We start from the raw sequence: 56,550 nt of genomic DNA on the forward strand, positions 1-56,550 counted from the left end.
GGCGGCGGGCAGCTTGGCCAGCTCACGGGTCACGAAGACCCGGTGGAGCGCGGCGTCGGGCTGAGCGTCGGCGTCCGGCTCGGGCGGCAGGGCGGAACCGGCGTTGGCCACGAGTACGGAGCGGCGGGTGCGGGCGGAGAGCGCGTCGGCGATCTTCCGGTGCGCGATGCCGATCAGCCATCCGGCCAGGGACCCGCGGTCCGGCCGGTAGCCGTGCCGGCCGCGCCACGCGGCGAGGAAGACCTGCTGGGTGACATCCTCGGCCTCGCGTGCGTCGCCGAGCGACCGGCGGGCGAGCGCGTGGATCAGCCCGCCCCAGCGGTGGTAGGCGGCGGCCACGCAGTCCTCGTTGCCCCGCACCAGACCGGCCGCCAGCTCCGAGTCGGCCAGGCCCAGCTCGGCCGGTTCCCACAGCGGCGCGTCGGACCCGCCCCGGCCGTCGGCGGAGCGGGCGGGCGCCGGGACGGCGGGGGGAGCGGGTGCGGCGGCAGCGGATGCGGACGCGGGCTCGTGCGCGGGTTCCGCGACGGTGCGTACGGTCATGGAGCTGCCCTTCTTCGGTCGGGTTCCTGCCGGGCGGGCCGCGAGCCGCCGGGAAGCCCGGCGCGCGGGGCCGCTTGCCGCCGATGCGGCGGGGTCGGCTCGTCCTAGCGTGCGAATCACCGGCCAGGTGGAGCAACTCGCACCGTTTCTGCGTCGTATAGTGAAGAGATGAGCGAGGAGACGGGTGGGACGCAGGGGGCGTCGGGAGCGCGGGAGCCTGTCGAGGCCGGGATCGCCACGGGTGCGCTGGCGCGGCGGCTCGGGGTGTCCGCCACGACGGTGCGGTCGTGGGACCGGCGGTACGGGATCGGTCCGGCGGTCCGTTCGGACGGTCGGCACCGGCGCTGGGCTCCGCGGGACGTGGCCGTCCTGGAGGAGATGTGCCGCCTCACCGCCTCGGGCGTGCCGCCCGCGGAGGCGGCCCGCGCCGCTCAGGCCGCCGCCGGCACCGCGCCCGCGCCCACGAGCCCGGCGTCGGCCGGGCCGCCCCGGCGCGCCACTCGGCAACCGGCCGCCGGGAGCGGCCCGCCGCTCGGGGATGTCCGGCAGGAGTGCCGCGGGCTCGCGCGGGCCGCGGTGCGGCTGGACGGCCCGGCGGTGGACGCCCTGCTGACCGACCTGGTCGAGCGGCACGGGCTGGTCGTCGCCTGGGAGGAGGTGATGGCGCCGACCCTGCGCGCCGTCGGCCGCAAGTGGCAGACCTCCGGGGAGCGGTACGTGGAGGTCGAGCACCTGCTGTCCTGGCACGTCTCGTCGGCGCTGCGGCGGGTCCGCCCGGCGCCGACCGTCACCGGGGCGGCGCCCGTACTGCTCGCGTGCGTGCCCGGCGACCACCACACGCTTCCGCTGGAGGCGCTCACCGCGGGGCTCGGAGAGCTCGGCCTATCGACCCGGATGTTCGGCGGGGCGGTGCCGGTCGACGCCCTGGACGAGGCCGTACGCCGGATCGGCCCGGCGGCTGTCGTGCTGTGGTCCCAGTCCCGCTCCACCGCCGACCGCCCGCTCGCCCGGCATGTCGCGGCCACTAGCTGGGGCGTCAAGGGCGCCCGTACCCATCCGATGGTCTTCCTCGCCGGTCCCGGCTGGGCCGGCCCCCTGATGCCCGGCATGCTCAGACCCCAGGGCCTGCGCGACGCCCTGTCCGCCCTGAGCCGCATCGGCTCCCCCACCCCACCACCCACCGCCGCCCCCTGACCCCCTCCGGGGGGGGTACGCCCGGAACAGTCCTCGGCCGAGGCCGAAGCAGGCTCAGCGGCAGCCCGTGAACGCCCCGGCCAGTCCTCAGCCGACACCGGGCGAAGGCCGGTGGGCCGCTCACCGACAGCCCGGAGGTACGACCTCGCGTCACGTCAGCCCTCAGCCGACATCGCCGCAGGCCGGTGGGCGGGTCGCCGCCAGCCCGAGGAGAAACGTCCCAGCCAGCCGTCAGCCGCGCGTCGCGGCTCGGGCGTCAGCCGGGGGTTCCGGGCGGGGCGGTGGCCAGGTATTCCTCGACCAAGGCGGCAGCCGTGGAGGTGAGGGTGTAGCCGGAGGTGACCGTGGCGCGGCCCCGCGCGGCGAGGGCGCGGGCGGCGGAGGGCGGCATGTCCAGCATCCGTTCGAGGCCGATGCCCAGGGCGGGTGCGCTGGAGGTGTCCAGCAGTACGCCGTTGTCGCCGTCGCGCAGATAGTGGCGTACTCCCCCGCGTTCGGGGGCGGCGGTCGGCAGTCCCGCGTCCATGGCTTCGAGCACCGCGATCCCGAACTCCTCCTTGGCGCTCGGGCAGACGTACCAGGCCCGCGCCCCCGACGCCGGGTCGGCCAGCGCCCGCTCCAGGCGGCGTACGCGGGTGTTGGACAGGGCCGTGAGCAGGACGAGCCGGTGGGCCGCGCCGGGGTGCCGGGCGAGCAGGCGGCCGATCCTGGCGCGCATCGCGGTCTCGGCGGCCGACGGACGGTCGGCGGCGCCGCCGATCAGCACGAGGGAGGACCGCCGGTACAGGCCCCGCTCCAGCCAGGCCCGTACCAGCATGTCCTGCTGCTTGACGGGGTGCAGCCGTCCCACGGAGAGCAGCAGCGGCTCCCGCAGGGCGTCCGGGCCGAGCGGCGCCCGCCGCGCGCCGCCGCTACCGCCCCCGCCGAGGACCATGCCCAGGAGATCCGCCCGGTCGGACGCCTCGGACGCGGCCGGCACGTACGGCTGGATGCCCTCCGGTGGTGCGGCCGGGCCCGCGCCGTCCCGCGCGGCGGCCAGTTGGGGGAAGTGGCGGACGAGTTCGGAGGCGTCGCCCTGCTGTCCGGGTATGGCGACCACGCGTGCGGCCCGTTCGACCAGCCGGTCGGCGACGAACACCCGGTGCAGGTCGTCGCGCAGGTCGTCGGAGGCGGCCGGGGCCCGGCCGTGGCGTGCGGTCATCTGCCGGTGCGGATCGGGCGTCGCGGTGAACACCAGCCGGGCTCCGAGGCGTTCCGCGGCCTGGGCCATGGCGAGCGAGCCGTCGTCGGCGTAGCGCGCGTGCAGGACGTCCAGCCGTGCGCCGAGGCCGCCGAGCAGCCGTACGGCCCACCAGGCCAGCGCCTCGCGGTGGGCGCCCATCTCGTGCTGGCCGAGGGGATGTTCCGCGTCCACGGGGAGCCGCAGCACCCAGTGCCCGGGGCCCCGGGCGTGCAACAGGCTGTCGTCCCGCGCCAGTTCGCTGCGGCAGGCGGTGACCACCGTCACGACGGCCGCGACCGCGCCGGTGTCGGCCAGCGCGTCCCCGAGGCCGCTGAGCAGCACGCTCAGGCCGCCGCTCAGCCCCTCCCCCGGAGTGTCGAGGCCGCCCAGCAGCATCGGCTGGGCGACGAGCAGACCCGGCCTGCGTGCCGCCGCGGGCAGCAGCGGGTCCTGGCCGGGGAGCAGCATCAGCCGCTCGTACGGGTCTTCCGCCTCGGCGGAGACCGGCAGCAGGGACGCGCCGCCCGGCACACCGGCGAGGTAGCGCCAGGCCGCGTGGCGGGTCGCGCGGTCGCCGGCCGCCGCGAGTTCGGCCGCCTCCTCCGGCTCCAGCGGCCGCAGGCCCCGGGCCGTGGCGACGTCCAGCAGGGCCGCCGTCGCGGCCCCGGCCGGGCGGTGGCGCAGCGCCTCGCGCAGCGCGTCGCGCGCGCTGTCCGCGCCGTGCACCCGCAGCGCGTCCGGCCACGCCTCGGCCGCGGCGGCCCGCAGCCGGTCCGAGCCACCGGCGTGGCCGGTCAGCGTCTCGGGGCTGTGGGCCAGGCCCATCCGGCAGGCGCGGCGGAGTCGCGCCAGCGACAGGTCCTCCGCCTCCCAGGCGATGCCCTCGGGGAACGGCCAGCCGTACTCCGCCTGCGTGAGGTTCAGCAGCGCCCCGGCGCCCGCGCCCGCGGCGGCGGGCCGGATCCGGCCGGTCCAGAAGGTCGAACGGAGGTCGACGAAGACGTCGTCGTCCGGCGCGGGCCCGGTGCGAGCGCCCGGACCGGCGAAGACGTTCCCGGTGACCGTCCCGTCGCCGGCCGCTCCCGTGGCGGAGCCCGCCGCGGGGGCGGTCGGCAGTGCGATGTCTTCCATGGCGGCCTCTCCCGTGCGAATGGGGCTGCGGATCGTGCACAGTCATCGCTTCCGTACGGCCGAGCGGATTGGATGCACTTCGGGCGCCGGTTCTGCCTCACAGCGCGCACGCCCCTGACCTGGCAGGATCTGCCGTCGCAGCCGCGCCGCACGCCGTCGTGGAGTTCCGCGGGGGCCGCGTCGGCGTACGCGGACACCGCTCGACCGAAGGAGTCCCATGGCCCGGATCGTGGTGGTCAGCCCGCCCTTCCAGTCGCACGCCCGGCCGCTGTCGGTCCTGGCGGGAGCCTTGCGGCGGGCGGGCGACGAGGTGCACTTCGCGTGCGCGCCCGCCTTCGAGGAGCTGGCGCGGGAGGCGGACATCGGTTTCGTGCCGCTCACGGTGACGCGGAACGCCAATACGGGGATCGCGGAGACGACCGAGCAGGACGCGGCGGAGGCGGCGCGTCTCACCGAGTTCCTGGACGCCACCAGGGCGGGCGCGGTGCCCGCGCTGCTCGCCCAGGCCCGGCACCGAGGCGCCGACATGCTCGCCGACCCGGAGCGGATCCTGGCGGACCTGCGGATTCTGCACGACCGGCTGCGGCCGGACTGGTACCTGGTGGACCAGCTCAATTACCCGGTGACGCTCGCCCTGCACTGCCTCGGTCTGTCGTACGCCTCCTACTGTCCCGGACATCCCGGCTACCTGCCAGCGGGCCCGGACGCCTTCTTCGGCGAACCCTGTGCCTGGCCCGCCGGGATCCGGCCGCGCCCCGCGGAGCGGGCGGCGCTGCGCACCGCGGTACGGGCGAACGACGCGGCCTTCACCTCGCTGTTCGCGGACTTCGCCGCACTCCACGCCCCGCACCGGCCGCCGCCCGGCCGGGCGTTCGCGCTGACCTCACCGCACGCCGTCGTCTACTGCTACCCGCCGCTTCCCGGCCTGCCCGTACCGCCCGAGGGGCGCGAAGCCCTCTACGCCGGTCACTGCACCGCGCAGGACGCGGCGGTTCTCGACCCGTACTGGCGCGGTGCGGCCGACCGGCTGCGCGCGGCGGCGGGGAAGGTCGTCCTGGTCGCCTTCGGCACCTTCCTGTCGGCCAGGGACGACGTGCTGCGGACCGTGGCGCGCGGCGTGCTGGAGCGCTGTCCGGACGCGGCGGTCGTCCTGGCGGCCGGGGACCGTACGGCGGCGCTCGCGGATCTGGCGGGCCCGCGGGTGTGCGTCGCGGCCTCCGTGCCGCAGCGCGCGCTGCTGGCGGAGGTGGACGCGATGGTGCACCACGGCGGCAACAACTCCTTCACCGAGTGCGTCGCCGCGGGCGTCCCGGCGCTCGTCCTGCCGTTCTCCAGCGACCAGTTCGCCGTCGCCCACGACGCCGAGCGGGCCGGGGCGGCCGTCGTCCTGGACCCGGCCGCGGCGACCGGGCGGGAGATCGGGGACGCCGTGGCCTCACTGCTCACCGCGCCGCCGCCCGGACTCGGGCGGCTGTCCGCCCGGGTCCGCGAGCGGGGCCCTGACTGGGCGGCCGTCCGGCTGCGGGCCGTGATGGCCGCCCGCCAGGAGCGGCCGGTCGCCCCGTAGCGGTCAGTGGGTGGTGACCGGCCGCGGGCTCGGGGCGGACCTGCCCTGTTCCGCCGCCTTGGCGATGTTGCGTGCCATGCCGCCGAAGACGAACGCGTGGAAGGGCGAGATGCTCCACCAGTACGCGTGGCCGAGCAGCCCGCGCGGGTGGAACAGCGCCCGCTGCCAGTACAGGGTGCGGCCCTGGTCGTCCCGGTCGGCGTGCAGCTCCAGCCAGGCCAGGCCCGGCAGTCGCATCTCGGCGCGCAGCCGGAGCATCCTGCCGCGGTCGATCTCCTCGACCCGCCAGAAGTCCAGGGAGTCCCCGTTCCGCAGATGAACGGCGTCACGGCGTCCGCGGCGCAGCCCGACACCGCCCGCGAGGCGGTCGAGCCAGCCGCGGACCGCCCAGGCCAGGCCGAAGGAGTACCAGCCGTTCGTGCCGCCGATGCCCTCGATCACGCGCCACAGCGCCTCGGGTGAGGCGTCGACCACCTGCTCGCGGCGGTCGGTGTAGAGGCTGCCGCCGGACCAGTCGGGGTCGGTGGGCAGCGGGTCGCTGGGCGCGCCGGGCAGCGAGGCGGAGGACCAGCGGGTCGTGACCTGTGCGTCCTGGACCCGCCGCAGGGCCAGGGCCAGGGCGCGGCGCAGCGGGAAGGGCTGCCCCTCGCCGTCCGGCACGTAGCGGGCGATGTCGTGCTCGGAGCAGACCACCTCGTGCCGCAGGGACTCCGCGAGCGGGCGGGCGATCGACCGGGGCACCGGGGTGACCAGTCCGATCCAGTGGCTGGACAGCCGTGGGGTGAGGACGGGGACCGGGACGATCAGGCGTTTGGGCAGACCGGCGATCGCCGCGTAGCCCTGCATCATCTCCCGGTAGGTGACGACGTCCGGGCCGCCGATGTCGAAGGGGCGGCTGACCTCCGGCGGCATGGCGGCGCTCCCGACGAGGTAGCGGAGCACGTCGCGGACGGCGATGGGCTGGATCCGGGTACGGACCCAGCTCGGGGTGACCATCACCGGCAGCCGTTCCGTGAGGTAGCGCAGCATCTCGAACGACGCGGAGCCCGATCCGATGATCACCGCGGCGCGCAGCGCGGTGGTGGGCACCCCCGAGTCCAGCAGGATGCGGCCGACCTCGGCGCGCGAGCGCAGGTGCGGCGAGAGTTCGGCCTCCGGTACTCCGCCGGGGGTCAGGCCGCCGAGGTAGACGATGCGTCCCACCCCTGCGGCGCGGGCCTGCTCGCCGAAGACCCGGGCCGCCTCCCGGTCGGTCTTCTCGAAGCCGGAGCCGGTGCCCAGCGCGTGCACGAGGTAGTACGCCACGTCCACGTCGCGCATCGCCGCCGCCACCGAGTCGGGATCGGTGACATCGCCCTGGACCACCTCGGTGTCGTGCACCCATGGGTGATCGCGGAGCTTTCCGGGTGAGCGGGCCAGGCACCGGACCCGGTACCCGGCGGCCAGCAGTTCGGGCACCAGGCGTCCGCCGATGTAGCCCGAGGCCCCGGTGACCAGGCACAGCGGCCCGGGTTCGGTGGCATCGCTGATCATGAGCAGCTCCGTTCCGCGCGTTGTGTTCCCCCCACCGTCCCCCTTCACGGTCTCTTCCGCGCGGCCCGGTCGGCCGGATGCGGGCCGGACCACCCGCATGCGGAGATTCGTCGACAGTGACCCGATGTGGCGGCGTGATCACGATGGGTCACTCGTGGTGAGGTGTTTTCGCCCCTCCCGGCAGCAGTGGACGTCCGCTGCATCCGCGGGGGCGTCCCGGACGGAATGACCGAAGACGAAGCCGAACGACGCGAGGAGAGGAAGTCGATGAGGCGCATCGCGGCGGACGAGCACCCCTCCCCCGGTGAGCAGGCGGCCCGGGGCGCCCCGTACGACGCTTCCGCGCGCGTCCTTGTCCCCCGCCCGCCGGACCCCGCGGCCGTGGACGCGGACGTCGCGGACCACGTCGGGCGGGTGCTGGCCAATGAGCTCGGCGAGCGGGTGGCGGCAGCGGCGGCGATCGACGCGGTCTTCGCGCGGGACCTCGCCGAGCGGGTCGCCGGGTTCACCCTGGGCGGCGGCAAGCGCACCCGGTCGCAGTTCCTGTGGTGGGGGCTGCGGGCCGCGGGCGGCGGCGGGTCCGCCGAACAGGTGCACGCGGCGCTGCGGATCGCCGCCGCGGTGGAGCTCGTCCAGACCTGCGCGCTGGTGCACGACGACGTGATGGACGGCTCCGCGCTGCGGCGCGGACAGCCCGCGGTCCATCTCGACCTCGACGCGCAGTACCCCTGCGCGCGCCGCTCCGGCCCCGCCGAGCCCTTCGGCCGGGCGGCAGCCGTCCTGGTCGGCGACCTCGCGCTGGCCTGGGCCGACGACACCGTCGCGGCCACCGCCCTGCCCGGCGACACCTCCCGCAGGGTGCGCGTGCTGTGGCAGGCCATGCGCACCGAGATGGTGGCCGGGCAGTACCTGGATCTGCACGGGCAGACCACCGGTGCGCGGTCGGCCGCGCGTGCGCTGCGCACCGCCCGGCTGAAGAGCGCACTGTACTCCGTCGAGCGCCCGCTGGCGCTCGGGGCCGCTCTGGCCCGCGCGGACGAGGAGACCACCCGGGCGCTGTGCGCGGCGGGCCGACAGGCGGGCATCGCCTTCCAGTTGCGCGACGACCTGCACGGGGTGTTCGGCGACTCCGCGTACACGGGCAAGCCGACGGGCGAGGACATCCGCGACGGGAAGCCCAACTACCTGATCGCGGTGGCCCGCGACCACGCCGAGGCCGCGGACGACCGGCGGGCCCTCGCCCTGCTGGACACGGCCGTCGGCGACCCGCGGTTGTCCGACGGCGATCTGGACCGGGTACGGGACCTGCTCGTCTCGACCGGCGCGCGGGCCGCCGTCGAGCACCGGATCGAGAAACTGGCCGCCGACAGCGCCCGGTTCCTGGCGGGCGCGACGCGCGTCGGACCGGTTGCCAGGGCCCGGCTCCTCGACCTCTTCCAACGCGCCGCGGGCGTATGCCCGGACGGGCGGTCCGTACACCACGCCCCGCACCCGCAGGACCGACCGGCAGCCGCCGGACCGGGCCCGCGGGAAGCCGCTGCCGCAGGAGACCACCGATGAGAACAGTGACGGGACGCACCGACCATGTCGTGGTGGTCGGGGCCGGGCTGTCCGGGCTGTCCGCCGCGCTGCACCTCCTGGGCGCGGGACGCCGGGTGACGGTTGTGGAGCGCGCCGCGCTGCCCGGCGGCCGGGCGGGCAGGATCGAGCGGGGCGGCTACCGGATCGACACGGGTCCGACCGTGCTCACCATGCCCGACCTGGTCGCGGAGGCGTTCGCGGCCGTCGGCGAGACGATGACCGACCGGCTGGACCTGATCGCGCTGCACCCGGCCTACCGGGCCTTGTTCGCCGACGGCAGCCGCCTCGACGTGCACACCGGCGCCGAGGCCATGGAGGCGGAGATCGAACGCTTCGCCGGTCCGGCGGACGCGGCGGGCTACCGGCGGCTGCGCCGCTGGCTGACCGACCTCTACGCGGTCCAGATGCGGCGGTTCATCGACGCCAACTTCGACTCGCCGCTCCAGCTCGTCCACCCGGACCTGGCCCGGCTCGCGGCGCTCGGCGGCTTCGGCCGACTCGACGCCCGCATCGGCGACTTCGTCTCCGACGAGCGGCTGCGCCGGGTCTTCACCTTCCAGGCGCTGTACGCGGGCGTACCGCCGGCCCGCGCGCTCGCCGCCTACGCGGTGATCGCCTACATGGACACCGTGGCGGGCGTCTACTTCCCGCGCGGCGGCATGCACGCGCTGCCGCGGGCGATGGCGGACGCGGCGGCCGACGCGGGGGCCGACTTCCGGTACGGGCAGGACGTCACCCGGCTGGAGCGGTCCGGCGACCGGATCACCGCCGTCGTCACGGACCAGGACAGGATCGCCTGCGACGCGGTGGTGCTCACCCCCGATCTGCCGGTCGCCTACCGGCTGCTCGGCCGGACCCCGCGCCGGGCGGTCCCGCTGCGGCACTCGCCCTCCGCGGTGATCCTGCACGCGGGCACCGACCGCACCTGGCCGGAGCTGGCGCACCACACGATCTCCTTCGGCGCCGCGTGGAAGGACACCTTCCACGAACTGACCCGCGCCGGGACCCTGATGTCCGACCCGTCGCTGCTGATCACCCGGCCGACGGCGACCGACCCGCGACTGGCCCCGCCCGGCAAGCATCTGCACTACGTCCTGGCGCCGTGCCCCAACACCGCCATCGGGCCGGACGCGCGCGCCTGGGGAGAGCTCTCGCCGCGCTACCGCGACAGCCTCCTCGCCGAGCTGGAGCGGCGCGGCCTGACCGGGATCGGCGCCGCCATCGAGGAGGAGTCCCTGGTGACGCCCGCGGACTGGACGGCGGACGGGCACGCGGCCGGTACGCCGTTCTCCGCGGCCCACACCTTCGCGCAGACCGGCCCGTTCCGTCCCCGGAACCTCGTGCGAGGCACTGAGAACGCGGTGCTGGCCGGCTGCGGAACCACGCCGGGCGTGGGCGTGCCGACCGTGCTCATCTCCGGCAAGCTCGCCGCGGCCCGTGTCACCGGGCCGCGCCCGCGGCGGCCGTCCCCGCCCGCCCGGACCCGGCTCGCGACGGAAGGCACCCCGGCGTGACCGCGCGCGAGCTCGACGCGGCCGGGATCGACGCGCCCGCGCTGCGCGCCGCGTACGCGCGCTGCCGACAGCTCAACGCCCGGCACGGCAAGACGTACTTCCTCGCCACCCGGCTGCTCCCGGTCGAGCGGCGACCGGCCGTGCACGCGCTGTACGGCTTCGCCCGCTGGGCCGACGACATCGTCGACAGCCTCGACCGGACGCGGACCCTCCAGGAGCGGGCCGCCGCGCTCGACGCGCTCCAGGAGGAGCTGGCGGCCGGGCTGCGGCACGGGAACAGCAGGGAGCCGGTGGTGCGGGCGCTCGCGCACACGGCCGCCGTGTACGACATCGACCACCGGCACTTCACCGACTTCATGGCGGCGATGCGCAGCGACCTCGAGGTGCGCGACTATCCGACGTACGCGGACCTGCGCGGCTACATGCACGGGTCGGCTGCGGTGATCGGCCTCCAGATGCTGCCGGTGCTGGGCACGGTCGTCCCCCGCGCGGAGGCCGCCCCGCACGCCGCGGCACTCGGTGTCGCCTTCCAGCTCAGCAACTTCCTGCGGGACGTGGGCGAGGACCTGGACCGGGGCCGGGTCTATCTGCCCGCGGACCTGCTCGCCGCGCACGGCGTGGACCGCGGCCTGCTGCTGTGGAGCCGGACGACCGGCGCCCGCGACGCACGGATCACCGAGGCGCTGCGGGCCGCCGCGGAACTGACCCGCGGCGTCTACCGGGAGGCGGCGCCCGGACTGCCGATGCTCGACCCGGTGGCCAGGCCGTGCATCCGTACCGCTCTCGTGCTCTACGGCGGGATCCTGGACGCGATCGAGGACGACGGGTACGCGGTCCTGCACCGCCGTGCGGTGGTACCGCGCGAGCGGCGCGCGGCGGTGGCGCTCGACGGGCTGGTCCGGCTGGGCGCGGCGCGGCTGCGCGCCCGGGGCGGCGCGACGGCACCGGAGCCGAAGGACCGAGGGCAGGCTTCACGGACGCAAGGGCGGCCACGTCAACCACCGCGTGAACGGCCGTCGTCGGTGGGCCCGTCGTGGTCCCGCTGGGAGAAGGAGAACATGTCGTGACCGACCACCGGCCCGGCCGCTTTCCGCTGCGGCTGCGCCGCGACCCGGCCGGCTGGGCGCAGCAGCGGCCGACCTGGCGCGACGCGGCGCCGCGGCTGATCGGCGACGCCCTGAAGCGGGCCCTGGCGCGGCCGTCCGGCAACTGGTTCGTCGTCGGCGGCTCCCGCGCCGTCAAGGACGGCCGCCCGTACGGCAGGACCGTCGGCGGCACCGAGGTGGTGCTGTGGCGGGACGCGGCGGGCACGCTGCGCGGCGGCCCCGGCGCCTGCCCGCACCTGGGCGCGCCGCTCAAGGACAGCTCGGTGCGCTGCGGGACGCTGATCTGCCACTGGCACGGCCTGTCCCTGAAGGGCGCGCCGTTCGCGGGCTGGGAGCCGTACCCCGTGCACGACGACGGGCTGCTGGTCTGGGTGCGGCTGGACGGGGTGGGCGGCGAGGAGCCGACGGCCGCCCCGCTGGTGCCGGTCCGGCCGGAGCCCGCGGGCGCCCTGGCCGCGGTCTATACGGGTTCCGGGGTGTGCGAACCGGAGGACGTGGTCGCCAACCGGCTCGACCCGTGGCACGGCGGATGGCTGCACCCGTACTCGTTCGTGGACCTCACGGTGGTCGGCACACCCACTGGCGATGCCGACGCGGCGCACGACGCCTTCGCGGTGGACGTGTCCTTCAAGGTCGCCGGACGGGCGGTGGTGCCGGTGCGCGCGGTGTTCACGGCGCCGGAGCCCAGGACCGTGGTCATGCACATCACCGAGGGCGAGGGGCGGGGTTCCGTGGTCGAGACGCACGCCACGCCGCTCGGCCCCGACCGGTCGGGGCGTCCGCGGACCGCGGTGGTGGAGGCGGTGGTCGCCGCGTCGGACCGCCGCGGGTTCGCGGTCGCGCGGGCCGCCGCCCCGGTGCTGCGCCCGCTGATGCGCGGGGCCGCCGGGCGGCTCTGGCGCGACGACCTGGCGTACGCGGAGCGGCGGTGGGCACTGCGCGCCGCCGGCCGCTTCCCGGGCTGACGGCGCGCGGCCCGTCACGTGTCCCCGAGGGCCGCCAGCGCCCGCAGTACGGCTGAGCGGCCCCGCTCCGGGACCGTCCAGAGCGTCTGGCCGCGCACGCCCCACCGCTCCAACAGGGCGTTGGCGGCCAGGAAGCCGGTGGTCGCCGCGCGTTCCATGAGGGCGACCGGGAGGTCGGTGCGGACCGCGTCGCCCGCCACCGTGACGGTCGGGTGCGGGGTGCGGACGGTGGGCCGGTCGTGGAAGCCGCCCACCGGGAACAACGGGCAGTCCGCGCGCCATTCGTGCCGCTGGTCGACGATCGAGGCGTGCGCCGTCTCGGGATACACCCGGTGCATCTGCCGCACCAGCCGGTCCTGGGCGGCGGGCAGGTCGTCGGAAGCGTAGGCGTACGCGTGCAGTTCGACCACCGAGCCGCCGGTCCTGGCCGCCCAGCGCGCCGCCTCGCCCTCCCAGCGCTCCAGCACGCTGATGTTGTCGAGCGGGCCGAAGCCGCTGGTGCCGAGGAAACCCGGCCGGTCGGCGGCGACCGGGCGGTCCAGCCAGAGCCGGGAGACGAGGAACGGCGGCGCGGTGCGCAGCCGTTCGGCCCGCTCCCGCCACGGCGCGTCGCACAGGCCGGGCGAGGCGGCGGCCAGGCGGCGCAGGCCGCCGCTGTCCAGGGCGAGGACGAGGGCGTCGAAGCGCCGCGTCCTGCCGTCGGCGGTGACCGTCGGGCCGTCGGGCCCCGACGACCCGGCCGCGCTCACTTCGGTGCCGGTGCGCACGTCCGCGCCGTGGCCTTCCAGGTAGCGGCCGAGCGGCTCCCACAGCGCCCGGGGGTACGGCTCGTCGGGGACGTCGAAGAGCAGGCCCTCGCTGGAACCGAGGAAGTAGATGTGGAACATCAGGACCAGCTCCGCGGCCGAGAGTTCGCGCGGGTCGGCGAAGAAGCTGCGGGAGAACACCTCGAAGGCGAGGTGCTGCGCGGCGTCGGGGAAGCGGATACGGGCCAGGAAGTCGGCGGCGCTGACCGTGTCGAGGCGTGCGTAGACCTGCGGCACGCGCACGTCCAGCAGGGGCAGGGCGGCGGCCGGGTTCATCCGGAGCAGGTCCCGCCAGCCGAAGGCGGGGCTGAGGGCGACGAAGCCGAGGGCGCTCCACGGCGGGGTGCGCGGGACGCGCGCGAAGCTGTCGTACAGGCCGCTGCTGTGCCGCAGCGGGTAGTCGGGCAGCGCGGTGAGCATGCCGAGGGAAGGGTCGGCGCGGCGGAGCAGGCCGCGCAGGTTGTAGTACTGGCGGAAGAAGGCGTGGAAGCCGCGGCTCATGGTGACCGGTGAGCCGTCGGCCAAGTCGGTGGACCAGCCGGCCAGTCGTCCGCCGAGGCCGCGCTCGCGCTCGTACAAGGTGACCCGGGCGCCGCGCTCCGCCAGGCCGGTGGCGGCGGCGAGCCCGGCGATACCGCCTCCGATGACGGCGACCTCGGGGGCGTCGGCGCCGAAGCGGGGGCGGCCGGGCGGCGCGGGAATCGTCCGGGCGCGCCGGTCGCGGCCACGGCGGGGCACGGCGGGGCGCCCGGTCACCGCGGGTCCCCGTGCTGGTTCCGGAGCTGACGCTGCGGCTGCGGCTGCGGCTGCGGCTGCGGCTGCGGCTGGGCCAGACTTCGGGGCGGGTGGGGTGGCCCCTGTTCCGGCTCGGCGCGCGGCGGGTCCTGGGGTACGCGGCCGAGCACGGTGTGGGTGATGCCGGTCTGCCAGCCGGGCAGCGGCAGGACGCGGACGGAGCCGAATCCGGCGCGGCGCACCCGGTCGCCGAGGGCGGCGGCCGTGTCGAACGCGACGACGCTGGTGTAGAGGTGGCGGTAGAGACCGGCGTCGCCGGTGAGCCGTCCTGCGGGCAGCACGACGCCCTTGCACACCCCCGCCCAGACCGCCCGGTGCGCGGCGCTCCCGCCGAGCGCGTACTCGTGCACGGCCAGTCGGCCGCCGGGGCGGAGCCGGTCGCGGACGGCGGTGAGGACGCGGTCAGGGTCGGCGACGTTGCGCACGAGATACGCGGCGAACGCGGCGTCGAACCGCCCGGTGACGAAGCCCCCTTCGGCCAGCTTCTCCACGGGCGCGTGGAGGAAGGAGACGGTGGCGGGCCAGCGTTTGGCGGCTGCCCGCTCCAGCATCCCGGCGGAGGCGTCCACGGCCGTGATCTCGGCGTGCGGAGCGGCGGCGAGCAGCGCGGCGGTCGAGGAGCCGGTGCCGCAGCCGAGGTCGAGCAGGCGCAGCCCGGCCCCGCCGTGCGGCAGCCGCAGGCGCCGGGCGGAGCGGCGCAGGTGCGCGTGGTAGCCGGGGTTCATCGCGGTCAGCCGGTCGTAGCGGGCGGAGCCGTGGTCGAACGCCGACGACAGCTCGTCGTCTCGCAGCAGGGGCATGGGGCGGACTTCCTGTTGGGGGGCGGCATCGGGGCGGGCGGCGTCGGGGCGGGGCGGCATCAAGGGGCCGCACCGGGGCGGCGGCTCACGGGCGCGACGGGAGGCGGGTCGGGTCTGCGGGCGACAGATTCGCCGGGCTCGTGCCTGCGCAGGAAGGGCAGTTCGGCCACGGTCCGCAGCATCGGGGCGACCGGGGTGCTCAGACCGATCAGGAAGTCCTCCCCCGGTCCTGAGCCGCCGTCGAGGAAGCGCAGCAGACGCTCGGTCGGCACCCGGCGGAACAGCCCGGTGAAGAAGTCCGCGCCGTCCACCCGCCCGGTGTCCAGGGCCCGCAGCATGACGGCGTCCATCGCCCGGGAGCGGCGCGAGTGCGGGGAGGGCGGTACGGGGGCGCGGCGCGGCCGACCGCCGACCGTGGGATCGCCGGTCAGGAGGGCGTCGGCGACGGCCCGTGTCTGCCGCTGGACGGCGGCGAAGGTGTAACCGGTCGACGCGCGGGTCGCGCCGCCCGCCGTGCCGATCCGGAACACCGAACGCCCGGCGCGCGGGGTGAACCGCCCGTCGGTCATCGGGATCACGCCCTGTTCCACGCCGGTCACCTCGAACCGGCCGAGCCTCAGCACGTCGTCGGTGTAGTGCCGCAGCGCCGCGTCGTACCGCGCCGTGTCCAGGACCCCGGCGGAGAATTCCGTGTACTCCACGAGCGCCTGCCGTGGCCCGAGCGGCAGCACATAGCCGAAGGACAGCCCGTGCGCGGGACGCGGTGTGCGGAAGTCCATCAGGTCGGCGACCGAGGGGGCGAAGGCGTCGTCCGCGGTCCGGACGAACCAGCCCCTGAAGTGCTGGAGCAGCGTCGTGCGGGCCGCGGGGAGCCGTGGGAGCGGGCGGGAGTCGAAGACCCAGCGGGCGTTCAGCTCCAGGGACCGACCTGCCGTGTCGTGCCCGGAGACCCGCGCGCCGGTGGCCGTGTCCTGCACGGACTCGACCGTCGCCTCGATCCGGCGGCAGCCGTCCGGTCCCGACAGGCGCTCGTCCACCAGCCGTTCGAAGGCGCCCGACCGCAGCATCTTGTAGCGGAACGGCGCGGGATCCGCCACGGTGGCCGAGCCGTCGGGTCCCCGGACCCGCAACCGGTCCCAGGAGGCGGCCAGGACCGCGTCGTACGGGCCGCCGGGCGGCTCCCAGAAACACCAGGTGCGCTCGGGCGGTCGCAGCGGACCGGACGGTGCGTCGACCAGCACCACGGCGGGCCGGTGCCGGGCGGCCGAGGGCGCGCACAGCCGGTGGGCCAGCGAGAGCCCGGCCGCGCCCGCACCCACGATCACGACGTCCGCGTCCCGCACTCGTGCTCCTCCCGGCGCGACGAACACCTGACCGTCCGGGCCCGGCTGCCGCGTTGCAGATCTTTCCGCAGCGAAGGCCCGGTTGGATGCACGCGGGGCGCGCGGCGAGCGGCGATCACGCGAATGGGGACGTCTACGAGGAGCGATCCCCCGGTACCGGCCGCCCAGGGAATCGCGCAAGACAGCTGTGGGGGGCGGGTGTTGGGCGCGGCTGTTGGCGGCGGGCCTCACACGAGAGCCGCGCGATGGAGTCCGCGAGCGACTCTGCCCGGTCGGCCGCTTCACCGGCCGGGACGGCGACGGGTTCGTGGCCGAAGCGCCGACAGCTCTCTTCGTGGATCTCCCCGAAGACCGGCGACTCCCGGCAGGCGATCCGCCGCGCACGTCCTGGGGGTCGCGCGCACCATGCCCGTCGCCTCCCGTCGTTGACGTCCGCGCCCGCTGTGCGCGTTCTCGGGGGGCCGCCGGGGCCCGTCTCCGGCGTGGGCCCGCGCCGCGCCGCACGCCGCCCGGACAGCGGTGCCCCGCGCGGTGGGCAGCCGCCGCGACGATCCGGCTTCCCCCACCGCGCAGGGCAGCTGCGGGCCCGCGCCGGTCGCGGCCGTCTCAGACGGACGGGCTCTGGGCCGCCACGAGGTCGAGCGCGATGTCCACGATCATGTCCTCCTGGCCGCCGACCAGGCGTCGGCTGCCGCACTCCATGAGGATGGTCCGGACGTCCACGTCGTAGCGGGCGGCGGCGGCCTCGGCGTGCCGGAGGAACGAGGAGTACACACCGGCGTATCCGAGGGTCAGGGTCTCCCGGTCCACGCGCACCGGGCGGTCCTGCAAGGGCCTGACGACGTCGTCGGCGGCGTCCTGGAGCCGGAACAGGTCGCAGCGGTGCTGGTATCCGGAGATGTTGGCGACGGCGATGAAGGCTTCGAGCGGGCAGTTGCCCGCTCCAGCGCCGTGGCCCGCAAGCGAGGCGTCCACGCGCCGGACGCCGTTCTCCACCGCGACGACGGAATTGGCGACCGACAGCGACAGATTCTCGTGTGCGTGGATGCCGATCTCGGTGGCGTCGTCGAGGACGTCCCGGTAGGCCCGTACGCGGGCGGCGACATCGGCCATCGTGAGCCGCCCGCCGGAGTCGGTGACGTAGACGCACTGCGCACCGTAGGACTCCATCAACTTGGCCTGCCGCGCGAGCTGTTCGGGCGGGGCCAGGTGCGAGAGCATCAGGAAGCCCGAGACGTCCATGCCGAGTTCGCGCGCAGCGGCGATGTGCTGCGCGGAGATGTCCGCCTCGGTGCAGTGCGTCGCGATGCGCACGGACCGCACACCGAGTTCGTACGCACGCTTCAGCTCGTGGATCGTTCCGACGCCCGGGAGCAGCAAGGTGGTCAGGCGGGCCTGCCGCAGGACGTCCGCGGCGGCCTCGATCCACTCCCAGTCGGTGTGGGATCCGGGACCGTAGTTCACCGATCCCCCGGCGAGTCCGTCGCCGTGCGCCACCTCGATCGCGTCGACTCCGGCGGCGTCGAGGGCGGTGACGACGCGTCGCACGTCCTCGGGGGTGATGCGGTGGCGTACGGCGTGCATGCCGTCCCGCAGTGTCACGTCCTGTACGAATATCGCAGCCGACATCTCAGACTCCTGCCTTCGCCGCGGCGATCCGCTCGGCGACCCGCAGGGCCGCCGAGGTCATGATGTCGAGATTCCCGGCGTAGGCCGGGAGATAGTGCGCCGCTCCCTCGACCTCCAGGAAGACCGAGACCTGGTGGGTGGGGCTGTCGGCCGCGGCGTCCAGGAGGCTGTGCACGGGCTGCCCGGCCGGAATGCGGTCGATCTGCACCCGCTGCTTCAAGCGGTAGCCGGGCACGTAGGCGGCGACGTCGGCGACCATCCGCTCCACCGACGCGCTGATCCGTTCCCGGTCCTCGGCGTCGGGCGCCCGGACGAGGGCGAAGACGGTGTCGCGCATCATGAGCGGCGGTTCCGCGGGATTCAGGATGATGATCGCCTTGCCGCGCCGCGCCCCGCCGACCCGCTCGATGGCGGCGGCCGTGGTCTCGGTGAACTCGTCGATGTTCGCCCGGGTGCCGGGCCCCGCGGACTTCGAGGAGATCGAGGCGACGATCTCCGCGTACGGCACCGGCACCACCCTGCTGATGGCGGCCACGACCGGGATGGTGGCCTGGCCGCCGCAGGTCACCATGTTCACGTTGGGCGCCGCGAGATGCTCGTCGAGGTTGACCGCCGGGACGACGTACGGCCCGATCGCCGCGGGCGTGAGGTCGATGAGCCGCTTGCCCAGCGGTGCCAGCTTGGCGGAGTTCGCTTCGTGGGCCTTGGCCGACGTGGCGTCGAAGACGATGGCGATGTCCTCGACGCCGGGCAGCCGCAGCAGACCGTCGACGCCTTCGTGGGTGGTCGCGACCCCGAGGCGGGCCGCACGCGCCAGCCCGTCGGAGGCGGGGTCGATGCCGACCATGGCCGCCATCTCCAGGTGCCGAGCGTTGCGCAGCACCTTGATCATGAGGTCGGTGCCGATGTTGCCCGATCCGATGACGGCGACTTTCGTCCTGGCCGCACCCGCCATACGCGTCGCGCCCGTTGCCGTCGTCGCGTCCGTCGTACGTGTCGTGCCCGCTGTCTTCGTCGCGTCCGCCGTACGCGTCGCGCCCGCTGTCTTCGTCGCGTCCGCCGTACGCGGCGTGCCCGTTGTCTTCGTCATGCCCGCTCTCCCTTGCCGAACCGCACTTGCACCGCGCCGAGCCCGGACAGCCGGGCGACGACGACGTCGCCTTCGACGACGGGACGCATCGGACCGAGCGCGCCGGACAGCACGAGCTGCCCCGCGCGCAGCGGATCGCCGAGTTCCCGCGCGGTCCGGGCGAGCCAGACGACCGCCGCGACGGGATCGCCCAGGCACGCGGCGCCGGTGCCGGCGGAGACCTCGTCGCCGCCGATCGACATCGACATCCGCTGCTCCACCGGGCTGAACGCGTCGAGCGAGAGCCGCCGCGGGCCGATGACGTACGCCCCGGCCGAGGCGTTGTCGGCGACGGTGTCCGCGAAGCTGATGTCCCAGTCGGCGATCCGGCTCCCGCACACTTCGAGGGCCGCCGAACCCCAGGCGATCGCGCCCCGGACCTGAGCGTGGTCGAGCGGGCCTTCGGTCAGGTCGTCGCCGAGCATGAACGCGATCTCCGCCTCGACCCGCGGCTGCGTCACGCGGTCGATCGGGACCGTGTCACCGCCGAGGAACGCCATGTCGTCGAAGAGGACGCCGAAGTCCGGCCGGTCGACGCCGAGTTGCTCCTGGACCGCCGGTGAGGTGAGGCCGATCTTGCGCCCCACGACGCGGGCGCCGGCCCGCAGGCGGTGCGCGGCGACGGCGGCCTGTACGGCGTAGGCGCCCGGCAGGTCGTCCGCGCCGATCAGGTCGCGGACCGGTGCGCAGGGCACGCCGCGCGCCGCGGCGTCGATGAGCCGGGCCGCCGCGGCGGCGACGGCGGCCTCGTCGGCCGCGGCCGGCCGGCGGGGTGCGCCGGTCCCGTGCGGGCGTGTGGATGATCGGGAAGAAACCATGGTGGTGTGCCACCCAACAGAACAGGGGCCACCGGAGATCCGGTGGCGACGGCCGAATGATTGGCAGAGGTTGTCGTCGGTGCCGTTTCGCCGCGCATCCGACGCGGTGGTGACCGGCCGGGCCGGGCGGCAGCGTCGCCCGGCCCGGCCCCTCCTCAGGAAGTCAGGAAGTCAGGAGGTCACAAGGTCAGTTGGTCAGTTGGTCGGCCGGTGCGCCGACGGACGGCTGCGCGGACGCGGGCACCCGTCCGCGGCGGGCGGAGTAGCAGATGAAGGCGACCAGGACGTCGCAGCAGCCCGCGACGAGCAGACAGATCCGGAACCGGTCCTCGGCCGGCACACCGGGGACGGCGGCGACACTCTTCGACTGGAGGATGCTCGAATAGACCGCCGGGCCGAGCGACCCGGAGATCGTCATGATGATGCCGATCATGCCGATCCCCATTCCGGTGAGTTCCGCGCGGACGCTGCTCTGGATGGAGCTGAACAGTCCGACGCCCACCAGGCCGCTGCCGACGCCGTAGACGCACGCGGCGACCAGGAACGACGCCACGGAGGCGCCCCCGGACATGGCCAGGATCAGGGTCAGCGCGGCGGCGCAGTGACAGGTAGCGCCGACCCCCGCCACCAGCAGCGGCCTGGTACGAGCGCCGAGGACGCCCGCGCCGATACCGGCGAGCGCGCCGAGCAGCGAGTAGGGCAGCAGCAACAGCCCGGTGTCCAGGGCGTCGTACCCGAGGCCGTATCCCGCGGCGGAGGGCGTCTGGACGTAGAACGGGATGAGGAAGGTGACCGACTGGATCGCCATGCCGATCGTGAAGCCCGCCACGACCGTCCGCGCGACGGTCCCGGACCTCAGGAGCGCCAGATGGAACACCGGGGTCTTCGACCGCTTCTCCAGCGTCACCCACACGGCCCCGCCCGCGAGACCGGCAGCGGCGAAGCCGATCGCCTTCGCCGACGAGATGCCGTCGGATCCGGCCGTCTTGATGCCGTAGAGCAGCAGGACGATCCAGGCGACCAGGCCGATGACGTTCCCGATGCCGAACGCGGCCGTGGCGTCGCGGGAACTCGACGGGATGACGGCCCAGACGCAGATCCCCACCACGACGTACACGACGGTCGCGCCCAGGAAGAAGTCCTGCATCGAGACCCGGCTCAGCGCCAGCCCCCCGGCGACGAGCCCGACTCCGGCCCCGACGGCCTGTGCGACCTGGCTGACGATCACCGCGGTGTGCACCGAGGAGCCCGCCAGGTGGCGGCGCAGGACGCCGACGCCGAGCTGACCGGCCGCGGAGCCGAGTCCCATGACCGCCGCGCCGATCAGCATCGCGGGGAAGGTGTGCGAGATGCCCGGCACGAGCATGCCGGTCGCGAGGAGCGCGGCGCCCAGTGTCGCGGCTCCGCGGTCGCCGAGCACGTCCGCCAGCCGCGGCAGCAGGATCGTGCTGACGCCGCCGCCTATCAGCAGCAAGGTGAGCACCCACGCGACGTCGCCGACCGTCAGGTGGAACTCGCGCTGCACCACGGGAAGCAGCGGGGTCAGCATGAAGGTCACCGCGGACGAGGTGAAGCCGAGCAGCGCGGCCACGGCGATCAGGGGATTCCTCCCGCGGGTACGGACGGGTCTCTCGACGCGCGGTCTTTCCTGGTGGTGTGTTTCGCTGTGCGTCATCGCACTGCCTCTCCTCATGTCATGAACGCCCCTGGGGCCATCCCCGCCGCGGTGTCGGCACCTGCGAGCGGAGGGCGGGCCGCTCGGCGAGCGACCGGTGACCGGAGTATGTGATTCGGCCAGGTGAGCGGCCAGCAATACGTTCTGCCTGGGGGAACGCGGCCGAAACACGTCACCGCCGGGAGCGGTGGGACGGCGCGCGGGACAGCGTTACGGCGCGGGGTCGGGGCGGCGCGGGGTGCCCACGGCGCTCACGTCGAGGACCGCGCCGGTCACGGTCGCGGACTCCTCGCGCGAGGCGAGCAGGACGTACGGGGCGACGTAGTCCTCGGCGCTGGGGGCCAGGTCGAGGGCGGAGTACCGACGGAGCCGGTCGCCGGTCGGCAGCATGTCGCTGATGGAGGTGTCGCCCAGCGCCATGGCGCGCGGCCCGCGCAGATCGGTCGCCATCCCGCCCGGCGCGACGGCGTTCACCCGCACGCGCGGCGCGAGTTCGTAGGCCAACTGCGCGACCAGTCCGACTCCGGCGTGTTTGGACGCGGTGTAGAGCACGCCGCCGCCGCGTGGGTACAGGGCGGCGTTGGACAGGGTGAAGATCATCGATCCCCGCCGCTCGGCGAGCGCCTGGGCCGCCGCCCGGGCGCCGAGCAGGTAGCCCTTGACGTTCACGCCGAACAATTCCTCGTAGCCGCTCTCCAGTTCGGCCATCGACATGTCGAGCGCCGCCCGGCCGAAGTCCCACAGGCCCGCGTTGCCGACGAACGTGTCGAGTCCTCCGAAGGCCGACACGGCCGCTTCGACGGCGGCGGTGTTGTCCTCTCCCGAGGTGACGTCACCGCGTACGCCGCGTACGCGGTCGCCGTGCGCCTCCCGCAGGTTGTCGAGTTTCTCCGGCGACCGTTCGAGCACCGTGGCCGTCGCGCCCTCGGCGACGAAGCGGTCGACGACGGCCCGGCCGAGTCCCGAGCCGCCGCCGGTCACCAGCACCGACAGCCCGGCGAGACGCCCCTGTCCGGCGGCCATCAGTGGTGTTCCAGGAAGTGCTTGACCGTGGCGTTGAACTCGGTGGCGTGTTCGAGCTGCGCCCAGTGACCGCAGCGGCCGAACATCAGCAGCCGGGAGTCCGGGATGACCGCGTGCGCGCGCAGGCTGGTCTCGTAGTGCACCGTACGGTCGTCCCGGCCGTGGATGATCAGCGTCGGCACGTCGGACCGCGCCATCTTCTCCCCCGCCTGCGCGAAGCCGGTCGCGCCGACGCCCGCGCGCATCACCTCCAGCCAGTTGCGCAGGTGCTCCGGCCTGCTCACGGCGGTGCGCGAGCGTTCCTCGGCCAACTCGCGGGTGGCGTGGGCCGGATCGAAGCACATCACCTCGACCAGCTTCTGGAAGTTCTCCGGTGAGGGGTCCTCGTAGGTGTCGAAGATGATCCGGATGCCTTCGGACATGCCGTTCGGCGCCATCACGTTGACGCCCCAGATGCCCGAGCCCATGGTCACCAGGTGCGAGACCCGCTCGGGGTGCTCGGTGGCCATGACCATCCCGATCGCGCCGCCCATGGAGTTCCCGACGAAGGCGGCGCGGTCGATGCCCATGGCGTCCATCAACTGCGTGACGGCCGCGCCCTGGTCGCGTCCGGTCGCCACGCTCTGCGGGTTGGAGTCGCCCCAGCCCGGCATCGTGACGGCGACGCACCGGAAGTCGGCGGCGAGTGCGCGGATGTTGGCCTCGAAGTTCGACCAGCCGGTGGCGCCGGGCCCGGTGCCGTGGATCAGGAACACGGGATCGCCGTCACCGGCTTCGTTGATCTGGATCTGGTAGTCGGCGGTGTCGACCAGCCGGTAGGTGGAGTCGTGGGTGATCTCTGAGGTGACGGTCGTCATTGCGCGCTCTTTCTCACGAGGTGCTGTTTGAGTGTTCCGCGCAGGTCGAGGCCGGGGTCGGACAGCAGTCGGCTGTCGACCGGCACGTTTCCCGCGATGAGCCGCTTCACCACGCCGACCTCGCGGGCGGCGCCCATGCCCGCTGCCGCCGCGATCCGGCCGTGGCGCAGCCAGAAGGCGAGGAACCGGTCGGGTACCGCGCCCTCCCGGAGGACGAAGTCGTCGCTGCGCCGGGGCCGTCCGATGATCTGCAACGTGGTGTCGTACTGGTCCGACCACGCGTAGGGCGGCGCGGTGTACCGCACCGGGCTGCCGGCGATCGTGCTGCCCACCGCCGTACCGTGCCGCTGCGCCGCCTCCCAGTGCTCGAGCCGGCCGCGGGCGGTCAGGTGCGGGTGCGGCTGGCTCGCGACATCGCCGGTCGCGTAGATCCACGCCCGGCTGGTCTGGCCGAACTCGTTGACGGGGATGCCCCAGTCGTCGACGTCGATACGTGCCGTACGGGCCAGCTCCGTCCGCGGGCGTACGCCGATCCCGACGACGACCGTGGCGGCCGGTACGCGCTGGCCGTCCGACAGACGCACCGCCTCCACGCCCGCCGGGGAGCCGAGGAATTCCGTGACCGTGACGCCGGTCAGCAGCCGCACCCCGTGGTCGCGGTGCAGCCGCGTCATCAGGTCCGCCACGGCCGGTCCGAGCACGGAGGCCAGCGGATACGGCTGCGCTTCGACCACGGTCACCTCGATGCCGCGCCGACGGGCGACGGCGGCGAGTTCGAGGCCGATGAAGCCCGCGCCGATGATGACCAGCGGGCCGCCGCGGGCCAGCCGCGCGTGGAGCCGTACCGCGTCGGCGGCGTCCCGGAGCGACAGGACGTTGTCGGCGTCGGCGCCGGGCGTGGTGAGGCGGCGCGCCGCGACACCGGTCGCCAGCACCAGCCGCCCGCAGCCGAGGACGTCGCCGCCGCTCAGCCGTACGGTGAGCGCGGCCGGATCGATGCCGACGACGCGTTCGCCGAGCCGCAGCGCGATGTCGAGGTCCTGGTAGACCGACGGGGGCTGGATGGGCACGAGACCGGCCGACTCCCCGTCGAGCAGTCCTTTCGACAACGGCGGCCGTTCGTAGGGGAGGTTGGGGTCCGCGTCGACCAGCGTGACTCTGCCCCGGTAGCCGTGGCCGCGCAGGGCCACGGCCGCGCAGACTCCGGCGGCGCTGGCCCCGACGATGACGCAGCTCTGACCGGGGACGGCCGACGTGCTCAACTCCGCTCCGGTATCTCGACCATGACGTCGTCGCCGTCCAGCTTCACCTGGTAGGTGCACAGCGGGAGGGACGCGGGCGGCGACAGCACGGAACCGGTCCTGAGGTCGAACTTCGCGAAGTGCCAGGCGCATTCGACCTGGTCGCCGTCCACGTACCCGTCGGCAAGCGAGGACTGGCCGTGCGTACAGGTGTCGTTCAGGGCGAAGAATTCGCCGTCCGCCCTGAACACGGCGACGGGCGGCACCGTCGGCATCTGGAGTGCGTCACCGTCGTCGAGTTCGTCGACGGAGCAGGCACGGATCCACGGCATTGCTGCACCTTTCGGTAGGCGCGGGACGGCGCGCGGGGCGGGTTGGGGTCAGAAGAAGTTGCTGAGGTTGCCGGACTGGAGCACCGTCTGGTCGAGGTAGACGAACCGCTTGGCGATCGCGAGCCCGTTCTCCGTACGCCGCAGCGTGTCCTCGCGCCGGCCGACCCACTGGTCGGTGTCGCTCTTGAGCCGGGTGCGGTAGAGCAGGAAATTGCTCTGCACCACGAGTTCGTCGCCGCTGTCCTCGGTCACCCGGACGTTGGTGATGAGGTGGCGGGTACGGGACGGCGGGTCCTCGGCCCACGAGGTCCCGGTGGCGAACTTCTTGGCCCGCGTCCGGAGGAACTGCTTGTCCTCGTCGAAGTAGGCCATCTCGCCGGGCTTGGTGAACTCCAGGTGCAACTGCCGCCTGGTCATCGTCCGCCGCAGCGGCATGAAGTAGTGGGTGTCCTCGGTGAAGAGGCCGACCCACTCCTCGTACTGGTGGGCGTCGAGCAGCGCCGACTCGTAGGAGTAGAACTGCTCCACCTCGTGCTGCCGCAGCAGCGTGTCGAGGTCGACGGCGTGCGCGGCGGGTACGGCACGCGCTGCGGGTACGGCGTGGGTCGTCATCGCGGGCTCCTGGGCCTAGTAGCGGTCGTGGGGAGCCGTGCTCTTGCGCAGCCCCTCCCACGTGGGGTTGCGGAGCCACTCGCGCCAGGAGTGGTAGGTCCACAACTGGGCGTGCTCGTTGATGGGCGCGTCGATGACGGCGAGGCCGTCGTCCTTGACGACCTCGGACGTGCCGAGACCCATCTTCAGAAGCTGGGGGATCTCGCGGCTCTTGGTGCCCTTGGTCTGGAGGGTGGACTGCGCCCAGTTCTCGCCGTCCTCCTGTTCGAGCATTCCTGCGGGCCCGAAGAAGTGGATCTGCGCGTGCAGCGCGGCGGCCTGCTCCTGCGGCGAGGCGTTCTTGTCGCGGAAGGAGTACCACCAGATCTCGGTGACGTCGGGGCTGCGCGGCACCCGCAGGCTGAGCTGCGCGTTCGCCGTGACCCAGGCGGTCGGGAAGATGTGCGGGTGGCCGCCCACCCGGCTTCCGTGCCGTCCGAGCTTGGCCTGGGTCTGCGGTGTGTAGCGCCACTCGAACAGCTCCCGGCCCCCGGCTGTCACCTCCAGCGACTCCTGGTCGGGACCCGAGATCGCGTGCCCGTACTCGCCCACCATCACGACGTTGTGCAAGTCGCTGGGCAGGAAGGGGACTTCGAGGTCGGCGCCGGATTCGGTCCTGGCCCCGCCGTCGACGAACTCGTCCGGCGGGGCCGGGATGAGACCGACGGCGAAGGCCGACATGTGCGTGATCTGCGGGTGGTAGTAGTCGAAGACGTTGTCGACGGTGAACTTCCAGTTGGTCCTGACGGTGAACTTCTGGACGCCGGGGACGGCCTCCATGTCGCCGCGCTCGGCGAGCAGGTCCAGTCCGAGCCGGCCCGTCGCGCCGAGGTACTCCTCCAGGGGCGGCGCGTCCGCGTCCATGGTGGCGAACACGAAGCCGCGGTAGGAGCCGAGTTGGGCCACCTTGCGCAGCGGGTGCTTGGACAGGTCCAGCTTGTCCTTGTAGAAGAGGGACTTGCCGGGCACGCCGATGAGTTCGCCGTCCAGTCCGAAGGTCCACCCGTGGTACGTGCACATGAAATTGCGGACGTTTCCCTCCTCTGCCCGGCACACCGCGTTGCCGCGGTGCGAACAGGTGTTGAGGAAGGCGCGGATCGAGCCGTCCCGCTGCCGGACCACGAGGACGTTGTCCGATCCCATCGGGGCCTCGAAGAAGTCGCCGCGCTTGGGGATCTGCGTCTCGTGGCACAGGAAGAGCCAGGCCCGGCCGAATATCCGTGTCATCTCCAGATCGAAGATCTCCTGGTCGCTGAAGATGCGCCGGTCGATCTCGCCTCTTTCGAGCGAGACCAGGTCATCGAGCTGGTCCACCGCGCGTGGGGAGTCGTTCATGGTGTTCTCCTTGGCGTACACGTCACCGTCAGTGGGTGTGATTGCGGTCGTGGCCCCAGAACTGGGCAGCGTCCCAATTCGTGATCGTCCAGGTCTCGTCGTCGATCAATTTGCCGGCGGTTCCGTACTCCACGCCGATCCCGGACGGCGACTTCATGTAGAACGAGAGCATTTCGTCGTTCGTGTGACGGCCGAGCGTCGCGGTGAGGGAGATCTCCTTCGCGCGCACCCGGTCCAGTGCGCGGCCGACTCCGTCGACGCTGTCGACCTCGAGCATGAAGTGGTCGATGAAGGGCTTCCTGCCGTCCGGCGCGGGACCGAACGCGAGTGAGTGGTGCCGGGGATTGACGTGGGTGAACGTCAGGACCAGGGGCTTGAAGGTGATGTAGTCGCTCACCTTGAAACCGAGGACGTGGCGGTAGAAGGCGACCATCTCGTCCACGACGGACGAGACGAGCACGATGTGGCCGACCCCGAGGTCGTTGCCCTTGTCGTCGCGCGTCACGAACCGGACGCCGGTCGGCGAGACGAACGCGGAGGACACGGTGACGGCGCCGTAGAACAGCTCCAACCGGAAACCGGCCGGATCGGCGAACCGCACCAGCCGGCGGACTCCGCGCAGGTCGGCGAGGTGCGGATCCTCCGTGACGGCGACCCCGGCGCTCTCCAGGTCCCGCACCTGGGCGTCGAGGTCTTCCTCGGTCGCCACCTCCCATCCGACGTAGGAAAGCGTGTCGTCCCCGGCGCGTACCGCGATGCGGTGGTGCCTGGCGTCCATCCGCAGAAACAGCGTTTCGACGTCGTCGGCGTCCCGTCCGCGGGTGACGTGCAGGCCCAGAATGTCGCCCGCGAAGTCCTCCCACGCGTCGAGGTCCTGCGCACCTATGCCGATGTAACCGAGCGCTTTGACATAACTCACGCGCGATTCCTCCGATTCCCAATGGATGACGCGGAAGCCCTCGGAAAACACACAGGGGAAGGGCCTGCGCATAACTGTATTGAGCGCCCGAAAAGAAGCCAGGATTCTGTTCCGTCAGACGGAAAGCAGTTGTTCCGGCGTGCTCCCCCGGGTCACTTGCGATGCAGCGCGGACGAGAGCTGCTGCGCGGTGTCGACGAGCACCGACTTGTAGCGGGCGGGGGTGCGGCCGAGCACCGGGCAGGAAAGCGAGACCGCGGCGACCGCGCGGCTGTGATCAGCGGCCCAGACCGGCGCCGCCAGGCAGGCCACGCCGAGGAACGACTCCTCGTGATCCGTCGCGATACCGGTCTCGCGCACCCGGAGCAGTGAGAGCTTCATCCGCTGGGCGTCGGGAATGGTGTACGCGGTGAACCGCTTGAAGGATCCGTCGAGAACGGTCCTCAGATGCAGGGAGGGAGCGAACGCGAGCAGCGCCTTCCCGAGCCCTGTGGCATAAGCGGGCCTGCGTCCGCCGATACGCGTGTCCATTCTCGGTGCGCCCAGCCCGGAGACTTTGTCGATGTACAGGATGTCGGCGCCGCTGAGAATGGCGAGATGAATGGTCTGCCGGGTGAGGGCGAACAATTCCGCCAGATAGGGAGAGGCCAGTTCGCGCAGGTCCTTCGCGGCGCCGACCTGTACCCGGCTGCCCAGCTCGAAGACGCGCTCGGCGAGCAGATACCGCTCGCCTTCCTTGGCCACATAACCGTGCTCGATCATCGCGCTCAGCAGCCGGTGGACGGTCGACTTGGCCATCCCGGTGCGGGCGGCGATCTCCGAGACGCCCAGCGACTTCCGCGAACCGGACAGGGTGTCGAGCACGGCGAGCGCCTTGCCGACGGATGTGTCGCGCACTTCGCCGGCCGCCGCGGCGGCGTCGTGCACCCGCCGCGGGCTTTCCGGAGCAGGCATCGGGTTCCTCCTCAAGGTACGAGGTCACCAGCCGTTAAATGGGAGTAAACTCTCACTTAGCCGTCACAGTAGGCTGCCCGCAGTCGCATCGCAAGAGTGGGGAGCGGAGATTGCCGGACGAGTCCGCAGCACCGGTACCGGTACGCAAGCGCGCACCTCGCGCCGACTCCCGGCGGAACGTCGATCGCATCCTGGCGGCGGCCCAGACCCTGATCGAACGCGAGGGGCCCGATGTCACCCTCGACGAGATCGCCAAGGAGGCCGGGGTCGCGCCCGCCACCCTCTACCGGCACTTCCCGAGCAGAATGCATCTGTTCGAGGGCGTCTACCGCGGTCGCGTCGCGCGACTGGCCTCCATGGCAACGGAGTTGGCGCAGCGCGACGAGCCGACGGCGGCACTCCTGAACTGGCTGCGCCAGTTCGTCGATCTGGGAGTCGAGGCGCAGGGAGTCCTCGCCGGACTGCTCGCGCAGGGGCTCCGTGAGACCGACCCCGTCGCCAACACCGAGTGGGGTCAGTCGCTGCTGGTGTCGGCGGCGGATCTGCTGCTGCGGCCCGCCCAGGAGCTCGGCGCGATCCGCGACGACCTCACCGCCGACCAGCTCGTGGCGCTGCTCACCGGCATCACCCTGGCCGTCCACACGCTCGGCCGCTCCGCGTCCGCGTCCGCTGCCCGGGCCCTGGACGCACACCACGCGCTGAATCTGCTGCTCGAAGGTCTCACGCCGCGGGCGTGACCGCCGCCTTCACGGCCGGAGGCCCGCGGCGGCGCGCACCGGGCCGACGACGTGCCGCAGGCGTCAGCCCGTCAGCGTGTCGGCGGTCTTCGACGCTCCCGTCCCGTCCCGTTCGACATCGGTCGGCGCCCGCGTGCGCAGCATCACGGCCGGGACGATCGCGAGCACCGACAGGGCGACGGCCAGCCAGAACAACCCGCCGAAGGCGTCGGCCAGTTCGGGTGCCAGGCGCTGTCGCGCGGTGTCGCTCAGCGCGGCAAGGGACTGGACCCCGCCGCCGCCGGTGAAGCCGCTGAGCCGACGTTGGAGCAGAACCGCCGCCACAGCGGTGCCCATGGCCCCGGCGACGTACTGCACGATGCTCATCAGCGTCGACGCGCCGGGGATCTCGTGGCCGCGCAAACCGGCGTATCCGGCGGCGGTCAGCGGCGTGGCCGTGGCGCCGACCCCGACGCCGCGGACGAACCAGCACACCGACAGCCATACGTCGCTGGTGTCGGGCCCGATCATGGTGAGCGGAAGCACTCCGGCGGTCACCATGAGCAGGCCGAAGACGATCACCGCCCGGGGACCGCGCTTGTCCATCACCCGGCCGGCCGTCGTCAGCACCAGCATCGCGCCGAAGGCCGACGGCGCCACCAGCAGGCCCGCCTCGATGGCGCTGTCCCCCCGCGCGAACTGGTAGTAGAGCTGCACCAGGAACAGCACCGCGTTGGTACCGGCGAGGTAGAGGAACATCGCGGTCTGGGCCGATCTGAGGGCCGCGTGCTTCCACAGCCGCAGGTCGAGCAGCGGATGAGCGGCCCGCAGCGCGTGCACGACGAACGCGGCGGTCAGGGTGATTCCCAGACCTCCGGTGAGCGCGACGGACGGGGACACGCGCCCGGCATCGCCGAAGTCGGAGATGCCGTAGACAAGCAGCGCGAGTCCCGGCGGCAGCAGGGCCAGTCCGATGAGATCGAGCTTCCGGGGCACGCCCAGTTCGCCGCGGTCGAGGACGACCCAGGCCAAGCCGATCCCGAGAGCGCCCAGCGGCAGATTGACGAAGAAGATCCACCGCCAGGACAGGCTGGAGAGGATCAGTCCGCCGAAGATCGGCCCCAACAGGGGCCCCAGCATGGACGGAATCCCCACCACGGCCATGACGCGTCCGAGGCGGCCGGGGCCCGCCTCCCTGGCGAGGATCGTCTGCCCGGTGGGCAGCAGCATCCCGCCGCCGATCCCTTGCACCGCGCGCGCGACGATGAGCAGCGCCATCGAGTTGGCGAGTCCGCACAGCAGCGAGCCGAACAGGAACATGGCCATGGACGCGATCCACACCCGTCTGGAGCCGAATCGGTCGTTGGCCCAGCCGGTGAGCGGCACCACCGTGGCGAGGGCGAGAAGGTAGACCGTGCTGACCCACTGGACGGTGGCGAGCGAGGTGTCGAAACTCCTCACCAACGACGGCACGGCCACCTGGACGATCGTCGTGTCGAAGATGGATATCAGGGAGCCGAGAATCGTGACCGTCGCGACCAGAGTCATGCGTCGATCGAAGACCTTCACCTTTTGAGAGCCGACGTCGTTCAACGAGTCTCCGATCGCACCGCTCACTTCTCGCGGCGCGTGTCATCCGAAAAGGCGCGGCCGCACCGCCTTCGGAGAGTGTCCGCTCTCCGATCCCGATGCGGTGCCGCGTCGTTCCGTCAGACAGAACCGGGCTGCCCGTGGTCCGACCGGGGACGTACGGGTGCCGGGTGGTGCGGGGTCGGCCGGTGGTGCCGGGTCAGACCGTGCGGATCTCGTTCACGAGCGTGCCGATCGCCTCGCACTCGATCGTTCGCGTCGCGCCGATCCGGTGTTGGTAGTCGATCTCCCGCAGCGTGTGCGTCCCCGTGATGTCGGTGCCCACGTGGATGATGTCGCCGGGGAACAGGGTGTGGTGGTCGCTGGCGTGCGCGATGACTTCCGCCACCGAATAGATCAGGCGCTCGGTCCGGCATTCGATCCGTACGTCGTCGCCGGTCGCCAGGGTGATGCCGAGCCGGTCGGGGTCGGGGATCTCGTCCCTGGTCACGATCCACGGTCCGCACGGCTTGAAGCTGTCGGTGCCCTTGGCCCGCAGGTGGTAGGTGACCCTCATGTCCCCGTGCTCGAAGCCGGACGCGGCCCGGGGCCGGCCGCTGTGCCGCCGGTCCAGCTCCCCCGCCATGGAGCCGGGTACCACCACGGTGTCACCGGCCCGCAGCCCGGGCGCGGACACGTCGTCGATCAGGGTGTACCCGAAGACGTGGTCCAGTGCCTCGGCCGGGTCGATCCGCGTGCCCTGCCGTCCGATCACCACGGCCAGCTCCGGCTCGGGATGGACGAGTCCGAACGACGGGCGCAGCCGGATCGGCTGCCGGTGTCCGACCAGTGCGGAACCGGGTGAGGAGAAGAACGGCGGATGGTCGGGGACGCTCGACGCGAACGCGGCGAACACCGGGCTGTTGAAACCGACGCCCAGGATCTTCCCCGGCCGCGGGACCGGCGGCAGCCAGGCGCCGAGCCGGTCGATCTCGGCCACGCTGGTGGCGGCCGGGGACCGGTCCGTCCCGAGCGCGCGGGCCAGGCGCGGGCGCAGATCGTCCCAGCGTTCGATGAGCGTCAGCACGCCGTAGAGGCCGGGGCCGCCGACGAGGTCGCCGACCGGGACCGCCCGGCCGGCCGGATCGAACACGACCGGCTCGGGCCGTCCGTCGATCACGCATGTTCCTATCCGCACGGCAGCGCCTCTCCGTGGAGCGGCGCCGCCGCGTTCGGCACGGTCTCGGTTCCTCTCACCACGACAGCAGTCCGCCGTCCACCACGATCGCCTGACCGGTCACGTAACCGGCCGCCGGGGAGAGCAGGAAGTCGATCATCGCGGCCACCTCGTCGGGCTCGCCCTGGCGGCCGAGCGGGATCTTCGCCTCCAGCTCGCCGACCGCCGCGTCGCGGTCGGAGGAGTGCTTCCAGTGCTCGTCGTTGAACGGCGTGTCGATCCAGCCGGGGCACACGCAGTTGACGCAGACCTTCAGCGCGCCCCACTCGACCGCCATCGCCCGCGTCATGCTGACGAGGGCCCCCTTGGACGCGGCGTACGCGAAGGACCCGAAGCCGCCCCGGAACGCGGAGGTCGAGCCGGTGAAGACGATCCGCGGCGCGGCGGACCGGCTCAGCGGCCCGATCGCGGCCTGGGCCAGCAGGAACGCGGCGCGGACGTTCAGGTCCATCGTCGCGGTCCAGTCCTCCAGGGGGTACCGGGCGACGGGCGCCTCGCGCAGCAGCGCGGTGGTGATGAGGAGTCCGTCCAGGCCGCCGAACCGCGCGCAGGCCGCGTCGACCATGGCCCGGGCGGCGTCCACGTCGAACAGGTCGTGCTCGCCGATGACGAGGCGGCCGGGTGCTTCCTCGGCGGCCAGTTCACCGGCGGCCGCCATGTTGATGTCCGCGAGGTACACGTCGGCACCACGGTTACGCAGGCGGCGTACGCAGGCGCGTCCGATTCCCGTGGCGCCTCCGGCGACAATGACGGCGGGCATGGTGATCTCCTCGGTGGAACGGGCTCGGGCTGATGGGCCTGGTGCCGCGAGCGGGGCAGACATGGCCGCTCGCGGCACCAGGGGCTGTGGCTGGTCGTCCTCGCGCGGGCGTCAGTCGTCTTCGCGCGAGTGCGTCACTATCTGGCCGGGGCTGACGAAACGCAGTGCGACGAACAGCAGGACGAGGCAGGTGAGCATGTAGATGACCGACATCGCGTCGATCGACTGCTGTGGGCGGAAGCCCGGCGTCCACAGGGCGGAGTACAGGGCGACGACGAGCGTCTCGCTGCCCGGCCCCGAGTTGAAGAAGGTCAGCTCGAAACTGCCCGCGGTGTGGATCAGCGTGAGCAGGCCCGACGCCAGGATTCCGGGCAGCAGCAGCGGCGCGAGCACCCGCCGGACCGTCTGAAGACCGTTCGCCCCGCAGGAGCGCGCGGCCCGTTCCAGGTTGGTGTCGAGCTGCTGGATGTACGGGATCATCAGCAGGACCACCAGGGGCACCGACGGCACCAGGTTGGCCACGATCACCCCGGACAGATGGCCGCCGAGGCCGAGCCGGTAGAGCAGCGTCGCCAGCGGCAGGCCGTAGGTGACCGGCGGCAGCATCAGCGGCAGCAGGAAGGCCAGGATCAGCAGCTTCTTGCCCGGGAAGTTCCCCCTTGCCAGCACATACGCCGCCGGAGCGCCGATGATCACGGCGAGCGCGGCCACGACCACCGCGACGGTGACCGTGATCACCATGACGTGGGAGAGGTCGTACTCGTTCCACGACGACCGGTAGTAGTCCGTCGTGTACCCCTTCGGGAGCCACCCGGTGAACCACTGGCGGCCGAAGGAGCTGACCGTCACGGAAGCGACGAGCCCGGCGATGTTGACCAGGAAGACGGCGACCAGCAGGCGGTAGAACCACCGGGGCAGGACACCGGCCCAGGTGCGATGCATCCGGCTCCGCAGTGCGGTAGGAGACGACTCGGACACCTCGATCACCCTTTCTGACCGGAACTCGGGCCCGTGTACAGGCGGGAACGCAGGAGCAGGATCGCGCCCACGATGAGGATCTGGACCAGGGCGGAGATGACCACCATCGCCATGGACATCGAGTAGTCCAGGGTCCGGTACGCCTGGAAGTAGGCCTCGACCGAGATGACGTGGGTGGAGCCGGCGGGATCACCCACGAGGGTCGCGCTGGCGAACACGGAGAACCCCAGGACGAAGGTCAGACAGAGGACCACGGTCACACCCGGCGCCCACAAAGGGAGCAGGATCCGCCGGAACCGGGTCCACCGGTCCGCGCCGAGGGACGCGGCGGCCCGCTCGTAGAGGGTGTCGATGGACGCGAGATGGCTCATGGTCAGCAGGAACGCCAGCGGCAGACCCGTGATGACCATCGAGATCACGACGGCGGTGTAGTTGTGCAGCAGCATCAGGGGCTCGTCGATCACCCCGATCTTCATCAGGGTCCGGTTGAGCCAGCCCCGCGGGGACATGTAGGCGATCATCCCGTTGGAGACGAGCACGTTGCCGAGGGTCATCGGGATCAGGAAGGCCGTCGAGAGGTACTTCTTCCGCCGTCCGGCGCCGCGCAGCGGGTAGGCGAAGATCATCGCCGCCACCGTGTTGATCACGGCGACGACCACCGCGATCCGCAGGGTCTTCCAGATCGTCTCGCGGAGATACGGATCCTCGAAGAACCGCTGGTAGCTGCTGAAGGTCCCACCCTTGTCGGGGGTCACCGACAGGCCGATGCCGTAGGCGATCGGGTAGAGGAACAGCACCCCGATCAGCGCCACCGCGGGCAGCATGGCCAGCAGCCCCCAGTGGAGTCCGTGACGTCGCAGCCACGCCCGTCGGCGGTCGCCCGAGTCGGGCGGGCCTCCCGGCGCCCGGTCGGCGCGGGCCGGTGTGGTGTCCACGGTCGCCGTCATGACAGCGCGCTCGGTTCGAGAGCCGTGGACTCGCCGTCGTCGGAGCCCTCCGCCGGGGCGGCGGAAGGCTCTCCCGCGGCGAAGGCCCGGACGCTCGCCACCGGGATCGACAGCTTCAGCACCGTGCCCGTTTCCGGCCGCACCGGTGTCCGTACGGACAGGGTCGCGCCGTCCGGCAGTTCGGCCTGCACGGTGAAGTCGCGGCCGTGGTACTGCGTGGAGCGCGCCACCGCCTCGAACGTGTTCACCGCGGAGGCGGAGTCCGTGACGCTCACCTCCTCCGGCCGGATCCGCACGGTCACGGACTGTCCGGGCCGCAGGTCGGTGCTCGACGTGGCGCGCAGCGTGATGCCGTGCCCCTCGACGACGGGTTCGCGGCCGGTCCCCCCGACCACGTGCGCCTGGAGCCGGTTGCGGTAGCCGACGAAGTCGGCGACGTAATCCGCCTCCGGTTCGCTGTAGATCTGCTGGGGCGTACCGTCCTGCACGGTCTTTCCCTTGCGCAGGACGATGATCCGGTCGGCGATCGAGAGGGCTTCCTCCTGGTCGTGCGTGACGTAGACGGTGGTCAGCCCCAGCTCGTCGTGGAGTTGCCGGATCTCGGAGCGCATCTCGAAGCGGAGCTTGGCGTCGAGGTTGGACAGCGGCTCGTCCATCAGCATGATCGACGGGCGCGGTGCGAGTGCCCGCGCGATGGCGACCCGCTGCTGCTGGCCGCCGGAGAGGCGGCCGGGCAGATTGTCGGCGTAGTCGGGGAGTTGGACCAGGTCCAGCGCCCACTTCACCCGCTCGCGCACCTCAGGCTTGGGCATGCGGCGTACTTCGAGTCCGAACGCGACGTTCTTGGCGACGGACAGGTGCGGAAAGAGCGCGTAGTTCTGGAACACCATGCCGAAGCCGCGCTTCTCCGCGGGCCGCTGGTCGATCCGCTCGTCGTCCACCCAGAGCCGGCCCTCGGTGGCCGTGACATGTCCGGCCAGACAGCCGAGGAGGGTGGATTTTCCACAGCCAGAAGGACCCAGCAGCGCGGTGAACTCTCCGGCCTTGATCGTCGCAGTCATGGAGTCCAGTGCGACCACGCTCCCGTTGTAGACACAGGTCAGACCTTCGAGCCGAAGCTCGCTGAACTCACCGCGTCGCTGGGTTGCTCTCACGTCACTTACCACCAATGATTCGGTTCCATTTGTCGTACGCGGCGACGAGGACGTCCGCGGGCAGCGGGTCCGCGCCCGGATACTTGGCGATGTAGTCGTCGTAGTCGGCGACGCCGTACTTCTTGTTGAGTTCGGCCATCTCCGGCGGTGCCATGTCGACCGTGACGTCCTTGATCGCCGGGCCCGGATAGACGTAACCGTGGTCGAAGGTCATGGCCTGCTGCTCGGGCTGGAGCATGAATCCGAGCAGCCGCAGCGACACCGCGAGGTGGTCGGCCGAGACGCCCTTCGGGATGGCCACCGATCCGCCGGACAGGATGAACTTCGTGTTCTCCAGGACCGTGAAGGTGGCGGACTCGGGAATCAGGTTGTCCGCACGGGGCTGGACGTGCCATCCGAAGGTGGACGGTACCAGCTTCACTGTTCCATTAGTGAGGTTGGCGTAGGTTTCGCTGGTTTTGGCCGGGTAGTTGTCGATGTACTTGCCGAGCTCCTTGAGGTAGGCCCAGGTCTTGTCCCAGCCCTTCTCCGGGTCTCTCGGGTCGGAGTCGCCGAGCTGGTACGGCAGGCCCTGGAGGAACGCCGAGCCCGGTCCGGAGTTCGCGACGGACGCGTACTGGAACTTGCCGGGATTCCGCTTCGCCCACTCCAGCAGTTCCTGCGCGGTCTTCGGCGGGTCGGACAGCTTGTCCGGCAGGTACTCGAGCAGCGGGCCGAACGTGCCGGTGTCGTAGATCAGCGCCTGGCCGTGCGCGTTCTTCCAGAGCTTCTTCGCGTTGTCGAGGTAGGTGTTCTCCAGATCGGGCAGGCCGTCCTTGTACTCGGGCCAGATCTTGGTGAACAGGTTCTGACTCACGCCCGCGGCGAGGCTGTCCGGCCCCAGCAGGACGATGTCCACACCTACCCGGCCGGCGTTCTGCTGGGCCTTGAGCTTGCCGGGCATCTCCGGCGAGGTCGTCGTGGTGTAGTTGATCTTGCTGACCAGTTCGGGGTGCTTCTTCCCGAACTCCTCGATCAGCGGCTTGGCGACGGACAGTCCGCCGGCCGAGTCCATGATCGTGAGCGTGACGGGCTTCTTGGGGGCCGCGGGGAACTTGCCGTCCGCGGCGGCCGGGGTCTCTTCGACACTCTTGGAACCTGGGCTGCCGCATCCCGCGACGCCGATGACACTGATGACGGTGAGTCCGGCGAGGGCGACTCGCCACCGGGAAGAACGTCTCAACGTGACCTCCTGGGTCGGTACTTCGGTCGTTGATGTGGTGGCCGGAATACTCGACGGCCGTGCCTATAGGTCGTTTAGGGCGGTTACGTCCAACCTTCTCCGCCTCTACGCTATGTCTGACAGCCTTACATCGCACCAGTGCGGCGACGGACGTTATGCACCTGAGACGGTGCGCTGCCGCCAATGGGTCGAGCAGGGGTTGCCGGCGCCGTACTGAATGACGCCGCGGTCGGGTTCGATGATGAATCCGGCGATGGTGCAGGTCCGTTCCTCGATCGCGATCGAGGGATCGGGGTGCTGGCAGATGCTGCCGGGCCAGTCGTGGTGGTCGGACAGGGCCTCCTTGACCTCGTGGATCGTGCGTACGCGAGGGTCGCGCAGGCGCAGTTCGATGTTGCGGTGCCGGTCGAGCGTGTGCGGCTTCCGCCTGGCGTAGTCGTCCGTCGTGGTGAGCCCGGCGGACAGGAAGTGGTTGGTGTGCGTCAACACCCCGTCGCGCGGGGTGATCCGCTCCGGCGCCCCGTCGCTGGCGGGCGTCTCCAGGTTCTGGCAGAAGCCGGTGCCGTCGCTGATCAGGTAGTTCGCGGACATCGCCCGGTCGGCGGTCGCTATCCGCTCCGCGCTCTCCGCCCCCGATCCGGCGTCGAGGACCGACCGCAGCAGGATGTGGTACGGGACGCCGGCTCCGTCGGTGCGGACGTCGCCGATCAGGGTGTTGGTGCACAGGGCGACGCCGGCCGAGTTCAGTCCGACCTTGGCCAACTGCCCGGCCTCGACGACGGTCACGAAGTTGGGCGCGTCGGTCCGTCGGACGTCGAGGACGACCGTGGTCCGTCGCGCGTGGGTCAGCCAGTCCCAGTTCTGCCCGGTGACGATGCCCTGGCCCGTGCGTTCCGGCATGAGCGCGAAGGACGTGCACTCCGCCGGCATCGAACGGGCGCGGGCCGGGGCGGCGGCGAACATGATCTCGCTCCGCGCGTTGAGCGCGAGGATGTCGCTCAACTCGACCCCCGCACCTGCGGCGATGCCCGCGATCTCCTCACCGATGGCGGGAGAGAAGTCGCCGATCGGCCGTTCGTACCGCAGGGCGAACTTCCGCACCTGCTGCCAGTCCCAGCCGACCATGTGCCGGAAGACCCTGGTGTAGCGGTGGATTGACTCTTTGATCTCCGGTGCGGCGGCGCGGCCGTATGACTCCCCGCGTCTCCGCGGGTCGCCCTCCACACAGATCGTGCGAAATGCGGCAATATGTCCGGGTTCGTAGTTCACCGAGTCCACGTCTCTCTGACATTTCAAAAGTCGTCTGGCTGCCTGGCAGGTAACGATGAGTCCGTCCGCCGGGCCTGTCAAGAGCCAGGTCGCACTTGATTCACCTGGACTTCCACCGGGGCTCAATCGGACGAACCGTGACCGCAAGGTGATTGCAAGCCAAGCTCAGCCCATGGCACTATGACACTGCTGTCTGACAGCCAGGCAGGACGCGAGGCGCGGTCACGTGGTGCCTCCGCGCACGACGTGTTCTGGGTTCGCCGGCAGTTCGCACGGAACCGCCGCAAGCAGAAAGAAGTGACATGACAGAGACCGACCAAGGCAAACAGCCTCGCCTCGTGCCCTACCGGGACGCACTGCGACTGGTGTGGGGCGACGACGAGTCAGGGAAGCTGCCGGACTGGTTCCTGGCGAGCGACGAGAAGATGAGCGTCAACATCGTGGCCATCCCGGTCGGCGGTGCCGTCATCCACTCGGACGAGAACCGGTCGATCTTCGGATCCGACGAGTTCTTCTACGTTCTCGACGGGACGATGGTCCAGTCGAACCCGACCACCGGTGAAGTCCTCGTCATCGAGGCGGGCGACGCGGCCTGGTTCCGCAAGGACACCTGGCACCACCAGTGGAACTACAGCGACACCGAGCTGCGGTTCGTGGAGTTCTTCCACCCCTCGCCCAAGACCGGCACGGGCCAGCCGTACGCGCAGACCCACGAGAACATCACCACCTACAAGCACAAGCAGGACGAGTACATCGGCCGCTGGCCGATGGCGCGTGCCGAGGCCGACGCCGCGAAGACCATGTGGGCGGCCAGGGACGAGGACATCCTGTGGCGCCTGGAGGGGCACAAGCGCGGCCGGGAGCTGCTCACCGGCATCATGCTGAGCACGGAGCACGTGACCATCGGGAAGCAGCGCTTCCTGCCGGGCCAGCGCAGCGACGTGTTCACCCACCAGGGCGACAAGCTGTTCTTCGTCGAAGAAGGCACCGTCCATGTCGAGTTCCCGGAGACGCGGGTCTTCTTCGAGCTCGGCCCGCGCGACTCGTGCCAGATCCCGGAAGGTACGCCGCACTCGTTCTACAACGTGGCGGCCAAGGGGGCCCGCGCGGTGTTCTGCGTCGCCCCGGACTACCTGCCGGCCACCGGCTGACCCCAGGCCGACCGCCGGCGCAGCGGCAGGACATGAGCGACCGCCGACTACCCTCGGGTAGGCGGCGGTCGCCGTTCGCGTTCTTGGGCGGAGAAGAACGTCAGCCGTTCACGGGGGCGTCCCGCGCCACCCGGCGGCCTCGCTTGAACACCGCGACGACCCGGTCGAGGTCGCCGATCGACTCGGTCGGGTTTCCCGCGACGACCAGGAGGTCGGCGTACGCGCCGGGCGCGATCGTGCCCACCTCACCGGCGCGGCCGAGGGCATGGGCGCCTCCGGAGGTCAGCGCCGCCAGCGCCTCCGCCGGTCGCCATCCGGCGAACGCGACCATCGCGCGCGCCCTGACCGTCAGGTCGCGGCAGTCGGGGAACTGCCCGTAGATCGAGTCCGATCCCAAGGCCACCGGCACGCCCGCACGGGCGAGCGTCCGTCCGTTCCGCCAGATCCGCAGCCGCCGCTCCAGGCCGGGCGCCATCGGTGAATCCGCGCCGGACGGCACTGGCGTGTCCAGCAGATCGGCGATCGCCGGCTCGATCGGACCGGCGAGAACGACCGACTGCCTCCGGTCGCACAGGGCGCGCAGCAGCTCAGGTGGCGGCGCCTGAATCCGGCCGCGCGCATCGAGCCAGGTGCAGTGCTCGATCGTGTCGACCCCGGCGGCGAGCGCGATCTCGATCCCCTCGGTGCCGTGCGCGTGGGCGGCGACCCGCATCCCGCGGGCGTGCGCGGCGGCCACGATCGCGGCCATCTCGGACCGCCCCAGATACGCCCTGCTCATATCGGTGCCAGGGGTCAGCGAACCGCCGGTCACCGCGATCTTGACGAGGTCGGCTCCCTCGTCGTGCAGCAGCCGCACCGCCCCGGCCGCCTCGGCGGCCCCCTCGACGGTGATGCCGAACGAGCGGAAGTGGCCGTGGGGTGAGGTGATCGGGCGGCCCGCGGCCACGACGGTGGGACCGTCCGCGGGCCGCGCGCCGATCGCGTCCCGCAGGGCCTGGCCGTCGGTCCCGGGTGAGCCGAGATCGCGGACGGTGGTGACACCCCTGCCCAGCAGACGGGCGGCGACGGCGCGCGCGGCGGCCGTCGCGGCGGCGGAACCGCTGTCCACCCGCGTCAGATCCCGGCCGTACGGCAGAAGGAGGTGGGTGTGCGCGTCGATCAGGCCGGGAAGTACCGTCGCCGCCTCGAACGTCAGCTCGGGACCGCCGGTGTGCGGAACATCGGCGTCGGGACCGACCGCGGCGATCCTGTCGCCGCGGACCAGGATCGCCGCGCCCCGTCGCGCGACGCCCGCTCCCCCGTACAGCCACCGCGCCCGGATACGCGTGGCCGGGCTCGCCTCCCGGTCCTCGGCCGTACCCGTCACGACTGGCGCAGCCGGTCGGCGAGCGCTTCAAGCGCCGACCGGGGACTGGCCAGTACGGGAATCCGCGGGGCTTCGTCGAGTTCCGCGACGATGCGGCTCATCGACGCCTGAGCGAGCACGATGACGTCGCATCGGGGGATCAGCTCGCCCAGCGCGTCACGGACCAGCGCGTCGTGGGCGGCGGGGTCGCCGGCCGCCTGCGCCTCGAAGGCGCCCACGCACAGCGTCTCGACCAGTTCGATCGGCGCATGGGCCTGTTCGGCCGCCCGGCGGATCAGATTCGCGGTCGGGGCCAGCGTCGTGCCGAGGGTCGCGATCACCCCGATCCGCGGACCGCTCCGTACGGCTTCCTCGGCCATCCGCTCGTCGATCCGCAGCACCGGGACCGTGCTGAAGGGCCTGGTCAGCTCCACCGCCTCGCCGAGCGACGAGCAGGTGACCAGTACGAAGTCGGCGCCAGCGTCGGCCGCCGACCAGACATGCCCGAGCAGGCGCCGGGCGGTTCCGGCGCGTACTCCTCCCTCCGCGCGGGTCACCGAGAGGAGGCTGTCGTCCACGATGTGGCGCAGCTCGATCTCGTGAGGGAGCGACTCGGCGGCCAGGGCGGTGAAGACCGGGGGCAGTGTGGTCACGGTGTGGATCATGGTGATGACAGGACGGTCGGACATGGGTCACCTGTTCGGGTCGGCCGGACGCAGGGCACCGATCTGGTCGCTGGTCAGAGTGGATATGTCATGGGACCGGACGGCCAGCCACAATCTGGCGGTCGCCTCGATCTCCTCGGCCGCCTCCGCCGCGTCGGCGAGCGTGCCGCCTCCGGCGAGCGTGCCGTGGTGGGCCAGCAGCAGGCAGTGGGACCGCGTGAGCAGCGGGCCGACCGCCTCGGCCATGGCCGGGTCCCCGGGCCGGAAGTACGGCACGACCGGGAGGGAGCCGACCCGCATCACGTAATAGGGGGTGAGCGGGGGAATCGCGTCGGACGGATCGGTGTCCCGCAGCAGCGAGACCGCGACGGCGCAGGGGGAATGGAGGTGGACGACGGCGCGCAGTTCGGGGCGGGCGCGGTACACCGCCAGGTGCAGCAGGAGTTCCTTGGTCGGCGGCGGGCCGGACAACCGGGCGCCCCGCTCGTCGACGTGCGCGAGGCCGTCCTCGGTCAGTGAGCCGAGCGCCGAGCCGGTCGGGGTGACCAGCACGCCGTCCGCCGTACGCACGCTCAGGTTTCCGGTACGGCCGTGCGCGAGCCCGCGGTCGGACAGGAGCTTGGCGTACGCGACCAGGTCGCCCGCGACCGTCGGCGTCATCGGGCCACGGCCTTGAGGAAGAAGTCCGGTCCGCCGAAGTTGCCGGACTTCAACGCGAGTGCCAGCTCGGTCGGGCCGAGCGAACGCATCCAGGGCACGCCCGGATCGATGGGGCCGCCCAGTTGGAGGGCCCGTACGCCGAGCCGTTGCAGCACCGCGCCGGAGGTCTCGCCTCCGGCGACGACCAGACGCCGTATCCCGCCGTCGACCGCTCCGGCGGCCAGTTCGGCGAGGAAGGTCTCGATGGCGGAGCCCAGGTCGGTCGAGCCGGCCCCGGTTCCGGCCCCGGCTTCGGCCTCGGCTTCTTCGGTCGGCTGGCGGGCGTCCGCCGCGCTGTGGACCAGCACCGCAGGCGAGTCCGACAACAAGGTCAGCGCACGCGCGACGACTTCGGCCGCGTACCCCGCGTCGTCCCGTACCCGCGCGAGGTCGAGGGCGATGGCCGGGCCGCTCTCGCGGAAAGCGGCGATCTGGCCGCGAGTGGCGTCCGAGCAGCTGCCCGCGACGATGAAGGTGGGTCCCGCGATGGTGTCCGCGAAGTCGCCGGGGCCGGGCCCGACCGCGTCGGCCGGGACCGTGCCGTGCGAGGTCGCGCTGTCCTGAGCCGCCGCCCCGGCCGCCGCGTGCAGACCGTTCGCCCCGATCCAGAAGGCCGCGTCACCGATGGCGTCCGCGAGGACGAGCAGGTCGTCACGGCAGATCGCGTCCGCGACCGCGAAACGCACACCGGCCGCGCGCAGGTCCGCCAGCCGGGCGCGTACGGCCGGGGCCCCGGACCGTACGCGGGAGTGATCCACGAGACCGACCTCGGCGGTGGTCTGAGCGGTCAGCAGCCGTACGAGGTTGGAGTCGGTCATCGGATTGAGGGGGTGCCGGGCCAGCGAGGACTCCGCCAGCGGCAGGTCGTGGACGAACAGGTTCCCCTGGTAGACGGTCCTGCCGTTGGCCGGTGCGGCCGGGCAGACCAGCGTGATCCCGCTGTCCAGCGCGTCCGCGAGGGCGAGTCCGACGGGTCCGATGTTGCCGCGAGGCGTGGAGTCGAACGTCGAGCAGATCTTGAAGCCGATCCGGCGCGCCCCGAGGTCCCGCAGTCGGCGCAGTGCCGCCAGCGATTCGGCCACCGCTTCTTCCGGCGGCACACTGCGCGTTTTGAGCGAGACGACGACGGCGTCATGCGGCGGCAGTTCGAGGTCGGGGCCGGGCACGCCCACCAGCTGGACCGTCCGTCTGCCCGCCGCGCTGAGCGCCGCGGCCACGTCCGACCCGCCGGTGATGTCGTCCGCGATGATCCCGATCACTTCCGAGTCACCCACATTTCCCCCAAAGGTCAGGCAGTCTGACAGGTTGAAATGTAGCACGGCGACGCGGCGGGGAGCAGGCGCGTCACAGGTCGCGGCGGTGCGCGCGCCGACGCGTACCCGGACACGGCGCAACGGGCACACGGGGCATGGGGCATGGGGCATGGGACGCATGCCGGAGGGCGGCGCGGCGGCGCGCACCAACGCGCGGCACGGCTCGGCTCGGATCGGCGCGGCTCGGCTCGGCGACAGACGGCGAGCCGGGTCCCGTGACGGCGTTCGAGCGACCTGTCAGACAGCTAGGACGTGGAGTGCGAGCCGGTCGTACGCCCCTTCGGGGCGTTCCGGCCCTCATGGCCGCGACGACGCCACTCTCGTGGCGCCGCGGTCACCTCAGTTCGACGACAGCGGCGTTTCCGGTCGTTGCAGCATGCTGACCGCGTCCTCGACGGCGCGCAGGTGGGCGACCATCGCCTCGGAGGCGCGGTCCGGGTCGCGGTCGCGGATCGCCCGGCAGATGGCGAAGTGCTCCTCCGTCGAGTGCCGCCAGCGCTCGGCGGACACGGAGAGCGCCAGGGACTGCTCCTCGAGGATCGACCGGATGTCCTTGATCAGCCGAGGGAAGAGGGGATTGCCCGTCGCGGACGCGATCCCGATGTGCAGTTCGCTGTCCAGCCGGACCCTGATCTCCGGGTCCGCCTCCACCGCGTACGCCTCGCAGGCCTCCACGATGACCGCGAGTTCCTCCTCGGACCGGCGGGTCGCGGCCAGCTTGGCCGTCGGCACCTCCAGGTGGCGGCGCACCTCGTTGAGATCGGTCGAGGAGTACTGGCTCAACGTCAGTGAGCTGGAAGCCCGGTTGGAGACCACCATCGAACCCCGGCCGGTCTGGGACTCGATGTAGCCGAACGCCCGCAGGCTGCCCAGGGCTTCGCGCAGGGCGGGCCGGCTGACCCCGAACGCGCGCGACATCTCCGCCTCTGAGGGCAGCCAGTCCCCCACGGGAATCTCGCCGCGCTCGATGAGCTCGACGAGCTGATTGCGTACGACATCGACAGCGCTGTGCCGTGCCACCCGCTTCATCGCCACGAGCTTGCGCGACTGCCGCTCCCGGACCGGTATTGACAGACTGTCTGGCTGCTCTTCCACGGACCCTAGTCTGCGCCAGTCAGGGGGTCGAGCGCAATCACCAGCCCGCCGGATACCCCACGGACACTCCCCCACCTCGGGTCACAAACCTTGCGGAACCTTGAACATATCCCGCATACTCAACCTGTAAGACAACCAGCCAGGTTCATTTGCCGTGTGCAACCCGAAGGAAAGTCGTATGCCCCAGTCCCGGACAGTCGTCGTCTTGTCGTTCCCCGGGTACCAGGAGGTCGAGTTCTGGTATCCGGTGTTCCGCGCGCGGGAGGCCGGCGCCGACCTGCACCTGGTCACGTCGGACCCGGAGGGTTGCGAGAGCCACCTCGGCTACCCCGTCGTCCCGACCTCGACCGTCGAACAACTGGCGGGGCTGACCATCGACGCCCTGGTGGTGCCGGGCGGCGTGGGCGCGGTACCGGTCGCCTCGGCCGGTCAGCGCGCCCTGATCGGCGACTTCTCCGTCCGGCACGGCCACCTGGTCTCCAGCGGAACCGGCACCGACCTCGTGCGTTCGCTGCTGGGCCCCGGCTTCACCAGCCCGAACTGGCTGACCGCGCCGGACGCCGACGGCATGCCCGAGCTGTACCGGGAGCTGTTCAGCCGCTGGTCCCAGAAGTGACGACGACCGCATTCGAGAGCAGGAGGCAGAAACGTTGAAGATTCTACGAACAGTCCTCGGTGACGTGCCCGCGGAGAACTCGGGCAAGATCCTCAGCCACGAGCACCTGCTCTACGGCTACCCCGGAGCGGAGCTGGACCACCGCACCGTGCTGGACTACAGCGCCGCGGTCGACTTCGTCGCGGGCCAGGTCCAGCGCGGGATGGACGGGTACGGCTACGGGACCATCGTCGACATGACCCCGCCCGAGGTCGGCCGCCACCCGCAGTTCATGGTCGACGTGGCCAAGCAGACGGGCATGAACGTCGTCGCCATCACGGGCTTCTTCCCCGAGCGGATGGGGGTGCCGTACTACTGGCGGCGCCAGACCGTCGAGGAGCTGACCGAGTTCTTCGTCAAGGACCTCACCGAGGGAATGGTCTTCGCCTGGCAGCAGACCCCCTACCGGGCCGGTGCCATCAAGATCGCGACCGGCCAGGAGAGCGTCACGCCGAAGCCGAGCCCGCTCGGCCCGAACGGCCGGCACATCCACGAGGTGGAGGACCGGGTGATCCGCGCCGCGGCCCGGGCGGCGACGCAGGTGGGCTGCGCCATCAACACCCACATCGACCCCATGGACTTCGAGGTGACCAACCCCGGCCGCGAGCAACTGGAGATCCTCGCGGAGGAGGGCATGGACCTGGCGAAGGTCATCATCGGCCACGCCTTCGTCCCCCCGCAGGTCGAGATGATGCGCGAGATCCTCGCCATGGGCGCCAATGTCCAGCTCGACCACGTCGGCATCCCCTGGCGCGTCGGCAGCGCCGAGGAACTGGACGAAGCCATGGCGAACGCCCTGGTGACGCTCATCGACGAGGGATACCTGGACAACGTGGTCATCTCGTTCGACCGCTGGTTCTTCAATCCGCGCGCCGGGGTGACCGAGTCCGACCCCCAGTTGCTCAACGAGAAGGTCGACCTCGGCTACATGTTCACCAGCTTCGTCCCGCGCCTGAAGTCCAAGGGCGTCACCGACGAGCAGCTCGACGCGCTCATGATCCACAACCCGCGGCGGATCTTCGCGATCGACGTCTGAGCCGCCCCGCAATCGATCCGTCGCCCAAGAGGGAAGCACATGAGAATTCAAGACGCCCGAGTCGTCGTCCTTGTCGAGAACCTCTACCAGGAACTCGAGTTGTGGTACCCGGTGCTCCGGCTCCGCGAGGCGGGTGCCCAGGTCGTCATCGCGGGACCGGCCACGGACGCGGTCTACGCGAGCAAGATCGGCTATCCGGCCCGAGCCGAGGTCAACGTCGCGGACCTGGTGGCCGAGGACATCGACGCGCTCGTCGTCCCCGGCGGGTTCTCGCCCGAATACCTGCGACGCGACAAGAACATCGTCGCGCTCGTCCGTGAAGTGGACCGGCAGGGAAGGATCGTCGCGGCGATCTGCCACGCGGGATGGCTGCTCGCCTCCGCCGAAATCGTCTCGGGCCGCCGCGTCACCTCGGTCGCGCCGATCCGTGACGACCTGATCCACGCCGGGGCCGACTACGTCGTCGAGCCGATCGTGGTCGACGGGAATCTCATCACGTCACCGCTGCCGGACGACCTGCCGGTGTTCGTCTCCACGATCATCACGGCGCTCGAGGCCGCGGAGCAGCTCACCCCCGACCGGCCGCCCATCTCGGCCCCCCACTCGTCCGCGACCTATCAACGGTCCGCCACCTTGAAGAACCGCGCCGCGGGCCCCGGCTCGGCGAACTACCGCGCCTACGCGGTGGGTTAGCACGCTCGCACATGGCCGGTGACCGGGCCGATCGATCCGGCGCGGGGCCGGGCGGGGGCGTCGTCACGGCTCTGTGAGCGGTGCGGCGCCGAAGCTGCCGGGTGCTGTCTCGCGGGCGGGAATGCGGGGTGCGACGGGGTGCGGGGTGAGACAGTGTCAGTATGTCCTCACGCTGGCCGACAGGGTCACACAACTCACTGCTGTCCATCGGGTGCACGGATTCGGTGCTGTCCATCGCCTCGGCCGGGTCGGTCCTGTCGATCGGTTCGGTGGCGTCGGTCCTGTCCATCGGGTCGCTCGGATCGGTGATGTCCGCGACGTCCATCGGCTCGTTCCAGTCGGCCGGCTCGCTGCTGTCGGGCCAGTCGAATCGCTCCGCGCTGAGCTGGCAGTCCAACGGCGCCGTGCTGGCCTACCGTAAGGCCAGCCGGCCGGGACGGTTCCTGCCGCACGCGGCCCTCGCCGTGACCGCCGCCGCCCTGGCGGGAGCGGCCTGGTACACACTCCGCCGGCCCTCCGACGCGTAGCCACGGCGGACGCGGTGACCGGGGCGGGGCGCGTGTGGAGGTGATCTCGGCGCGACGGCTGGCGGAGTTGTCGGCCAGGCGGGACGAGGCGCGTGCTGCCTGGCGGGAGCTGGGCGAACTCGTCAGCAGCCCCGTCCCGGAGCGACCGGCTTCACCGCTCCCGGTCAGCTCGGCGTCGGCGGAGCTGCGGGCTCTGGAGCGGGCACCGGGTGACCTGCGACGCGCGCAGGCGCTCAGCGTCGCACTCGCGGAGCGCGCCGCCGTCGATCCGGACTTCCGCGCGGGGCTGGACGATTGGCCGCGCGGGAGCCGGGACGAGCCCAATGACCCCGCCTCCGCAGCCGGTTCGGCGAGCGACGTCGCCAACCACGTGCACGGCGGTACGTTCTTCAGCGCCGTGTTCCAGGGCCGGGACATCACCGTGCAGGTGCCGCGCGAGACTCCCCTGGCCGGGTCAGGACTGCCGGTCCGCGCCGCGAACTTCACCGGCCGGGACAAGCAACTCGCCGAGCTGCTGGACCTGTTGCGGCCACGGACCGAGCGGCACGACGGACCCGTCGCCGCCGTGGTCACCGGGCTGGCGGGCGTCGGCAAGACGGAGCTCGTCCTCCAGGCCGCCGCGCGGGCGACCGCAGAACCCGGCTGGTTCCCCGGCGGTGTCCTCTTCGCCGATCTCCTCGGCTACGACCGGGACCTGCGTCTGCTCCCCGAACGGGTCCTCGGCCCATGGCTGAGCGCTCTCGGCATCGCCGACGCGGACATTCCCGCCGATCCGCGGGCCCGCGTCGCGCTGTACCGGTCGGTGCTGGCCGCCTGCGCGGAACACGGCCGCCGGGTCCTGGTCGTCATCGACAACGCCTCGAGCGCCGACGAGGTGCTCCCGTTGCTTCCCGGCGACGGCCGCAACGCGGCCCTGGTCACCTCACGCCACACCCTCGACGTCGGCGCCCGCCTGTGCGAACTCGACGTTCTCGCCGCCGACGCCTCGGTGGACCTGATCCGCAATGTCCTGCGGCAGGCCCGCGGCCCGCACGACACCCGCGTCGCCGACGAACCCGACGACGCCCTGCGCATCGCCGAATACTGCGGGCGATTACCTCTCGCCCTGCGGATCTGCTCGGCGCTCCTCGCCGACACCCCCGGCCGCCCGCTCGCGTCCCTCGCCCAGGCACTGGCCGACGCCCAGCGCCGCCTGGACCACCTCACCCGCGAGGACCGGGCGGTACGGGCCGCGTTCGACCTCTCCCACCAGCACCTCGAACAGGTCTCCCCCGCGTGCGCCAGGCTCTTCCGGCTGCTCCCCCTCAACAGCGGCCCCGACATCGGCACCAGCGCGGCGGCCCACCTGTGCGGCGCCGACGAGACGACCGCGGAGGTCATGCTGCGCGACCTCGCCCGCGCCCACCTCATCGAACCCGCGCGCACCTGGGGCCGCTGGCGCATGCACGGTCTCGTACGCCTCTACGCGGACGAACGCGGCGCGGCGCGCGCCGACGCGGATCAGGCGCAGGCGGCGCTGGCCCGGCTGATGGACTACTACGTACGGACCGCGGTCGCGGCCGACGCGCACCTCAAGGGCCCCGTACCGTCGCCCGCGCCCCTGGTCCGGGATCGCGCGCAGGCGCTGTCCTGGCTGGAGGACGAATTCGCCAACCTGATCTGTGCCGCCGCCTTCGCCACGGGACTCGGCCACCCCGCCGTGCCCGTCGCCCTCTCGTACTGCCTCGCCGAATTCTGCTCCCTGCGCCTCCACTTCGAGGAGATGACCCTTCTGGCGGCCGTCGCCCTGCCGGTCTGCCGATGGACCGGTGACCGGGCGGCGGAGGGCTGGGCACAGCATCTTCTGGGGCTGTCCGTGCTGCTGCCGGGGCGGGAGCAGGAGGCCGTCGAACCGTTCCGGACGGCCGCCTCGCTCTTCCGGGAGGCCGGCGCCGATGACAACGAGGCGTCGGCGCTGACGTATCTGGCGCTCGCCCTGGCCCATACGGGGCGCGCGGCGGAAGCGGAGGAGGCGAACCAGCGGGCGCTGGCCATCCACCGGAGGACCGGCGACCGCGCCGCCGAGGGCAGAGCCGTCGTCGTTGACAGCGCGTGTCTGACCCGGACGGGACAGGACGACGAGGCCGTCGCGGCCCTCTACAAGGGCCTGCTCATCTGCCGGGAGAGCGGCGACCGCTTCGGGGAGGGGAGGCTGCTGGGCTTCCTCGGTCTCGTCCACGGCCGGAACGGACGGGAGGAGCAGGGCATCGAGGCCCTGGAGCAGGCGGTCTCGATCTTCCGCGACATCGGCGACCGCCGCGTCGAAGGCGAGATCCAGGGGGACATCGGCGAGGCCCTGGTGCGCGTGGGCCGGTTCGCGCAGGCCCTACGGGCGCTGGAGGAAGCCGCCGCCTGCGCCGAGGAGACCGGCAGCGCCTCGAACGAACGCCGACGGCTCGCCGCGCACGGCGCGGCCCTCCACTGGCTCGGCCGGTACGACGAAGCCGAGAAGACCCTCCGCCGGGCGCTCGCCGTACGGCGCGAAGAGGACGACGAACCGAATCAGGCCGTCCTCCTGGACAGCCTCGGCGCGACACTGCTCGCGGCGCGGCGCTACGAAGAGGCGGCCGACCACCTCCGGCAGGCCATCGCGCTCAGCCGGAAAGCCGGTGCGCGCGCGGGCGAAGCGGAATCGCAGAACCGCCTGGGCCTGGCCCTGTCCAAGACCGGTCAGGAGGCGGACGCCACAGCGGCCTTTCGCCGGGCGCTCGCCGTCTTCCGTGAACGCGGCGACAGCGAGCGCGAGGCGATCGTCCTGACCAACCTCGGCTCACACCTCCTGGCCTCCGGACACCCCGCGGAAGCCGACCTCGCGCTGCGACAGGCGATGACCCTCTGCCAGAAGCTCGGCGACATCCCCGTGAAGCCCGTGGCCGCGACGCTCCTGCTCGCGAGCCGCCTCGGCGGGTCGTCCTGGGCGTAGCGGGGAATCGGCGCGCGGCTGCCGCTCGTCGCCGGGAGCCGGCGCCGATTCCATGCCCTACGGGCGTCCCGCCCGGGCGATGACGGGCGCTTCCGGCTGCCGGGCGTCGTCACCGTCCGCCGGATCGACGGGCTCGGGTGCTATCAGGTCGAGGAGTTCCTCGGTGCCGCCGTGCGCGAGGGCGGCGCGCTGGCGTGCGGCGCCGGTGCCCTTGTCGAGGAGTCGTCGCACGCCGGAGGTCACCCGGTCGAGGTCGTCGAGTTCCTTCAGGGCTGGGGTGACGCAGTCCAGGAGGGCGCCGAGCACGTCGGCGGCCTGGGACGGCTCATTGGTGCGGGGGTCGACCAGGTTGGCGGTCAGGCCGTGGCGGGCGGAGTGCCAGCCCGCGGCCTGGAGGACGCTGGCCGGCGGGTCGAGGGGACGGCCGCCGACGCTGCCCTCGCGCAGTGCGGTGACCACCAGGCCGCGGGCGAGCCCGGCGAGGGTGATCGCGCTGTCGACGTCGAGCTGGACGTCGGGGGCGCGGACCTCCAGCGTCGGGTACTCGTCGGAGAGCCGGGCGTGCCAGTAGAGCTGGTGCCGGTCGGCGATCACCCCGGTGCCCAGCAGGGCGTCGACCCGCTCCTCGTAATGGGAGGCGCCGGAGAAGAACGGCGGCGATCCGCTGACCGGCCAGCGGCCGAAGATCACGGTGCGCCAGCTGGCGAAGCCGGTGTCCCGCCCGTCCCAGAACGGGGAGTTGGCTCCCAGCGCGACCAGAAGCGGCAGCCAGGGACGGATCCGGCCCAGCGCGGCGGCCCCGGCCTGGCGGTCGGGCACGGCGACATGGATGTGCATACCGCAGATCAACTGCTCGTCGACCAGGCGCGCCGCGTCCACCCGCATGTCCCGGTACCGCTGCTCACCGGTCACCGGCACCGACGCCTCGGCCATGAGGGGTGCGCCGCCCGTCGCCGCCAGGCGGCAGTCCACGCTGCGCGCCGCGGCGCTCAGCGACTTCCGGAACCGCGTGAGATGCGCGGCGACCTCGTCCAGGTCGGAGCAGACCGGGGTCGCGACCTCCACCTGGGACTGCAGAAGCTCGGTGTCGACCTCCTCGCTTCCCAGGTCGGGCTCGCGCTCCGCCGCGATCCGGAGCTGGCCGACGCGTGGCGCCGGCAGTGCGGTCCTGCGGTCGAGCAGCAGGAATTCCTCTTCGACCCCAATGGTCACGCCTGTCGTCATAGCCGTCTGCTACCCCAGAACGGCCTCGTCACGGAGCAGACCTGGCATCGATCGGCGTCTCGGGCCGCGCTCCCCTGCGAGCCCTCTCCCCCTCGCGGCGAAACGGGTTCAGCCGAGACCGCGATGGGCGGCCCACAGCGCCCCGGCCCGGCCGGCGGCGGCGTCGACCAGGGCGGCGAGTTCGGGTCTGTCGGGGACGGGGAAGGAGACGTAGGCGCCCCTGCCGCCGCCGACCGGCCGGCCGTATGCCTTGGCGGCGAGTCGACCGTCCGGGAGCAGCCGGACGTTGAGTGTGGTCAGCGTGAACTCCTCGCCGCGTCGGGTGTCCGTCCAGCGGAGCTCCCGCGGGATCGTCACGTTGATCGCCAGAGCGCTCACTTCCAGGTCGCTGCTCATGGACCGATGATCCCACGCGGGTCGCGCGCCCCCGGATCGTGAGGCCCGTACGTCGGCCGCGGTCCGGTCCGCGCCCCCGTCATCCCTGTGGCGCCTGCGCCAGCCGCCCTCGCGCGGCGGCCTGGATCTGGGAGGGCCCGAGCCCCCATTCGATGGTGCGGCCCACGGCCGTCGCGAGGGGCCGGTCCCAGCCGGTGCGGACGGCGACCGGGCGGTGAACGCCCAATTCGGTACGGGCCCAGCCGGGGAGGAGTCCGACCGAGGCGTTCATGAGCCGGCCGACGACCAGCCGCTCCCGTCGTGTGCGTCCGAAGCGGCGCAGGAACCGTACCGAGTCCAACGCGGCTGCGGTGGCGTGGAGTTGGGGGCGCAGGCGGGCCAGGTAGCGCTCGGCTTCGAGGGATGTGCGCGGTATGTTCCGCGCGCCCAACGCCTCGGCCACGGGGGCGGCTTGGCGGTAGTAGGCGTCGCACTCGGCGGGAGTCAGCCGCAGCGGCCGGGGCGCGTAGGTCTGGTGGCCGGCGAGGAAGCTGCGTACCTCGGCGGTGTGCACCCAGGTGAGCAGATCGGGGTCGTCCGCGCGGTACGGGCGGCCGTCGGGGGCGGTGCCGTGCACGCGGGTGTGGATCCGCCGGACGAGGTCGATCACCTCGCGGGCGGCGGCCGAGGAGCCGAAGGTGGTCGTGGTGATGAACCGTACGGTGCCGTTCAGCCGTCCGACCGGATCGGCGCGGAAGTCGGAGTGGTCGTCGACCCCCGCCATGGCCAGCGGATGCAGCGACTGGAGCATGAGCGCGGCGAAACCGCCGGTGAGCATCCCGGTGGCGTGCCCGTGCACCCGCCACACCGGGTCCCCCGGCGCGATCCCGAACAGTCCGGGATCACCGGGCGGCGCCGCGTACCGTCCCAGTTCGAGATCCCCGCCGTGCATGGTCGCGGTGAGTTCCCTCGCGATCCGTTCCCGCAGTCCCACCAGCGCCTCCAGGGGCCGTCTCCCTCCGCCGAGGGTACCGAGCCGCCCGGCGGCGCGGCGGCCAGGACGAGCGGCCCGCACCGAGGGCGCGGAACCTCAGGAGCGGCATGCCGCGGTTGACGCATGCCGATATAGGCATACGATGGAGTCATGGCACGAGCGGCGACGACCTCGGACGCGTTCAACGCGATCGCCGAGCCGCAGCGGCGGGAGATCCTGGCGCTGCTGCGGGGCGGCGAGCGGCCCGTGACCGAGCTGGCGCGGGAGCTGGGGATGACCCAGCCGCAGGCGTCCAAGCACCTGCGGGTGCTCCGCGAGGTCGGGCTGGTGCGGGTCCGCGGCGCGGGCAAGCAGCGGCTCTACGGACTGGACGCCCGCGGGCTGCGGCCGATCCATGAGTGGACGGGCGGCTTCGAGGAGTTCTGGAACGGGACCTTCGACCGGCTGGACACGTACGTACGAGATCTGAAACAGGCAAGGCAGGAGGAACCACCGGATGACGACGGCCAATAGCGGCGGCGAGGCGGCGGCGGACCGCGAGATCGTGGTCTCCCGGACCATCGGCGCCCCACGGGAGCTGGTGTTCGAGGCGTTCACACGGGTCCGGCACCTTTCGCGGTGGTGGGGCCCCGAAGGGTTCACGACCACGACGCGGTCCTTCGACTTCCGCGTCGGCGGGGTCTGGGACTTCGTGATGCACGGGCCGGACGGGACCGACTACCAGGAGTGGATCACCTATACCGAGATCGTCCCGTCGCGGCGGATCGCGCTGCTGCACGGCGAGTCCCGCGACGACCCCCACACCTTCGAGTCGGTCCTGACCTTCGAACCGGCGGACGAGGAGACCCGACTCGTGATGCGCACGGTGTTCCCGACCAGGGAGCTGCGCGACGAGGCGGCGGAGAAGTACCACGCGGTCGAGGGCGGCGAGCAGACGCTGCGCAATCTGGCGGTCTACGTCGCCGAACTCACCGGGAACGGGGCCGCGTCGAAGGGAGCGGACGACTGATGGCAGGCAAGGTGTTCTTCAGTGTGACGATGTCGCTCGACGGCTTCATGGCGCCGGACGCCGTGCCCGTCGAGGACGTCTTCTCGCCCGAAGGCCAGAGCGACCCCGGGGTCCGGCGCTGGATGGCGAAGTGGTCGGAGCTCCAGGCGTGGATCTTCCCGCAGCGGTGGTTCCGCGAGAATCTCAAGCTCGGCGAGGGCGGCGAGGAGGGGATCGACAACGACATCGCCCGGGCGACGTACGAGCGCACCGGCGTGAGCGTCATGGGCAAGCGGATGTTCGACGCCGGAGAGCTGGCGTGGCCCCAGGAGGCGCCGTTCCACACCCCGGTGTTCGTCGTGACCCACGTCGAGCGTGACCCGTGGGAGCGGCCGGGCGGCACGACCTTCCACTTCGTCAACGACGGCATCTCCAGCGCGCTCGACCGGGCCCGCGAGGCCGCGGGCGACCGCGACATCCGTATCTCCGGCGGCGCCGAGACGATCCAGCAGTACCTGGACGCCGGCCTGGTCGACGAGTTCTCGATCACCCTCGCGCCCGTGCTGTTCGGCACCGGCATCCGCCTGTTCGAGCGCGTGGACCCCGACCGTCTCGCCCTCGACCAGACCCGCACGGACGCGTCGTCCCGGGTGACCCACCTGACCTACACCGTCAAGCGGCGGTAGCGGGCGGCCCGGCCGCTCGGGGGCGGTGCGAAGACGTCACCGGGCGGAGAGACTTCACTGACACAGGATGTCAGCGAAGCGCCGGACAGTGGTGCCATGATCCTCAGTCGGCACTCCCGGCGGGCCGAGCGGCTGCTCGTACCCGCTGCCTTCGCCACCGCTCTCGGCAACAACGTCCAGCTCATCGTCGGTGCGCTGCTCATGATCAGGGAACAGCGCACCATGATGGCCGTCGGCTGGCTCTTCATCGCCGTCGCCGGGCCGCAGGCGTTGCTGTCACCCTTCTTCGGGCGGCTGGCGGACCGCTTCGACCGGCGGGCCCTGTGGATCGGCTGCGATCTCTCCAGTGCGGCGCTGGCCCTGGCCCTGCCGCTCTGGCTGGTCTGCGGCGGCTCTCCGGGAGCCGGGATCTACGGCGCCAACCTGGCGCTCGCCGTGGTCGGCGCGCTGTTCTTCCCCGCCAGCTCCGCGCTGATCAAGGAACGGGTCCCGGCGGACCGGCTGCGGCGGTTCAACGCCCGCTACGAGATGGGGACCCAGGCGGGGATGCTGCTGTCGGCGACGGTCGGCGGGCTGTCCGTCCAGGCGTTCGGCGCCGTGCCGCTGCTGGTGTTCAACGCCGGGACCTTCGCCGTCTCGGCGCTGTGCGTGGCCGCGGTGGGGCGTCGCCCGGAACGGGCGCCGACGGCCACCGCCGCCGGGGAGTCGGCGCCGGTGGCGGCGCGTACGCCGACGCGGACACCGATGCGGATGCGGATGCGGCACTTCATCCTGCTCTACGCCCAGGGAAGCGTGGTCGTCACGGTCTTCAACGCCCTGCTGCCCACCGCGGTCATCGGTGAACTCCGCCTGGGGGCGGGGACGTTCGGCGCGGTGGACGCTTTGGGCTGCCTCGGCTTCCTGGCGGCGGCCGGCGCGTACCGGATCGTCAGCAGACGCAGTCCCGACCTCCGCATCGCCGTCGTGGGCTTCCTGCTCTGCGCCGTGGGCCTGGTACTCCAGAGCCAGTTCGGGATCGCCGGCTATCTCGTCGGAGTGCCGGTGGGCGCGTTCTTCTTCGGGCAGGCCCGGATCGCCTCGCGGACCATGCTGATGACCTCGGCCGACGACGCCTCGGTGGGCCGGGTCTTCGGGCTGGCGAACGGCGGCGGGCTGGCGGCCACGGTCGCGGTGATGTTCCTGGTCGGGAAGGTCACCGACAGCACCGACACGCGCTACGGCTTCGGGGTCCTCGCCGCTCTCGCCCTGTTGGCGACCCTGTCCGCCGGAGTGCTGCTGCGCTCGTCGGCCCCCGCCCGGCCGGGCGAGTCCGCCGGCCGGTACCGGTCGAGCACGGCCGCCGCCCGCTCCGCGATCGCGCGGCGCAGCTCCTCGGGGCCGAGCACCTCGATGTCCGGGCCCAGTGACAGCAGTACGGGCACCGCCAGCTCGACCGATTCCAGCGGCACCGTCGCCGTCACCCAGCCGTCCGCGTCCGGCGGCCCCGCCGAGGTCTCCACCGCGCGGACCAGAGCCGCGTCCAGGCGGTCCGGCAGCGCGGACAGCAGCGCGGGAGCGATCCGTACGGAGCCCTGAAGCCGCAGCCTTCGGGCGTCGTAGACGGCGAGGTACTGCTGCCAGTGAGCGGC

At 72.2% G+C, this 56,550-nt stretch carries 51 protein-coding genes and 1 pseudogene (2 of these 52 cut by a window edge); 17 read left to right on the top strand and 35 right to left on the bottom strand.

Annotated elements, in window-relative coordinates; translation table 11 throughout:
* Window positions 1-543, bottom strand: partial view of a sigma-70 family RNA polymerase sigma factor gene (locus ACFZAM_RS21100; RefSeq protein WP_391048115.1) — the 5' portion only. It extends 156 nt beyond the left edge of the window; the window shows 543 of its 699 coding nt (coding positions 1-543); the start codon lies at window positions 541-543; its stop codon lies off the left edge, out of view.
* 168 nt (window positions 544-711) lie between these two features.
* Here ACFZAM_RS21100 and ACFZAM_RS21105 point away from each other — a divergent pair, with 168 nt between their 5' ends.
* Window positions 712-1,737, top strand: a complete 1,026-nt coding sequence (locus ACFZAM_RS21105) for a MerR family transcriptional regulator (RefSeq protein WP_391048122.1) — start codon at window positions 712-714, stop codon at window positions 1,735-1,737.
* 256 nt (window positions 1,738-1,993) lie between these two features.
* Here the strand turns inward: ACFZAM_RS21105 and ACFZAM_RS21110 are convergent, their stop codons facing one another.
* Window positions 1,994-4,090: a glycosyltransferase gene (locus ACFZAM_RS21110; RefSeq protein ID WP_391048124.1), complete on the bottom strand. Its 2,097-nt coding sequence runs from the start codon at window positions 4,088-4,090 to the stop codon at window positions 1,994-1,996.
* A 217-nt stretch (window positions 4,091-4,307) separates the two neighbouring features.
* Here ACFZAM_RS21110 and ACFZAM_RS21115 point away from each other — a divergent pair, with 217 nt between their 5' ends.
* Window positions 4,308-5,657: a nucleotide disphospho-sugar-binding domain-containing protein gene (locus ACFZAM_RS21115; RefSeq protein ID WP_391048126.1), complete on the top strand. Its 1,350-nt coding sequence runs from the start codon at window positions 4,308-4,310 to the stop codon at window positions 5,655-5,657.
* 3 nt (window positions 5,658-5,660) lie between these two features.
* Here the strand turns inward: ACFZAM_RS21115 and ACFZAM_RS21120 are convergent, their stop codons facing one another.
* Window positions 5,661-7,190, bottom strand: coding sequence for an SDR family NAD(P)-dependent oxidoreductase (locus tag ACFZAM_RS21120; RefSeq protein ID WP_391048129.1), 1,530 nt, complete (start codon window positions 7,188-7,190; stop codon window positions 5,661-5,663).
* Window positions 7,191-7,457: 267 nt separating this feature from the next.
* Here ACFZAM_RS21120 and ACFZAM_RS21125 point away from each other — a divergent pair, with 267 nt between their 5' ends.
* From ACFZAM_RS21125 to ACFZAM_RS21140, 4 genes are read left to right on the top strand one after another with little or no spacing between them, the layout of a single operon-like run.
* Window positions 7,458-8,750, top strand: coding sequence for a polyprenyl synthetase family protein (locus tag ACFZAM_RS21125; protein WP_391048131.1), 1,293 nt, complete (start codon window positions 7,458-7,460; stop codon window positions 8,748-8,750).
* A complete protein-coding gene (locus ACFZAM_RS21130; protein ID WP_355335320.1) occupies window positions 8,747-10,285 on the top strand; it encodes a phytoene desaturase in 1,539 nt (512 codons plus the stop codon). The genes ACFZAM_RS21125 and ACFZAM_RS21130 overlap by 4 nt, the downstream gene beginning before the upstream one ends.
* Window positions 10,282-11,352, top strand: a complete 1,071-nt coding sequence (locus ACFZAM_RS21135; protein WP_391048134.1) for a squalene/phytoene synthase family protein — start codon at window positions 10,282-10,284, stop codon at window positions 11,350-11,352. The genes ACFZAM_RS21130 and ACFZAM_RS21135 overlap by 4 nt, the downstream gene beginning before the upstream one ends.
* Window positions 11,349-12,356 carry a DUF5914 domain-containing protein gene (locus ACFZAM_RS21140; protein WP_391048137.1) on the top strand — a complete coding sequence of 336 codons (1,008 nt, stop codon included), beginning with the start codon at window positions 11,349-11,351 and terminating at the stop codon, window positions 12,354-12,356. Before ACFZAM_RS21135 ends, ACFZAM_RS21140 begins: the two co-directional genes overlap by 4 nt.
* A 14-nt stretch (window positions 12,357-12,370) precedes the next feature.
* Here the strand turns inward: ACFZAM_RS21140 and ACFZAM_RS21145 are convergent, their stop codons facing one another.
* The 15 genes from ACFZAM_RS21145 to ACFZAM_RS21215 form a co-directional block, all read right to left on the bottom strand.
* Window positions 12,371-13,918, bottom strand: a complete 1,548-nt coding sequence (locus tag ACFZAM_RS21145; RefSeq protein ID WP_391048140.1) for an FAD-dependent oxidoreductase — start codon at window positions 13,916-13,918, stop codon at window positions 12,371-12,373.
* The gene (locus ACFZAM_RS21150) at window positions 13,915-14,757 is read right to left on the bottom strand and encodes a class I SAM-dependent methyltransferase (protein WP_391048142.1); all 843 of its coding nucleotides are present in this window, start codon (window positions 14,755-14,757) and stop codon (window positions 13,915-13,917) included. The genes ACFZAM_RS21145 and ACFZAM_RS21150 overlap by 4 nt, the downstream gene beginning before the upstream one ends.
* Window positions 14,758-14,816: 59 nt before the next feature.
* Window positions 14,817-16,100 (bottom strand): lycopene cyclase family protein, encoded by a 1,284-nt coding sequence (locus tag ACFZAM_RS21155; protein WP_391048144.1) that lies wholly within the window; start codon window positions 16,098-16,100, stop codon window positions 14,817-14,819.
* A gap of 606 nt (window positions 16,101-16,706) precedes the next feature.
* On the bottom strand, window positions 16,707-17,729 hold the full coding sequence (gene dmpG, locus ACFZAM_RS21160) for a 4-hydroxy-2-oxovalerate aldolase (RefSeq protein ID WP_391048145.1): 1,023 nt from the start codon (window positions 17,727-17,729) through the stop codon (window positions 16,707-16,709).
* 1 nt (window position 17,730) lies between these two features.
* The gene (locus ACFZAM_RS21165; protein ID WP_391048230.1) at window positions 17,731-18,684 is read right to left on the bottom strand and encodes an acetaldehyde dehydrogenase (acetylating); all 954 of its coding nucleotides are present in this window, start codon (window positions 18,682-18,684) and stop codon (window positions 17,731-17,733) included.
* A gap of 131 nt (window positions 18,685-18,815) precedes the next feature.
* Window positions 18,816-19,676: a fumarylacetoacetate hydrolase family protein gene (locus ACFZAM_RS21170; RefSeq protein WP_391048147.1), complete on the bottom strand. Its 861-nt coding sequence runs from the start codon at window positions 19,674-19,676 to the stop codon at window positions 18,816-18,818.
* A gap of 187 nt (window positions 19,677-19,863) precedes the next feature.
* Window positions 19,864-21,351 (bottom strand): MFS transporter, encoded by a 1,488-nt coding sequence (locus tag ACFZAM_RS21175; protein ID WP_391048148.1) that lies wholly within the window; start codon window positions 21,349-21,351, stop codon window positions 19,864-19,866.
* A gap of 210 nt (window positions 21,352-21,561) precedes the next feature.
* Window positions 21,562-22,374, bottom strand: a complete 813-nt coding sequence (hcaB, locus tag ACFZAM_RS21180) for a 3-(cis-5,6-dihydroxycyclohexa-1,3-dien-1-yl)propanoate dehydrogenase (protein WP_391048151.1) — start codon at window positions 22,372-22,374, stop codon at window positions 21,562-21,564.
* Window positions 22,374-23,231 (bottom strand): alpha/beta hydrolase, encoded by an 858-nt coding sequence (locus ACFZAM_RS21185; protein ID WP_355335344.1) that lies wholly within the window; start codon window positions 23,229-23,231, stop codon window positions 22,374-22,376. Before ACFZAM_RS21185 ends, hcaB begins: the two co-directional genes overlap by 1 nt.
* Window positions 23,228-24,493: an FAD-dependent oxidoreductase gene (locus ACFZAM_RS21190; protein ID WP_391048153.1), complete on the bottom strand. Its 1,266-nt coding sequence runs from the start codon at window positions 24,491-24,493 to the stop codon at window positions 23,228-23,230. Before ACFZAM_RS21190 ends, ACFZAM_RS21185 begins: the two co-directional genes overlap by 4 nt.
* Entirely contained in the window at window positions 24,490-24,804 is a 315-nt protein-coding gene (locus ACFZAM_RS21195) for a bifunctional 3-phenylpropionate/cinnamic acid dioxygenase ferredoxin subunit (protein ID WP_355335349.1), read from the bottom strand. Before ACFZAM_RS21195 ends, ACFZAM_RS21190 begins: the two co-directional genes overlap by 4 nt.
* Window positions 24,805-24,852: 48 nt before the next feature.
* Window positions 24,853-25,416 carry a 3-phenylpropionate/cinnamic acid dioxygenase subunit beta gene (locus ACFZAM_RS21200; RefSeq protein ID WP_391048156.1) on the bottom strand — a complete coding sequence of 188 codons (564 nt, stop codon included), beginning with the start codon at window positions 25,414-25,416 and terminating at the stop codon, window positions 24,853-24,855.
* A gap of 15 nt (window positions 25,417-25,431) precedes the next feature.
* On the bottom strand, window positions 25,432-26,790 hold the full coding sequence (locus tag ACFZAM_RS21205) for a Rieske 2Fe-2S domain-containing protein (RefSeq protein ID WP_391048159.1): 1,359 nt from the start codon (window positions 26,788-26,790) through the stop codon (window positions 25,432-25,434).
* 28 nt (window positions 26,791-26,818) lie between these two features.
* Window positions 26,819-27,709, bottom strand: a complete 891-nt coding sequence (locus ACFZAM_RS21210) for a VOC family protein (protein WP_391048161.1) — start codon at window positions 27,707-27,709, stop codon at window positions 26,819-26,821.
* Window positions 27,710-27,861: 152 nt separating this feature from the next.
* Window positions 27,862-28,662 carry an IclR family transcriptional regulator C-terminal domain-containing protein gene (locus ACFZAM_RS21215; RefSeq protein WP_391048163.1) on the bottom strand — a complete coding sequence of 267 codons (801 nt, stop codon included), beginning with the start codon at window positions 28,660-28,662 and terminating at the stop codon, window positions 27,862-27,864.
* Window positions 28,663-28,772: 110 nt separating this feature from the next.
* Between ACFZAM_RS21215 and ACFZAM_RS21220 the strand changes: the two genes are divergently transcribed.
* Window positions 28,773-29,399, top strand: coding sequence for a TetR family transcriptional regulator (locus ACFZAM_RS21220; RefSeq protein WP_391048164.1), 627 nt, complete (start codon window positions 28,773-28,775; stop codon window positions 29,397-29,399).
* Window positions 29,400-29,462: 63 nt separating this feature from the next.
* Here the strand turns inward: ACFZAM_RS21220 and ACFZAM_RS21225 are convergent, their stop codons facing one another.
* The 8 genes from ACFZAM_RS21225 to ACFZAM_RS21260 all read right to left on the bottom strand — a co-directional run bounded on the left by ACFZAM_RS21225 (window position 29,463) and on the right by ACFZAM_RS21260 (window position 38,523).
* On the bottom strand, window positions 29,463-30,926 hold the full coding sequence (locus tag ACFZAM_RS21225; protein ID WP_391048165.1) for a DHA2 family efflux MFS transporter permease subunit: 1,464 nt from the start codon (window positions 30,924-30,926) through the stop codon (window positions 29,463-29,465).
* 241 nt (window positions 30,927-31,167) lie between these two features.
* Complete coding sequence (locus ACFZAM_RS21230; protein WP_355335367.1) at window positions 31,168-32,127, bottom strand: fumarylacetoacetate hydrolase family protein; 960 nt, start codon at window positions 32,125-32,127, stop codon at window positions 31,168-31,170.
* A 73-nt stretch (window positions 32,128-32,200) separates the two neighbouring features.
* A complete protein-coding gene (locus ACFZAM_RS21235; protein WP_391048168.1) occupies window positions 32,201-32,944 on the bottom strand; it encodes an SDR family oxidoreductase in 744 nt (247 codons plus the stop codon).
* 111 nt (window positions 32,945-33,055) lie between these two features.
* Window positions 33,056-33,886 carry an ABC transporter permease subunit gene (locus tag ACFZAM_RS21240; RefSeq protein WP_391048170.1) on the bottom strand — a complete coding sequence of 277 codons (831 nt, stop codon included), beginning with the start codon at window positions 33,884-33,886 and terminating at the stop codon, window positions 33,056-33,058.
* A gap of 41 nt (window positions 33,887-33,927) precedes the next feature.
* Complete coding sequence (locus ACFZAM_RS21245; RefSeq protein ID WP_355335372.1) at window positions 33,928-34,869, bottom strand: ABC transporter permease; 942 nt, start codon at window positions 34,867-34,869, stop codon at window positions 33,928-33,930.
* On the bottom strand, window positions 34,866-36,023 hold the full coding sequence (locus ACFZAM_RS21250; RefSeq protein WP_391048173.1) for an ATP-binding cassette domain-containing protein: 1,158 nt from the start codon (window positions 36,021-36,023) through the stop codon (window positions 34,866-34,868). Before ACFZAM_RS21250 ends, ACFZAM_RS21245 begins: the two co-directional genes overlap by 4 nt.
* Window position 36,024: 1 nt before the next feature.
* The gene (locus tag ACFZAM_RS21255) at window positions 36,025-37,245 is read right to left on the bottom strand and encodes an extracellular solute-binding protein (protein WP_355335377.1); all 1,221 of its coding nucleotides are present in this window, start codon (window positions 37,243-37,245) and stop codon (window positions 36,025-36,027) included.
* A 153-nt stretch (window positions 37,246-37,398) separates the two neighbouring features.
* Entirely contained in the window at window positions 37,399-38,523 is a 1,125-nt protein-coding gene (locus ACFZAM_RS21260) for a C45 family peptidase (RefSeq protein WP_355335380.1), read from the bottom strand.
* 293 nt (window positions 38,524-38,816) lie between these two features.
* Between ACFZAM_RS21260 and ACFZAM_RS21265 the strand changes: the two genes are divergently transcribed.
* Window positions 38,817-39,665, top strand: coding sequence for a cupin domain-containing protein (locus ACFZAM_RS21265; protein ID WP_355335383.1), 849 nt, complete (start codon window positions 38,817-38,819; stop codon window positions 39,663-39,665).
* 100 nt (window positions 39,666-39,765) lie between these two features.
* On the opposite strand, the gene ACFZAM_RS21270 is transcribed toward ACFZAM_RS21265, so the two are convergent.
* From ACFZAM_RS21270 to ACFZAM_RS21290, 5 genes are all read right to left on the bottom strand, one after another.
* Window positions 39,766-41,031, bottom strand: coding sequence for an amidohydrolase family protein (locus tag ACFZAM_RS21270; protein ID WP_391048175.1), 1,266 nt, complete (start codon window positions 41,029-41,031; stop codon window positions 39,766-39,768).
* A complete protein-coding gene (locus ACFZAM_RS21275) occupies window positions 41,028-41,699 on the bottom strand; it encodes an aspartate/glutamate racemase family protein (protein ID WP_391048176.1) in 672 nt (223 codons plus the stop codon). Before ACFZAM_RS21275 ends, ACFZAM_RS21270 begins: the two co-directional genes overlap by 4 nt.
* 3 nt (window positions 41,700-41,702) lie before the next feature.
* On the bottom strand, window positions 41,703-42,335 hold the full coding sequence (locus tag ACFZAM_RS21280; RefSeq protein ID WP_391048179.1) for a class II aldolase/adducin family protein: 633 nt from the start codon (window positions 42,333-42,335) through the stop codon (window positions 41,703-41,705).
* Entirely contained in the window at window positions 42,332-43,648 is a 1,317-nt protein-coding gene (gene otnK / locus ACFZAM_RS21285; protein ID WP_391048180.1) for a 3-oxo-tetronate kinase, read from the bottom strand. The genes ACFZAM_RS21280 and otnK overlap by 4 nt, the downstream gene beginning before the upstream one ends.
* 378 nt (window positions 43,649-44,026) lie before the next feature.
* Window positions 44,027-44,782, bottom strand: coding sequence for an FCD domain-containing protein (locus ACFZAM_RS21290; RefSeq protein ID WP_391048182.1), 756 nt, complete (start codon window positions 44,780-44,782; stop codon window positions 44,027-44,029).
* Window positions 44,783-44,960: 178 nt separating this feature from the next.
* On the opposite strand from ACFZAM_RS21290, the gene ACFZAM_RS21295 reads away from it, so the two are divergent.
* From ACFZAM_RS21295 to ACFZAM_RS21315, 5 genes are all read left to right on the top strand, one after another.
* Complete coding sequence (locus ACFZAM_RS21295) at window positions 44,961-45,398, top strand: DJ-1/PfpI family protein (RefSeq protein ID WP_391048184.1); 438 nt, start codon at window positions 44,961-44,963, stop codon at window positions 45,396-45,398.
* A 34-nt stretch (window positions 45,399-45,432) separates the two neighbouring features.
* Window positions 45,433-46,473, top strand: a complete 1,041-nt coding sequence (locus ACFZAM_RS21300; RefSeq protein WP_355335400.1) for a hypothetical protein — start codon at window positions 45,433-45,435, stop codon at window positions 46,471-46,473.
* 39 nt (window positions 46,474-46,512) lie between these two features.
* On the top strand, window positions 46,513-47,166 hold the full coding sequence (locus tag ACFZAM_RS21305) for a DJ-1/PfpI/YhbO family deglycase/protease (protein WP_391048185.1): 654 nt from the start codon (window positions 46,513-46,515) through the stop codon (window positions 47,164-47,166).
* Window positions 47,167-47,327: 161 nt separating this feature from the next.
* Window positions 47,328-47,693, top strand: a complete 366-nt coding sequence (locus ACFZAM_RS21310) for a hypothetical protein (RefSeq protein WP_355335405.1) — start codon at window positions 47,328-47,330, stop codon at window positions 47,691-47,693.
* 34 nt (window positions 47,694-47,727) lie between these two features.
* Window positions 47,728-50,655: a tetratricopeptide repeat protein gene (locus ACFZAM_RS21315; RefSeq protein WP_391048188.1), complete on the top strand. Its 2,928-nt coding sequence runs from the start codon at window positions 47,728-47,730 to the stop codon at window positions 50,653-50,655.
* A 57-nt stretch (window positions 50,656-50,712) separates the two neighbouring features.
* On the opposite strand, the gene ACFZAM_RS21320 is transcribed toward ACFZAM_RS21315, so the two are convergent.
* The 3 genes from ACFZAM_RS21320 to ACFZAM_RS21330 form a co-directional block, all read right to left on the bottom strand.
* A complete protein-coding gene (locus ACFZAM_RS21320) occupies window positions 50,713-51,867 on the bottom strand; it encodes a glutamate--cysteine ligase (protein WP_391048190.1) in 1,155 nt (384 codons plus the stop codon).
* Window positions 51,868-51,987: 120 nt separating this feature from the next.
* Window positions 51,988-52,275 (bottom strand): hypothetical protein, encoded by a 288-nt coding sequence (locus tag ACFZAM_RS21325; RefSeq protein ID WP_355335413.1) that lies wholly within the window; start codon window positions 52,273-52,275, stop codon window positions 51,988-51,990.
* Between the two features lie 79 nt (window positions 52,276-52,354).
* Window positions 52,355-53,248, bottom strand: a complete 894-nt coding sequence (locus ACFZAM_RS21330) for an oxygenase MpaB family protein (protein WP_391048192.1) — start codon at window positions 53,246-53,248, stop codon at window positions 52,355-52,357.
* 150 nt (window positions 53,249-53,398) lie between these two features.
* On the opposite strand from ACFZAM_RS21330, the gene ACFZAM_RS21335 reads away from it, so the two are divergent.
* The 4 genes and pseudogenes from ACFZAM_RS21335 to ACFZAM_RS21350 all read left to right on the top strand — a co-directional run.
* Window positions 53,399-53,761: a metalloregulator ArsR/SmtB family transcription factor gene (locus tag ACFZAM_RS21335; protein ID WP_391048195.1), complete on the top strand. Its 363-nt coding sequence runs from the start codon at window positions 53,399-53,401 to the stop codon at window positions 53,759-53,761.
* The gene (locus ACFZAM_RS21340; protein WP_391048197.1) at window positions 53,745-54,257 is read left to right on the top strand and encodes an SRPBCC domain-containing protein; all 513 of its coding nucleotides are present in this window, start codon (window positions 53,745-53,747) and stop codon (window positions 54,255-54,257) included. The genes ACFZAM_RS21335 and ACFZAM_RS21340 overlap by 17 nt, the downstream gene beginning before the upstream one ends.
* Window positions 54,257-54,922, top strand: coding sequence for a dihydrofolate reductase family protein (locus tag ACFZAM_RS21345; RefSeq protein WP_391048199.1), 666 nt, complete (start codon window positions 54,257-54,259; stop codon window positions 54,920-54,922). Before ACFZAM_RS21340 ends, ACFZAM_RS21345 begins: the two co-directional genes overlap by 1 nt.
* Window positions 54,923-55,123: 201 nt before the next feature.
* Window positions 55,124-56,008 (top strand): annotated as a pseudogene (locus ACFZAM_RS21350) (MFS transporter); the annotation flags it as partial.
* A gap of 128 nt (window positions 56,009-56,136) precedes the next feature.
* Here ACFZAM_RS21350 and ACFZAM_RS21355 read toward each other — a convergent pair.
* Window positions 56,137-56,550: the end of a WYL domain-containing protein gene (locus ACFZAM_RS21355; protein ID WP_391048201.1), read on the bottom strand. Its footprint extends 657 nt past the window's final position; the window shows 414 of its 1,071 coding nt (coding positions 658-1,071); its start codon lies off the right edge, out of view; its stop codon occupies window positions 56,137-56,139.

It is taken from the genome of Streptomyces sp. NPDC008079, assembly GCF_042957385.1.
Classification (GTDB): domain Bacteria; phylum Actinomycetota; class Actinomycetes; order Streptomycetales; family Streptomycetaceae; genus Actinacidiphila.

Bases quoted from the DNA above. Each gene is read 5' to 3' on its own strand.
- ACFZAM_RS21310 (WP_355335405.1), top strand. From the start codon at position 47,328: ATGTCCTCACGCTGGCCGACAGGGTCACACAACTCACTGCTGTCCATC.
- ACFZAM_RS21305 (WP_391048185.1), top strand. From the start codon at position 46,513: ATGAGAATTCAAGACGCCCGAGTCGTCGTCCTTGTCGAGAACCTCTAC.
- ACFZAM_RS21115 (WP_391048126.1), top strand. From the start codon at position 4,308: ATGGCCCGGATCGTGGTGGTCAGCCCGCCCTTCCAGTCGCACGCCCGG.
- ACFZAM_RS21170 (WP_391048147.1), bottom strand. From the start codon at position 19,676: ATGGTTTCTTCCCGATCATCCACACGCCCGCACGGGACCGGCGCACCC.
- ACFZAM_RS21265 (WP_355335383.1), top strand. From the start codon at position 38,817: ATGACAGAGACCGACCAAGGCAAACAGCCTCGCCTCGTGCCCTACCGG.
- ACFZAM_RS21295 (WP_391048184.1), top strand. From the start codon at position 44,961: ATGCCCCAGTCCCGGACAGTCGTCGTCTTGTCGTTCCCCGGGTACCAG.
- ACFZAM_RS21125 (WP_391048131.1), top strand. From the start codon at position 7,458: ATGAGGCGCATCGCGGCGGACGAGCACCCCTCCCCCGGTGAGCAGGCG.
- ACFZAM_RS21245 (WP_355335372.1), bottom strand. From the start codon at position 34,869: ATGACGGCGACCGTGGACACCACACCGGCCCGCGCCGACCGGGCGCCG.
- ACFZAM_RS21200 (WP_391048156.1), bottom strand. From the start codon at position 25,416: ATGACGACCCACGCCGTACCCGCAGCGCGTGCCGTACCCGCCGCGCAC.
- ACFZAM_RS21110 (WP_391048124.1), bottom strand. From the start codon at position 4,090: ATGGAAGACATCGCACTGCCGACCGCCCCCGCGGCGGGCTCCGCCACG.
- ACFZAM_RS21275 (WP_391048176.1), bottom strand. From the start codon at position 41,699: ATGTCCGACCGTCCTGTCATCACCATGATCCACACCGTGACCACACTG.
- hcaB (WP_391048151.1), bottom strand. From the start codon at position 22,374: ATGGCCGCCGGACAGGGGCGTCTCGCCGGGCTGTCGGTGCTGGTGACC.
- ACFZAM_RS21215 (WP_391048163.1), bottom strand. From the start codon at position 28,662: ATGCCTGCTCCGGAAAGCCCGCGGCGGGTGCACGACGCCGCCGCGGCG.
- ACFZAM_RS21225 (WP_391048165.1), bottom strand. From the start codon at position 30,926: ATGACTCTGGTCGCGACGGTCACGATTCTCGGCTCCCTGATATCCATC.
- ACFZAM_RS21185 (WP_355335344.1), bottom strand. From the start codon at position 23,231: ATGACGACCGTCACCTCAGAGATCACCCACGACTCCACCTACCGGCTG.
- ACFZAM_RS21335 (WP_391048195.1), top strand. From the start codon at position 53,399: ATGGCACGAGCGGCGACGACCTCGGACGCGTTCAACGCGATCGCCGAG.
- ACFZAM_RS21240 (WP_391048170.1), bottom strand. From the start codon at position 33,886: ATGCATCGCACCTGGGCCGGTGTCCTGCCCCGGTGGTTCTACCGCCTG.
- ACFZAM_RS21280 (WP_391048179.1), bottom strand. From the start codon at position 42,335: ATGACGCCGACGGTCGCGGGCGACCTGGTCGCGTACGCCAAGCTCCTG.
- ACFZAM_RS21345 (WP_391048199.1), top strand. From the start codon at position 54,257: ATGGCAGGCAAGGTGTTCTTCAGTGTGACGATGTCGCTCGACGGCTTC.
- ACFZAM_RS21130 (WP_355335320.1), top strand. From the start codon at position 8,747: ATGAGAACAGTGACGGGACGCACCGACCATGTCGTGGTGGTCGGGGCC.
- dmpG (WP_391048145.1), bottom strand. From the start codon at position 17,729: ATGTCGGCTGCGATATTCGTACAGGACGTGACACTGCGGGACGGCATG.
- ACFZAM_RS21150 (WP_391048142.1), bottom strand. From the start codon at position 14,757: ATGCCCCTGCTGCGAGACGACGAGCTGTCGTCGGCGTTCGACCACGGC.
- ACFZAM_RS21175 (WP_391048148.1), bottom strand. From the start codon at position 21,351: ATGACGCACAGCGAAACACACCACCAGGAAAGACCGCGCGTCGAGAGA.
- ACFZAM_RS21340 (WP_391048197.1), top strand. From the start codon at position 53,745: ATGACGACGGCCAATAGCGGCGGCGAGGCGGCGGCGGACCGCGAGATC.
- ACFZAM_RS21325 (WP_355335413.1), bottom strand. From the start codon at position 52,275: ATGAGCAGCGACCTGGAAGTGAGCGCTCTGGCGATCAACGTGACGATC.
- ACFZAM_RS21205 (WP_391048159.1), bottom strand. From the start codon at position 26,790: ATGAACGACTCCCCACGCGCGGTGGACCAGCTCGATGACCTGGTCTCG.
- ACFZAM_RS21105 (WP_391048122.1), top strand. From the start codon at position 712: ATGAGCGAGGAGACGGGTGGGACGCAGGGGGCGTCGGGAGCGCGGGAG.
- ACFZAM_RS21195 (WP_355335349.1), bottom strand. From the start codon at position 24,804: ATGCCGTGGATCCGTGCCTGCTCCGTCGACGAACTCGACGACGGTGAC.
- ACFZAM_RS21165 (WP_391048230.1), bottom strand. From the start codon at position 18,684: ATGGCGGGTGCGGCCAGGACGAAAGTCGCCGTCATCGGATCGGGCAAC.
- ACFZAM_RS21120 (WP_391048129.1), bottom strand. From the start codon at position 7,190: ATGATCAGCGATGCCACCGAACCCGGGCCGCTGTGCCTGGTCACCGGG.
- ACFZAM_RS21235 (WP_391048168.1), bottom strand. From the start codon at position 32,944: ATGCCCGCCGTCATTGTCGCCGGAGGCGCCACGGGAATCGGACGCGCC.